This window comes from Sphingobacterium deserti (genome assembly GCF_000757725.1).
Taxonomy (GTDB): Bacteria; Bacteroidota; Bacteroidia; order Sphingobacteriales; family Sphingobacteriaceae; genus Sphingobacterium; species Sphingobacterium deserti.
Map to the genome: position 1 here is coordinate 1 of NZ_JJMU01000032.1, position 57,671 is coordinate 57,671.

At 42.5% G+C, this 57,671-nt stretch carries 38 protein-coding genes and 1 riboswitch (1 of these 39 running past the window's edge); of the genes, 27 read left to right on the forward strand and 11 right to left on the reverse strand.

Annotated features, from left to right (window positions below; all coding sequences use genetic code 11):
* Positions 1 to 666: 666 nt before the first annotated feature.
* Positions 667 to 960, reverse strand: coding sequence for a hypothetical protein (locus tag DI53_RS10445; RefSeq protein WP_037498792.1), 294 nt, complete (start codon positions 958 to 960; stop codon positions 667 to 669).
* A gap of 886 nt (positions 961 to 1,846) precedes the next feature.
* On the opposite strand from DI53_RS10445, the gene DI53_RS10455 reads away from it, so the two are divergent.
* Both DI53_RS10455 and DI53_RS10460 read left to right on the forward strand, forming a co-directional pair.
* Positions 1,847 to 5,035, forward strand: coding sequence for a SusC/RagA family TonB-linked outer membrane protein (locus DI53_RS10455; RefSeq protein WP_037498798.1), 3,189 nt, complete (start codon positions 1,847 to 1,849; stop codon positions 5,033 to 5,035).
* Positions 5,036 to 5,054: 19 nt separating this feature from the next.
* Entirely contained in the window at positions 5,055 to 6,641 is a 1,587-nt protein-coding gene (locus DI53_RS10460; protein WP_037498801.1) for a SusD/RagB family nutrient-binding outer membrane lipoprotein, read from the forward strand.
* A gap of 811 nt (positions 6,642 to 7,452) precedes the next feature.
* Here DI53_RS10460 and DI53_RS10465 read toward each other — a convergent pair.
* Entirely contained in the window at positions 7,453 to 7,881 is a 429-nt protein-coding gene (locus DI53_RS10465) for a hypothetical protein (RefSeq protein ID WP_037498803.1), read from the reverse strand.
* A 599-nt stretch (positions 7,882 to 8,480) separates the two neighbouring features.
* Here DI53_RS10465 and DI53_RS10475 point away from each other — a divergent pair.
* From DI53_RS10475 to DI53_RS10525, 11 genes are all read left to right on the forward strand, one after another.
* Positions 8,481 to 11,288 carry a TonB-dependent receptor gene (locus DI53_RS10475; protein ID WP_037498809.1) on the forward strand — a complete coding sequence of 936 codons (2,808 nt, stop codon included), beginning with the start codon at positions 8,481 to 8,483 and terminating at the stop codon, positions 11,286 to 11,288.
* Between the two features lie 80 nt (positions 11,289 to 11,368).
* Complete coding sequence (locus tag DI53_RS10480; RefSeq protein ID WP_037498812.1) at positions 11,369 to 12,388, forward strand: metallophosphoesterase; 1,020 nt, start codon at positions 11,369 to 11,371, stop codon at positions 12,386 to 12,388.
* An 11-nt stretch (positions 12,389 to 12,399) separates the two neighbouring features.
* Positions 12,400 to 13,482, forward strand: coding sequence for a phytase (locus DI53_RS10485; protein WP_037498815.1), 1,083 nt, complete (start codon positions 12,400 to 12,402; stop codon positions 13,480 to 13,482).
* A 251-nt stretch (positions 13,483 to 13,733) separates the two neighbouring features.
* On the forward strand, positions 13,734 to 14,270 hold the full coding sequence (locus tag DI53_RS10490; RefSeq protein WP_037498818.1) for an RNA polymerase sigma factor: 537 nt from the start codon (positions 13,734 to 13,736) through the stop codon (positions 14,268 to 14,270).
* Positions 14,271 to 14,328: 58 nt separating this feature from the next.
* Positions 14,329 to 15,480 (forward strand): FecR family protein, encoded by a 1,152-nt coding sequence (locus DI53_RS10495; protein WP_037498821.1) that lies wholly within the window; start codon positions 14,329 to 14,331, stop codon positions 15,478 to 15,480.
* A gap of 182 nt (positions 15,481 to 15,662) precedes the next feature.
* Positions 15,663 to 19,292: a SusC/RagA family TonB-linked outer membrane protein gene (locus DI53_RS10500; protein WP_037498825.1), complete on the forward strand. Its 3,630-nt coding sequence runs from the start codon at positions 15,663 to 15,665 to the stop codon at positions 19,290 to 19,292.
* Between the two features lie 12 nt (positions 19,293 to 19,304).
* Positions 19,305 to 20,786, forward strand: coding sequence for a RagB/SusD family nutrient uptake outer membrane protein (locus DI53_RS10505; RefSeq protein ID WP_037498828.1), 1,482 nt, complete (start codon positions 19,305 to 19,307; stop codon positions 20,784 to 20,786).
* Between the two features lie 10 nt (positions 20,787 to 20,796).
* Positions 20,797 to 22,215, forward strand: a complete 1,419-nt coding sequence (locus DI53_RS19600; RefSeq protein ID WP_157836770.1) for a substrate import-associated zinc metallohydrolase lipoprotein — start codon at positions 20,797 to 20,799, stop codon at positions 22,213 to 22,215.
* 6 nt (positions 22,216 to 22,221) lie between these two features.
* Entirely contained in the window at positions 22,222 to 23,568 is a 1,347-nt protein-coding gene (locus tag DI53_RS10515; protein ID WP_037498831.1) for a DUF4302 domain-containing protein, read from the forward strand.
* 145 nt (positions 23,569 to 23,713) lie between these two features.
* Positions 23,714 to 23,944, forward strand: coding sequence for a PLDc N-terminal domain-containing protein (locus DI53_RS10520; protein WP_037498835.1), 231 nt, complete (start codon positions 23,714 to 23,716; stop codon positions 23,942 to 23,944).
* 47 nt (positions 23,945 to 23,991) lie between these two features.
* Positions 23,992 to 24,288, forward strand: coding sequence for a hypothetical protein (locus DI53_RS10525; RefSeq protein ID WP_037498838.1), 297 nt, complete (start codon positions 23,992 to 23,994; stop codon positions 24,286 to 24,288).
* Between the two features lie 46 nt (positions 24,289 to 24,334).
* Here DI53_RS10525 and DI53_RS10530 read toward each other — a convergent pair whose 3' ends face one another.
* Complete coding sequence (locus DI53_RS10530; protein WP_037498841.1) at positions 24,335 to 24,535, reverse strand: hypothetical protein; 201 nt, start codon at positions 24,533 to 24,535, stop codon at positions 24,335 to 24,337.
* A 127-nt stretch (positions 24,536 to 24,662) separates the two neighbouring features.
* Between DI53_RS10530 and DI53_RS10535 the strand changes: the two genes are divergently transcribed.
* Positions 24,663 to 25,826 carry a glycoside hydrolase family 130 protein gene (locus tag DI53_RS10535; protein ID WP_037498844.1) on the forward strand — a complete coding sequence of 388 codons (1,164 nt, stop codon included), beginning with the start codon at positions 24,663 to 24,665 and terminating at the stop codon, positions 25,824 to 25,826.
* Between the two features lie 943 nt (positions 25,827 to 26,769).
* A complete protein-coding gene (locus DI53_RS10540) occupies positions 26,770 to 27,012 on the forward strand; it encodes a hypothetical protein (protein WP_131555237.1) in 243 nt (80 codons plus the stop codon).
* On the opposite strand, the gene DI53_RS10545 is transcribed toward DI53_RS10540, so the two are convergent.
* Positions 27,009 to 28,070 carry an Mrp/NBP35 family ATP-binding protein gene (locus DI53_RS10545; RefSeq protein WP_037498849.1) on the reverse strand — a complete coding sequence of 354 codons (1,062 nt, stop codon included), beginning with the start codon at positions 28,068 to 28,070 and terminating at the stop codon, positions 27,009 to 27,011. The two genes, DI53_RS10540 and DI53_RS10545, sit on opposite strands and share 4 nt — an antisense overlap.
* A 277-nt stretch (positions 28,071 to 28,347) precedes the next feature.
* On the opposite strand from DI53_RS10545, the gene DI53_RS10550 reads away from it, so the two are divergent.
* Both DI53_RS10550 and hpt read left to right on the forward strand, forming a co-directional pair.
* Positions 28,348 to 30,426, forward strand: coding sequence for a transglycosylase domain-containing protein (locus DI53_RS10550; RefSeq protein ID WP_117624878.1), 2,079 nt, complete (start codon positions 28,348 to 28,350; stop codon positions 30,424 to 30,426).
* Between the two features lies 1 nt (position 30,427).
* Complete coding sequence (gene hpt, locus DI53_RS10555) at positions 30,428 to 30,979, forward strand: hypoxanthine phosphoribosyltransferase (RefSeq protein WP_037498852.1); 552 nt, start codon at positions 30,428 to 30,430, stop codon at positions 30,977 to 30,979.
* A gap of 195 nt (positions 30,980 to 31,174) precedes the next feature.
* Here the strand turns inward: hpt and DI53_RS10560 are convergent, their stop codons facing one another.
* Both DI53_RS10560 and DI53_RS10565 read right to left on the reverse strand, forming a co-directional pair.
* On the reverse strand, positions 31,175 to 34,075 hold the full coding sequence (locus tag DI53_RS10560) for a PD-(D/E)XK nuclease family protein (protein WP_052072336.1): 2,901 nt from the start codon (positions 34,073 to 34,075) through the stop codon (positions 31,175 to 31,177).
* A gap of 62 nt (positions 34,076 to 34,137) precedes the next feature.
* On the reverse strand, positions 34,138 to 37,524 hold the full coding sequence (locus DI53_RS10565; RefSeq protein ID WP_037498855.1) for a UvrD-helicase domain-containing protein: 3,387 nt from the start codon (positions 37,522 to 37,524) through the stop codon (positions 34,138 to 34,140).
* Positions 37,525 to 37,738: 214 nt separating this feature from the next.
* Here DI53_RS10565 and DI53_RS19605 point away from each other — a divergent pair, with 214 nt between their 5' ends.
* The 5 genes from DI53_RS19605 (at position 37,739) to DI53_RS10590 (ending at position 46,394) form a co-directional block, all read left to right on the forward strand.
* Positions 37,739 to 40,648, forward strand: coding sequence for a leucine-rich repeat domain-containing protein (locus DI53_RS19605; RefSeq protein WP_052072337.1), 2,910 nt, complete (start codon positions 37,739 to 37,741; stop codon positions 40,646 to 40,648).
* Between the two features lie 135 nt (positions 40,649 to 40,783).
* Positions 40,784 to 41,314, forward strand: coding sequence for a 30S ribosomal protein S16 (locus tag DI53_RS10575; protein ID WP_037498859.1), 531 nt, complete (start codon positions 40,784 to 40,786; stop codon positions 41,312 to 41,314).
* A gap of 87 nt (positions 41,315 to 41,401) precedes the next feature.
* Entirely contained in the window at positions 41,402 to 41,938 is a 537-nt protein-coding gene (rimM, locus tag DI53_RS10580; protein ID WP_037498862.1) for a ribosome maturation factor RimM, read from the forward strand.
* A 227-nt stretch (positions 41,939 to 42,165) separates the two neighbouring features.
* Positions 42,166 to 42,270, forward strand: a riboswitch (SAM riboswitch).
* A gap of 46 nt (positions 42,271 to 42,316) precedes the next feature.
* The gene (locus DI53_RS10585) at positions 42,317 to 43,273 is read left to right on the forward strand and encodes a methylenetetrahydrofolate reductase (RefSeq protein ID WP_037498865.1); all 957 of its coding nucleotides are present in this window, start codon (positions 42,317 to 42,319) and stop codon (positions 43,271 to 43,273) included.
* Positions 43,274 to 43,382: 109 nt separating this feature from the next.
* Positions 43,383 to 46,394, forward strand: a complete 3,012-nt coding sequence (locus DI53_RS10590; protein ID WP_037498868.1) for a glycosyltransferase family 117 protein — start codon at positions 43,383 to 43,385, stop codon at positions 46,392 to 46,394.
* 68 nt (positions 46,395 to 46,462) lie between these two features.
* On the opposite strand, the gene DI53_RS10595 is transcribed toward DI53_RS10590, so the two are convergent.
* Complete coding sequence (locus DI53_RS10595; RefSeq protein ID WP_037498871.1) at positions 46,463 to 48,133, reverse strand: glutamine--tRNA ligase/YqeY domain fusion protein; 1,671 nt, start codon at positions 48,131 to 48,133, stop codon at positions 46,463 to 46,465.
* 19 nt (positions 48,134 to 48,152) lie between these two features.
* Here DI53_RS10595 and DI53_RS20335 point away from each other — a divergent pair, with 19 nt between their 5' ends.
* Both DI53_RS20335 and DI53_RS10600 read left to right on the forward strand, forming a co-directional pair.
* Positions 48,153 to 48,320: a hypothetical protein gene (locus tag DI53_RS20335; RefSeq protein ID WP_157836771.1), complete on the forward strand. Its 168-nt coding sequence runs from the start codon at positions 48,153 to 48,155 to the stop codon at positions 48,318 to 48,320.
* Between the two features lie 46 nt (positions 48,321 to 48,366).
* Complete coding sequence (locus tag DI53_RS10600; RefSeq protein WP_071790482.1) at positions 48,367 to 49,644, forward strand: FAD-dependent oxidoreductase; 1,278 nt, start codon at positions 48,367 to 48,369, stop codon at positions 49,642 to 49,644.
* An 87-nt stretch (positions 49,645 to 49,731) separates the two neighbouring features.
* On the opposite strand, the gene DI53_RS10605 is transcribed toward DI53_RS10600, so the two are convergent.
* The 3 genes from DI53_RS10605 to DI53_RS10615 form a co-directional block, all read right to left on the reverse strand.
* Positions 49,732 to 50,379 (reverse strand): carbonic anhydrase, encoded by a 648-nt coding sequence (locus DI53_RS10605; protein WP_037498874.1) that lies wholly within the window; start codon positions 50,377 to 50,379, stop codon positions 49,732 to 49,734.
* 67 nt (positions 50,380 to 50,446) lie between these two features.
* A complete protein-coding gene (locus DI53_RS10610; RefSeq protein WP_037498876.1) occupies positions 50,447 to 51,982 on the reverse strand; it encodes a SulP family inorganic anion transporter in 1,536 nt (511 codons plus the stop codon).
* A gap of 107 nt (positions 51,983 to 52,089) precedes the next feature.
* Positions 52,090 to 52,374, reverse strand: coding sequence for a hypothetical protein (locus tag DI53_RS10615; protein ID WP_052072339.1), 285 nt, complete (start codon positions 52,372 to 52,374; stop codon positions 52,090 to 52,092).
* Positions 52,375 to 52,596: 222 nt separating this feature from the next.
* Between DI53_RS10615 and DI53_RS10620 the strand changes: the two genes are divergently transcribed.
* From DI53_RS10620 to DI53_RS10630, 3 genes are all read left to right on the forward strand, one after another.
* On the forward strand, positions 52,597 to 54,147 hold the full coding sequence (locus DI53_RS10620) for a helicase HerA-like domain-containing protein (protein WP_037498878.1): 1,551 nt from the start codon (positions 52,597 to 52,599) through the stop codon (positions 54,145 to 54,147).
* 58 nt (positions 54,148 to 54,205) lie between these two features.
* Positions 54,206 to 55,120: a nucleotidyltransferase family protein gene (locus DI53_RS10625; protein ID WP_037498879.1), complete on the forward strand. Its 915-nt coding sequence runs from the start codon at positions 54,206 to 54,208 to the stop codon at positions 55,118 to 55,120.
* Between the two features lie 145 nt (positions 55,121 to 55,265).
* Positions 55,266 to 55,943: a TIGR02117 family protein gene (locus DI53_RS10630; RefSeq protein WP_052072340.1), complete on the forward strand. Its 678-nt coding sequence runs from the start codon at positions 55,266 to 55,268 to the stop codon at positions 55,941 to 55,943.
* Positions 55,944 to 56,011: 68 nt separating this feature from the next.
* Here DI53_RS10630 and dnaK read toward each other — a convergent pair whose 3' ends face one another.
* Positions 56,012 to 57,671: the 3' portion of a molecular chaperone DnaK gene (dnaK, locus tag DI53_RS10635; protein WP_037498883.1), read on the reverse strand. It continues 248 nt past the right edge of the window; only the last 1,660 of its 1,908 coding nucleotides appear in the window; its start codon lies beyond the right edge, outside the window — the gene reads right to left on this strand; the stop codon is at positions 56,012 to 56,014.

Genomic DNA, 57,671 nt, shown 5'->3' on the forward strand with positions numbered 1-57,671 from the left:
TGTCCTTGCGAGCCAGAGGGACGATGGCGCGGCAATTTTTCAGTAGCTAGTAGTGGGTATTGCGTAATGAGATAGTAAGTCTGTCAGAAGAGAGGCCGTCCTTGCGAGCCAGAGGGACGATGGCGCGGCAATCTTTCGGCTAACGAAGTAAGAATAGGTTTTAGTACGTATTATGTAGAAATGGTTCTGAGAACAACCTTTATTATTTTTTACTTTTGACTTTTAAATGCACTATCCCATTATTAAACGAAATGTCGCATTTGAAGGGGTATTGCGTAATGCGTATAGCGTAGTGCGGGAAATTAAAATATCCATTACTTTATTGCTTCCAACCCTAATTAACCGAAATGTCGCCTCGAAAGCTTTGCGATATGTAGAAACTTGCCATTGCACACACCTCCCCTGCAAAGGTTTCAAGCGACGGGGTTTTGGTTACTTTTGCCCTCCAAAAGTAACGCCCTGTCCTGGCAAAGGACGGAAGGGATGTGCGATGGACAATCTGTTTTATAAACAGAAACTGGAACTTGCCGCGGCATGCGGCAGATCGCTTGTCCCTAGTCGGGACTGGGCCATACTTTTTCAGATGAAAAAGTAAGCAAAAAATCTTTGTTTCATCGAGGCGATATTCCCCACAACCCAACCCGCAGCGGAAGGCTGCCTATCAGGCTAGATGACATCCCAAAATCCCTTTAAGAATGGATTTTGGGAAATAATCTCATGCCTGCCCATACCCTCAAAGCCACGGCGGCGCTCCGCTTTTTCCATCGCTTGATGAAACGTAAAAGTGCCGTTGATAGGTTTTTGTAGATCAGGCCTATCGTTCGCTCGATTGGTAGTGCGTAGTGAAAATAGATTGTAGTACTTAGTATTTAGAAAAGTTTTGGTAGATAAGTGATTGCAGGGACCATTATTAAACGAAATGTCGCCTCGAAAGCTTTGCGATATGTAGAAACTTGCCATTGCACAAACCTCCCCTGCAAAGGTTTCAAGCGACGGGGTTTTGGTTACTTTTGCCCTCCAAAAGTAACGCCCTGTCCTGGCAAAGGACGGAAGGATTTGAGGGAGGGACAATCCGTTTGAAAAACAAAACATCTCCTTACAAAAGTATTTGCCTTGTCTTGGCGAATGACGGAGGGGAGGTGCAGTGGGTAAAGCAACTACATATAGAATCTGTATGAAACGTTATGTCGTAGAAGTAAGGCATTTTCGCTAAGTCTGACGAGATGAACTTGTCAACGAAATATGTAAATAACGTTTCTTTTGTAGAAGTTTTCCTTTAAAATTTTATAACTAATTTTTTACAATATAAATATTTCAAATATACAAGACAATACAAATTGATGCTAGAAGAGCCGTATTGCCAATACTACGAACTAATTTATGGTGATAAAAAAATGTCATTACTTCATAAAATTAGAAATAATATTAAATAAACAAATGTTAGAATATTTTATTTTTCTAATTCGTTTTATTTATTAGTCTTTTAATATTACATTCGTGAAATTAAATTTAAATATTTGCCAATATTTATGTTTTAATATCGAATTCCTTTTCGAATGAGAGAAATTTATAACTAACTAAACGTATCTATGCAGCACAAAAAACCTTACTTTTTTATCGTTTTCATTAAGTGACGAACCACATTTGTCAAAATTAGCGACGGATTTTCAAAACTCTAAATCGCATATAAATAGGTAAAACTTGCTAATGCTTTTGACGAAGATTTATATAGCCGGCAATGCAATCTTCCGCTGTGCGTCTGTACTAAGCGTTCCTATAAAATGCTAAGTGGATGGCGAGGTCTTATGTCGGGAACATTCTTTTTGAACTAACTAAACAATACAACATGCAAAACAAATTATTTACTATTCTTCTTGTGCTTACATGCCTAATAGGGATATCGTTTGCACAAAATCGAGAAGTGACCGGAAAGGTGACTTCTGCTAAAGACGGCTCGCCTATCAGTGGTGTTTCCGTTTCAGTCGAGGGTGCGAATAACGCTACGCAAACGGATGCTGATGGATTTTATTCTATCTCTGTCCCGTCCGGTGGTACGCTGTCTTTTTCGTACGTGGGGTATGTCGCTCAGCGGGTTTCTCTCGGTAATCAAAGCGTTCTGAACGTGAAGTTAGTAGGCGAGGAGGGAGCATTGGAGGAAGTCGTTGTTACGGCATTAGGGGTTACACGAGAAAAGAAGTCTCTAGGTTATGCTACGCAAGAAGTTCGTGGAGAAGTTTTAAGTGCGGCGCGGGGCGGCAACGCGTTACAATCTTTATCTGGAAATGTGGCGGGCGCTGTTATTTCTGCGCCATCGTCTAGTCTAGGCGGTTCGACTCGGATCGTATTGCGAGGTATTGGCTCTCTTACAGGTGAAAATAGACCGTTGATAGTCGTGGACGGGATACCAATGGATAATTCGAATTACAATTCTGCTAACGCAGAGCGTGGTGCGGGCGGACGTGACTATGGGGATGCGGGTTTTGATATTAATCCAGACGATATAGAATCGGTTAACGTGCTAAAAGGAGGGCCTGCTTCAGCTCTGTACGGTGCAAGGGCATCGAATGGGGTAGTGCTCATTAAGACTAAATCTGCCAAGAAAGGTAGAGATGAGATCGTTGTTAATACAGGGGTTGCATTCGAAACTTTGGGCATTACTCCCAAACTACAAAATCAATATGGAGGTGGATTTTCCCCAGATTTTGCAACGGCGACAATCGAAGGTAGAGAGTTTAACGTTGTGAATTATGCGGCCGATGAATCATGGGGACCACGGCTAAATGGGCAACAGGTTTTGCATTGGGATGCTTTTGATCCAGACGATGCAGCTAACTATCTACAAACAAGACCATGGGTTTATCCTGAGAACGATTACAGAACATTTTTCAATACAGGCGTCAGCTACAACAATTCGGTCGCACTTGCAAAATCTTATGAAAATACAGCAGCAAGATTGTCCTTGTCGAATGTAATGCAATCAGGGATAGTGCCAAACTCTGAACTTAAACGAACTACTGTGGCTTTAAGCTTGGATAATAAATTTTCCGATAAGCTAACGGCTCGGGGGACGATAAATTATATCCGGACCAATGGTTTCAACAGACCCGAACAAGGATATGGGGACAACTCGATTGGACAGAAAATGTTCCAATTTGGGCAAACACAATTGGATTATTCGAGATTGCAAAATTATAGGACTACTACCGGTCAGCAAAAATCTTGGAATAGAAGAGCATGGAATGACCCAACTCCAAACTACAGTGATAATCATTATTGGATTATAAACGAGAATATAGCTACTGATCAGCGTGACAGGTTTTATGGAAATGTAGAACTTCGATATGATATCATGCCCGGATTGTATGCTACTGGAAATGTATATGGAGATAACTACACGCTAAGGATTAATTCTCAGGTTGCGGTAGGTTCGCAAGCACAATCTGGCTATACCGAATCTATCCGCGAATTTACTGAAATGAATTACGAAAGTCGTCTTCATTATGATAAGCGCTGGGAAATGTTCTCGTTGAATGCGTTTATAGGAGCCAATCGTCGGAATACTAATCTGCATGCATCTAACGCAGCAACTGCCGGAGGATTAATTGTGCCGAATTTATACACGATCAATAACAGTAGTCAAAATCCGACAATAAATACAGATTTATCGAGACGTCGTGTTAATTCAGTATTTGGTAACGTATCCGCGGGCTATAGGGACTTATTGTATGTAGATTTTGGATGGCGTAATGACTGGTCTTCAACGCTACCAGAGAATAATAATGCATATTTCTATCCTTCAGTAACGGGATCGTTTGTTTTTTCGCAGTTAATAAGTATACCTTGGCTTAACTTTGGTAAAGTGCGCGCAGGCTGGTCTCAGGTGGGTAATGATACAGCGCCATATCGCTTAAACGATGTTTACTTGAATAATGTGTTTGCAAACTCTACGTTTATGGGCACGCCTTACTTCCTAAATGGCCTTTCTAAATTAAATCCAAATCTTCGGCCTGAAACGAAGAGATCTTATGAATTTGGATTGGAATTTCAAATGATTGACAGCCGGATTGGTCTTGATCTAACATACTATAACGAGGAAACGAGTGATCTTATTATGAGTGTAACCACGGGTGCTGAAACCGGTTACAGTTCTAAAGTTATGAATGCAGGACTAGCTGTCAATAAAGGTATCGAAGCGATGCTGACACTTGTGCCTATTCGAAAAGAAAATTTCGAATGGGTGTCTAATGTTAATTTTTCACGAAATCGGAACAGGGTAGTAGAACTCGCTGAGGGGCTACGATCTTTAAATATTGGAACAGCACCCTTTAATGCCACTTTGGTTGCGTTGCCTGGACAGCCTTATGGCCAGATCTACGGGTCTGATTTTGTTTACGACAATGATGGCAATAAGGTCGTAGGAGAGAATGGCTTGTATTTGTCTACTCCTGCAACAAATTTGGGATCAATCTTGCCTGATTTTAATGCGGGATGGAGAAACACGTTTACCTATAAAGCATTCACGTTGTCTGCGCTGATCGATATCCAAAAAGGGGGACGGTACTTTTCCATATCCAATATGTTTGGACACTATACTGGGGTGTTAGAAGCAACCGCGGCAAATGGTATTCGTGAAAATGCTGTTATTACAGATGGTGTGACTGGTTCCGTTGTGTTTAATCAAGATGGTTCTTATGAGGTGACTAATACTGCAGAGAATGATAGAGAGATTACCGCCAGAGAATATTTCAGACATTATTATGGTGGGCCGACAGTGCAAAATGTCTTTGACGCTGACTACGTAAAGCTTCGTGAGATTACATTTGGATACAATATTCCTACAACAGCACTTGCGAGGTTTGGTTTGAAAAGCGCTACGATTTCAGGTTTTGGACGAAATCTCGGTGTATGGGGGTTAGCAAATAAAAACTTTGATCCTGAGATGACGACTACCGGAAGTGGGAATGTCCAAGGATTTGAAGGTGGAAATCTTCCTGCGTCGAGAACCTTTGGTTTAAATCTGAGATTACAGTTTTAATAGTTACAATTATTTTATTATGAAAAATATAAAAGCATTATTTTGGTCATCAGTACTGACATTGTCTGCCGCTACGATGACCTCTTGCACTAAGGATCTAACGGAGATAAATATCAATCCCAATGCACCCGAAGTTGTTCCAACATACAGCATATTCAATGGAGCAAATCGATATCTTATTAATTTTACGAGAGACGGCTGGTGGATGGCAAGAATGACCATGCCTTGGATGCAATATTCAGCGCAGAATAACTACTTAGACGAGGATAAATATCGATATAGGGACGTGCAAACGGACAATGGATGGATCTATTTGTACCGATCAGCGAATAATTACAAGGATATTATTGATCTTTGCGAAGATCCAGATTTAAGTGAGCAAATGTCAGTCTACGGAGATTTGGAAAACCAGATTGCAATAGCAAGGATCATGCTGGCGTACACATTTGATAATTTGGTTACGCATTTTGGATCTGTGCCTTATTGGTCTTATGGAGATCAACAAAATCCAAATTTTCAAGCGCTGAACGTAGATCAATACTCGCTTCCGATTTACGCCCCAGAGCAAGAGATTTATGTGGATCTACTGAAGGAATTGAGGGAGGCGGCTACACAAATAAATGTAGATGGCTCTGGTTTTAATCAAGGTGACAATATCTATGCTGGAGACGCAACTAAATGGAAAAGATTCGCAAATTCTCTCCGCCTTCGGATTGCGAACAGAATAAAGCATGTTTACCCGAGTGCTACTGCCGAGATCAACGACGCAATAGCAAGTGGTGTATTTACATCTAATGATGATAATGCTGTGCACAATTTTAATACTATTGACGTTGAAGCCAATCCGTTTTGGAGAACATTCTATGTTGATAATAGAACAGATTTTTGGCCTAACCGGACATTTGTCCAGCTTCTTAAAGGACAGACTGGAAATTTTGGTATCGACCCCAGATTACAAAAAATTGCTGCTCCTACAGGACTTACATTTCCACAGTATAACGCGGGGTATAGTGATTCAGAAAATCTAGCCGACTACATAGGTGTTCCCTATGGCCTTCCAGACGTAGAGACCTATTATGAGAATCCGGTAAATATCAATTTTTTCTCGCGCGATATTCTTAGCCCGAACCGTGGAGAAATATTAATGGAGTATGCTGAAGTCGAGTTCATATTAAGTGAGCTGAATTCTTGGTCGCAAGAGCATTACGAAAACGGTGTGCGCGCCAGTATGCAACGTCTAAATGTCTCCACAAGCAGTGTGGAAAGTTTTGTTGCAAATCTTCCCGCCGCTAGTGAAAGAACTGTCCTGACTCAGAAGTATGTGACGCTTTTCTTTAACCCTGACGAAGCATGGAATGAATACAGAAGGACGGGGTACCCGGACACTGAAATTCTTTTAATGCCCAGGGAAACTGCAACCAGACCACATGACGGTTCGGAATATACGTTTACTCCGCTCCAATCGGGGAATGTAACAGCAACCGATATCCCGGCTCGCCTTCGTTACCCAGTTACACAACAGACTTTGAATCCAATAAACTGGGGAGCGGCGGCAAATGCAATAGGCGGAGATCAGATCGATAGAAAATTATGGTTTGCAAAATAAGAATTGAATTCGCAAATGTTTGTGAATGCTTCCTTATCAGCATTTAGAGACGATTACTTTTAAAGCTTTTTTGTAAGTACGAAAAGGATCAAGGTTGCTTAACTTTGATCTTTTTTCTTATCGTAAAGACATCTCGTGTCACACCTTGAACCAATTTAAACTAAAATGTAATCTCCGAAGCGATTAGTACAGTGTAGTGCGTAGTGAGAAATTAGAAAAGATATTCCAATGTACCGTCCTTAATTAAACGAAATGTCGTCTCTTTTTTAGATGATAGAATGTAGAAAAGTTTTGATTTATGAATAATCACCCTTTTCCTTCGGGCGAACATCCCTTCCCTCAAACCGTTCCGCCGCTCGCCGCGGCAAGGCATCACTTTTGGGGACAAAAGTGATCAAAATCCTTCGTTTCCTTCAGGTGCTTTGTCGCGCAGGCCACAGCCACGCAAAGCAAATGTTTGTCGAAGCTGAAATAAAATCGAAATCGTTATATGTTGATTTCGATATGATTTCTAGGCTTTGTCCATCCCTCCTCCCCAAACATTTTCCTTGCCTGCCAGCACTGGAAGGATACATTTTTAAACTTTTGTAGTGTGTATTTGGTATTTAGTAGTGGGTAATAGGTATTGAAGTTGTGAGATATAACCTGTGATAGATGTTGTGGTACATTTTTTTGACTTTTCACTTTTTAATTTTGACTTTTAAATGCACTATTCCATTATTAAACGAAATGTCGCATTTGAAGGGGTATTGCGTAATGCGTATAGCGTAGTGCGGGAAATTAAAGTATCCATTACTTTATTGCTTCCACCCTAATTAAACGGAATGTCGCCTCGAAAGCTTTGCGATATGTAGAAACTTGCCACTGCACAAACCTCCCCTGCAAAGGTTTCAAGCGACGGGGTTTTGAATACTTTTGCCCTACAAAAGTATTTGCCTTGCCGCGGCATGCGGCGGAAGGGTTTGAGGGAGGGACAATCCGTTTTAAATAAGAAACTTTGCTCCTCAAAAGTATTTGCCCTGCCGCGGCATGCGGCGGAAAGGTTTGAGCGGGGGACAAACTGTTTTATAAACAGCAATCTGAACTTGCCGCGGCATGCGGCAGATCGCTTGTCCCTAGCCGGGACTGGGCCATACTTTTTCAGATGAAAAAGGTATACAAAAAATCTTTGTTTCATCGAGGCGATTTCTCCCCACAGCCCAACGCACAGCAGCAGGCTGCCTGTCAGGCTAGATGACATCCCAAAATCCTTTTAGATTGGATTTCGGGAAATAATCTCATGCCTGCCCATACCCACTAGGCCACGGCAGCGCTCCGCTTTTCCATCGCTTGATGAAACGTAAAAGTGCCGTTGATAGTTTTTTGTAGATCAGGCCTATCGTTCGCTCGATTGGTAGTGCGTAGTGAAAATAGATTGTAGTACTTAGTATTTAGAAAAGTTTTGGTAGATAAGTGATTGCAGGGACCATTATTAAACGAAATGTCGCCTCGAAAGCTTTGCGATATGTAGAAACTTGCCTCTGCACAAGCCCTCCCTGCAAAGGTTTCAAGCGACGGGGTTTTGGTTACTTTTGCCCTCCAAAAGTAACGCCCTGTCCTGGCAAAGGACGGAAGGGATGTGCGATGGACAAAGCGAACACAAATAGAATCCATAAACACCTTTACCTACAAAAGTAATGCATAAAGCATTGAAAAAGATCTCGGTTTGGATTAGAAAAGAAATTGATCTTACCGCTCATTCTAACATTAAATCAATATCAATTAATATTTTGTTAACACCTAGTTTACTTACCGTTCACCTTAACTTGTTAGGTTTGTCGCAATTTCAAACTACAAACCATGAGATTCTTTACCACAGTATTATTTACTTTAATTGTAGCCTTAAGTTACGGACAAAATACCGTCCTGACAGGAAAGGTTATTGACGCCGTTGACCAGTTCTCTTTGCCGGGTGCGACAATCCGCATCGCCGAAAACAACCGATATACCGTATCGGGTCAAAACGGGAGTTTTGAATTCCTTGACCTTCCAGAAGGAACGTACAGCGTTTCAGTTGTTTATCTAGGCTACCAATACTTGGATACCAAAGTGCAGGTGAGGCGTGGACAAACCAACAACGTAAATTTAAGCTTAGTGGCATCTAGCAATACGCTTTCTGAGGTGGTAGTCATGGGTGATATGCTGAAAGGACAAGCTCGTGCATTAAACCAACAAAAGAACAACCAAAATATTTCTAACATTATATCATCGGATCAAGTAGGGCGTTTTCCGGATGCCAATATTGGCGATGCCTTAAAGCGTGTTCCCGGTATCACGATGCAGAACGATCAAGGTGAAGCACGGAATATCATTATCCGTGGTTTAGCCCCTAACCTAAACTCCGTTACCCTAAACGGTGACCGTATTCCATCTGCCGAAGGCGACAACCGGAATGTACAAATGGACCTTATTCCGGCCGACATGATCTCGACCATTGAAGTAAACAAAACGTTAACACCCGATATGGATGCCGATGCGATTGGTGGTTCCGTAAACTTAATTACGCGTGCTTCGCCAAACGGGCAGCGTATATCTGCAACACTAGCAGGAGGCTACGGCCCGATACGCGATAAAGCAAACTATACCGCTGGCTTGGTTTATGGAAACCGTTTTGCCAACAACAAAATAGGCGTTGTGTTCAGTGGTTCCTACAACAATAACCGTTTCGGATCCGACAACGTGGAAGGCGTATGGAATCAGGACGATCAGGGCAATGTATTTATGCAAGAAATGGATATTCGTAAATACGATGTACAACGTATCCGCAGAAGTACGGCGTTAGCCTTTGATTATAAGATCAATGAGAAGCATATGTTATATGCTAACGCGATGTATAACTGGCGTGATGATTTAGAAAACAGATACCGCGTGCGCTACCGCGATATCGAACCAGTGTATGACGCTGGTAACAATATTACAGGATATACTGGAGAGATTCGTCGCGAGACTAAAGGCGGTATCGATAATTCGAAAAACAGGAATGCGCGTTTGGAACGTCAAACCGTACAAAACTACGCCATTGGTGGTGAGCACCTTTTAGGATCAAAGCTCGATTTGGACTGGGCGGCTAACTACGCGACGGCAAGTGAAGATAGACCTAATGAACGCTATATCGACTTCGAACAAACAGACGTGCTGATGGGGCAGCAACTTGCTAACAGCAGAAAGCCACTAGTCACTGCCGATGAAGATCCCTCCAATTTCTCACTTCGTAAAATCACAGAAAACGATAACTTCACCGAGGAAAAGGAATTTGGTGCCAAAGTAAACATTCGCTTTCCATTCTCTGTCATTGATGGTCAAAAGGGTCGGGTACGCACAGGGGCGCGTTTGCGTCTAAAAGATAAATCGAGAAATAATATCTTCTACGAATACACGCCATTAACGGATCTTGGTACGCTAGCAGATATGCCTAATGTCTTCTTTGGAGGGCAAGGTTATCAGGCGGGCGAGCAGTATGTGCCGGGCTATTTTATAGATCGTACGTACTTAGGAAATCTGGATTTGCAAAACCCGTCTATGTATGAAGAAGAAGCTGATCCAACAGAATTTTTAACGCAGAATTATACAGCTAAAGAACAAATTATAGCCGGATATGTGCGTTGGGATCAAGATTTCAGCGAACGGTTATCGATGATTTTAGGTGCGCGCTTAGAACATACGCGAATTAACTACACAGGTAATTACGTATTGGATGAAGACGAGTTGGCAGGCGTCGTGAACACCAAAAATAACTACACGAATATATTGCCGAGTATCTCCTTTAAATATAAGGCAACCGAAGCGACGATTCTTCGGGCTGCATTTACGACCGCCTTGGCACGCCCTAATTATTACGCCCTAGCACCGTATGTCAATGCTATTCCTGGCGACACGGAAGTGCAGGCCGGAAATCCAAACCTAAACGCCACATACGCGTATAATGCAGACCTCATGGTTGAGCACTATTTCCGCTCCGTTGGGATTCTTTCGGGCGGTGTATTCTACAAGAATCTGCAGGATTTTATTTATACATACCGCAACAATCAATACACGACAGCCGATTTTGCGAACGACTTCCCTGCCCAGCAAAACCCTGTCCCTGCCGGCCAAAATTTCCGATTTGTGCAGCAACGTAATGGCGACAATGTTGATGTATATGGATTTGAAGTAGCTTTCCAACGTCAATTGGATTTCCTTCCGGGACGTTTCTTGAAAGGATTTGGTGTCTACTTAAACTATACCAATACCAATTCAAAGGCAAGGGGAATTACTAATTCCGATGGTGAGGAACGTGCCGATGTGAAATTACCTGGCACTGCACCGCATATGTTTAACGGCTCTTTATCATGGGAAAACAATAAATTTACTTCGCGCGTATCCTTGAATTATACCTCATCTTATATCGATGAATTAGGTGGGGATTCCTTTGAAGACAACTATTACGATCAACAATTGTTTCTGGACGCCAATGCCGCTTACAAAATCACGCCCAAGTTTCGTGTCTTCATCGAAGCAAACAATTTGACGAATCAACCGTTGCGCTATTACCAGGGAATATCATCCCGCACGCAACAGATGGAATATTACCAAGCACGGTTTAACTTGGGTGTTAAATTCGATCTGTAGCGTAAATAGAAGAAACACATTATATTCCTGCAGTACGTCTCACCAGCGGCTGTAGGAATTTTTTCATTAACGAAATTGATATGAAATCAATACATTTTTTCATCCTTTTGTTCCTTCTGCTCGGCGGGCGATGCGGTTATGCCCAGTCGTCGATTGCCGAAGAGGAACGTCTATCAGGCTATAAGGGCGGTTTCTCTGATCCTGCTATTACCCATCAAGAAGGGCTTACTTTTTTGGCATTGGGAGACTTCGGTCGCGTGGGCGAATACCATCAGTTAGAAGTTGCGCGGGAATTGGGAAATGCTGCCATCACGTTGGATGCGTCGTTCATCGTATCCGTGGGTGATAACTTTTATCCAAATGGCGTGGCAAGCACATCCGACTATCACTGGCAAGCATCCTATGAGGGCGTGTACAAACATCCTAACCTGTTTACAGACTGGTTCGTTGCACTGGGAAATCATGATTACCGCGGAAATATACAGGCGCAGATCGATTATTCTAACGTAAGCAGACGGTGGCATATGCCGAATACGTATTACAGTAGAAAAATAGAATTAGACAATGGAGGCAAGGTGCTTTTTGTTGTGATGGATACCAACCCTTTTATTGATAGCTACCATAAATCTGCCGAAAAATATCCAGATATGGCCAAGCAGGATACTGCTGCGCAACGCAAATGGCTCGAAAGCGTGTTAGCCGATGACGATCCCTCCATCCGTTGTAAAATTGTTGTAGGCCATCATCCCTTGTACAGCGGTGGAAAGCGCAAGGAGAATGAAGACACAAAAGCCTTTGAAGCAAAATTTGCTTCGCTATTTGATCGGCATGGGGTACTTGCCTATATATGCGGTCATGAGCACGATCTTCAGGTAATTCGCCCCAAAGGTCGATTCACTACGCAGTTTCTGAGCGGTGCCGGATCCGAGGTTCGCCCATCCGGAGAACGCGAAGGGACACTTTTTGCAGCCGCAAAAGCCGGTTTTATGGCCTTTACGCTGACGGATGATGCGCTGATCGTGCAGACAATTGAAGCGACGCCTACATCCAGCAACCTATTGCACCGTATAAAATTAAATATCCATAACAAACAAAAATAAAATTACCTCAAATGATGAACACAAAACTCGCTATTTTTGCGGCATTGGCCTATGCTAGCTCGCTGGCCTCCTGCTCGTCTGGATTAGCGCCCGTAGCTAAAGATGCGGTCGTACCCACGATCGTCACAGAACAAACGGAGTTTGATACCGATGATCCGGCGATTTGGATACACCCTACTGATCCGTCTAAAAGCTTGATCGTAGGCACGGATAAAGAAGTAGGCGGCGGACTGTATGTCTACGACCTAAACGGGAAAATTGTAAATAAAGTAACCGGCCTGGAACGCCCCAACAATGTCGATATCGCCTATGGTTTGGAGGTAAATGGCAAAAAGGTAGATATCGCTATCGCGACGGAGCGTAAAGCGCATAAAATACGGGTATTCTCGCTGCCGGATCTTACGCCAATGGACAATGGTGGAATTCCGATCTTCGAAGGCGAAACTGGCGAGGGCGAACGCGAGGGTATGGGGATATCGATCTATACAAAAAAAGACTCAATCAATTCAACCATTTACGCAATTGTAGGACGAAAAACCGGGCCTTCCGGAAGCTACCTTTGGCAATATAAGATTCATGCAGGGGCCGATGGCGTGGTAAAAGGTGAGGTGGTGCGTAAATTTGGAACGTATAGCGGGAAAAAAGAAATTGAAGCTATTGCGGTCGACAACGAACTTGGCTATGTCTACTATTCTGACGAAACTGTGGGCGTGCGCAAATATCACGCTGATCCGGATAGAAAAGACGATCAGGAAATTGCATTCTTTGCACAAAATGACGTAAAGTCGGATCACGAAGGCATAGCAATTTATAAGACAGGGGATTCTACAGGCTATATTCTACTGTCTAATCAACAGAATAATTCCTTTGTCGTGTATCATCGTGAAGGAGCAAATGGAAACCGAAACTTACACGAGAAGCTTGCTGATATCCCCGTGTCTGCAGTCGAATGTGACGGAGCGGAAGCGACCAGTATTAATCTTGGTGGGAAATTTCCGAAAGGGATGTTGGTGGCTATGAGCAATGGTAAGGTGTTTCATTATTACGATTGGAACCTTATACAAGAACGTATCGATAGGGCTGAGGGAAGATAGCTATCTTCATATAAGTTGATAAAAAACGCAGGAAGCTAAACTTCCTGCGTTTTTTTATAGAAGTGTTAGTATAATCTGCCTCGCTCAATAGCACAACCTCCGCAGGCGATTGCCAGAAAGCCTATCGATATAGAAAAAATAATTTTTCTTAGTAACATTGATATTTTTTTTTACCTTGGGTTTAAATTATGCCATATTCTAAAAAAATGGTAGGAGATACTAACTGACACTTTATTGTTAACTGTTGAAGAATGAATGCTGTAGATTCCGATAAAGTATTATTTGCGAAATACTATCGATCCTTATGCTATTTTGCAATGCAAATGGTGCGGGATGAAAGTCTTGCTGAAGATTTAGCACAGGATGCTTTTGTGACCTATTTTCAGCAACGGGGCAGTTTGTCCGGGGAGGAAAAAGCGATAAAATCATTTCTCTATGCTACTGTAAAATATGCCGTATATAACCTGAATCGCAAAAGCAAAACGGTAGAAAAATTCTGGCAACGATCCGGTTATCAGGAATCTGATGATATAGATTATGAACATCAAGTGATCCGAGCAGAATTTATGGCTGCCATTTATGCTACCCTTTCTACCTTGCCCGAAGGTTGTCAACGAGTTATGACGATGACTTATATAGATGGCTTTACAAACGAGGAAATAGCGGAACAGCTTAAAATAAGCTTAAACACTATAAAAACACAAAAGAAAAGGGGGCTTCACGTGTTACGATCAAAGCTGAGACCCGACTATTTTTCGATAATTTTTGCTTGGTTCCTCATTGCTTAGAAAAAAAATAAAAATTCTTGTCACCCCAAATCCCGATTTAGGTTTCTTAACTTAAATTATGGATACTAACCCTCTTGATATTTCGGCTATAATTGCCAAAAAGTTCAAAATGATTCCCCTTTCTGAAGAGGAAGATCGTGTTTTGAAATTTTGGTTGAATAAGAGTGATAAAAATCGAACACTTTATAGACAGCTGATGCTGGAGGGAGCCAATATCAATGCACACTGGGTGGATAAGATCGACGAAGAGCAAGCTTGGAAGGATATACAGCGGAAGCGACGCCCAAAAACATCGAGGGTCAAGATTTTCGCGGCTGCCGCTTCTATAGCGCTTTTATTATGTTTTGGTACGTATTGGTTCTTTGTACAACCTCAAGGCCAGCGCAGCCGACATATTGTAGAACATGTTAATGGCCAAGACAAGCATGATGTATTGCCTGCAAACCTTGGCGCTAAGATTATCTTGGCCAATGGTAACGAGCTTGATGTGGAAGACACTTTGGACGTAGCATCCAGCCAAAAGTTGTCATCAAAGGCAACGGCTGAGCAGGTTACTCCAGAAAACAAAAGCTTAATATACCATACTTTAGTTGTGCCCTCCGCTCATTTTTTTAAATTGACGCTACCCGATGGTACAGCGGTCTGGGTGAATTCGAAAAGTGAACTTCGTTTTCCGACGACATTCGCTAGTGCTGAACGACGCGTTTATCTTGCAGGTGAGGCGTACTTTGAAGTCAGTAAGGACCCCCAAAAGCCATTTTACGTCGTAACAGATGATGCAGAAGTCAAGGTCCTGGGGACACATTTTAACGTATCAACATATGGTAAAAGCAGTAAAACTACTTTGGCAGAGGGACGGGTGGAGGTCTACAGCAACAGCCAATCTGTGCTTGTTTTTCCGGGGCAGTGCGTGCAGTGGAACAATGGCGAGCTGAAGGCTAAATCCGCAAATTTGCAAAAAGATCTTGCCTGGAAAAACAACGAGTTTTATTTTAAGGAAGATAATATCATCAGCATTGCGCAGCAGCTAAAATTATGGTATGACTTGGATATCTCGCTTTCTAAAGAAGTTTCGCTCAGTGAAACATACACGGGGGAAATTTCAAGAGACGTCCGATTGTCAGAAGTTTTAAATATGCTGGAATTCGTAAGCGATCTCGACTTTCAACTCAACAAGAATAAATTACTAATCAAAAAAAATAAGGTATGACATAACGGTACGAATAAACAAAAAAACAGGAGTGTTGCAGCACCCCTGTAAATCACTAAGTTAAATTAAAGAATACTAACCCTTAACCATTAACTCAACTACTCAAATGTATGAATAACTTCTCATTTGACAAAAGGTGCGCGAAAGCCTATAAGCCGCCCATTGTCTTAATTTACCGAATTATGAAAATTACAATATGCTTATTGTTGGTTTTTATGACGTGTGCCTATGCGGACGGTAACGCGCAAAAGGTATCACTGTCTCTAAAAAATGCCCGGCTAGATGAGGTCTTTACCCAGATCTCCCGACAAACGGATTATAAGTTCTTGTACAGCGATGACGTCATTAAACAGGCCTCGCGTGTAAATATCAATGTGCGAAACGCGAATCTCGCTGACGTATTAAAATCAGTTTTGCCAGAAAGCAACTATTCTTTTCGGATTATTTCGGAAACAATTTCCGTAGTCTACAAAGCAACCAGTAAAGCTGACTTATCCGTCTCGGAATTGCAACAAGGTCGCTTGTCAGGAACAGTTAAGAGTGCTGATGGAACACCGTTGGTTGGGGCTTCTGTGATGGTTAAAGGAAGTTCGCTGGGGGCAACTACAGGACCAAACGGAGAGTTTACAATCGCTGCGGCAAAGGACGCCCTATTGATTGTGCGTTACGTCGGATACCAACAAAAGGAAATCTCAGTAAATGGTCGAACTTCTATCGCTATCGTACTTGATTCGGATGAAAGGACGCTAGAAGCAGTAGATATTGTCGCTACCGGTTACCAAAATCTAGATAGGAAACTATTTACGGGTGCTACCACTCGCGTTAGTGCTAAAGACGCTGAGCGTAGCGGCGTTCCTGATATATCACGGATGCTTGAGGGGCAAGCAGCAGGTGTGTCCGTGCAGAATGTGTCCGGAACGTTTGGTGCAGCGCCTAAGATTCGTGTGCGGGGTGCTACTTCACTTTCTGGCGATAATAAGCCACTCTGGGTTGTGGATGGTATTATCCTAGAAGATGTGGTGAACGTTTCCAATGAAGCGCTTTCTACAGGCGATGCCAATACCCTAATCGGATCATCTGTAGCGGGCTTAAATCCAGACGATATTGAATCGTTCACCATCTTAAAAGATGCTGCGGCAACCGCGATGTATGGTGCTCGCGCAATGAACGGGGTGATTGTGGTGAACACGAAGAAAGGTAGAAATACAGAAGGAAAACCTGTTGTAAACTATACGGGCAACTTTACGACCTACCTGAAGCCAAATTATGATCAGTTTGATATTATGAATTCGGCCGAGCAAATGTCGGTGATGCTAGAGCTAGAAAACAAAGGATACTTTAATCATAGTGTTGTTTCGCGGTCGCCAAACGGGGGTATTTTTTATAAAATGTACAACCAAATGTACGACTATAATGAGCAGACGGATACGTATGCATTGAACAATACGCAGGAGGCACGTCTGAACTTTTTGACGCGCTATGCAAAATCCAATACCGACTGGTTCGACGTATTGTTCAAAAATTCGCTGCTACAAGAGCATTCTATCAATGTAAGTAGTGGAACGGCAAGAAATCAAACGTATTTTTCTTCCAGCTTTATGAACGATAACGGTCAGACTATTGCGGATAAAGTTAGGCGGTATACTGCAAATTTTCGTAACAACTTTAAATTGAATGATAAGTTCAGCGCCGAAGTACTGGTCAACGGATCAATACGCGACCAACGGACACCAGGAGCACTTAACCGCGCTTCGGATCCTGTGTATGGACGGTACTCTCGAGAGTTTGATATTAACCCTTATTCTTATGCCCTGAATACCAGTCGGTTAATAACGCCGTATGACGAAAATGGTGATCTGGAATACTTTACGAGAAACTTTGCCCCATTCAATATCTTAAATGAACTGGATAATAATTATTTACGGCTACAGATGTTGGATCTGAAGGTTCAGGGGGGAATCCGCTATAAAATTTTACCGCAGTTGACTTACTCTGTCGACGGCGCATATAGATATGCTACGACAGAAAGACAGCATTACATCCGTGAAGGATCTAATATGGCGGAGTCTTTCAGGGCGGCAGGCGACGCCACAATAATCAATGGAAACGAATATTTATATAAGGATCCGGATAATCCAAATGCAGAGCCAGTAGTAATTTTGCCAGAGGGCGGGTTCTACAATACAAATCTCAACAGTATCAAGAACTATTATTTCAGGCACAATTTGGAATATGATGAAACTTTCAGCGAAAATCATCGCTTAAATGTCTTCGGCTCTATGGAGATTCGTTATACAGACAGGCAATTTTCTGACTACGAGGGAATCTCCTATCAATATGAAAATGGTGGGCTAGTCAACCCAAATTATAGATTCTTTAAGAAAATGACAGAAGGAGCGGATCCTTATTTTGGGATGGGCTATTCGTATGACAGATTTGTAGCTACAATGGCACGCGCAGCATATGCTTACAAAGAGAAGTATAGTGTAAATGGAACAGTGCGTTGGGATGGATCGAATTTAATGGGTAAGTCTAGAGTAGCACGTTGGTTGCCAACCTGGAATTTATCGGGTAAGTGGAATATCGATCAAGAAGAATTTTATAATAGCGACAATGGTATTTTAACTGCGGCAAGCGTCCGCGGAACATACGGACTTGTAGCAAGTCTAGGGAATGCTAATAATTCCGCCGCCGTATTCTACAATCAAATAACTTATCGCCCTTATGAAGATGAGAAAGAAACCGCTATACGTCTTTCGAGTTTGGAGAACTCTGAATTGACTTGGGAAAAGCTTTATGAGTTAAACATAGGTGCAGATCTTCAATTGTTCAATAAGGTTGACCTAACGGTAGACTGGTATAAGCGTGATATCTTTGATTTGATAGGTTCGGTCCGTACTTCCGGTATTGGCGGTCAGTTTATTAAAACGGCGAACTATGGAAAAATGAAAGCTCAGGGATTGGAATTCACAGTAGCTGGAACACCTATCAATAAATCGGATGGCTTTAAATGGCGGACGCAGTTCAATTTTGGATACAACAAAAATGAGGTCACCGAATTGGAGGTCAATTCTAATATTTGGACTATGGTGAGGGCAGAGGGCGCAGCACGCGAAGGATATTCGCAACGTGGCTTGTTCTCCATTAAATTTGACGGGCTCGACCCGAATTACGGTTATCCAACTTATATTGGAACAGAAGGAGTGAAAGAGACCTATATTTATCTGCAAAGTGACGATGTAGACTACCTGACTTACCATGGGCCAGTTGATCCTACATTTACCGGCGGTTTCTATAATAATTTCTCTTACAAAAGCTTCACTTTGTCTACGTTATTCACGTTCGCAGCAGGAAACTACGTACGGTTACAACCTACTTATGCCGCGTCTTATAGTGATCAGATAGCTCTTTCTAAAGATATGGTAAATCGTTGGCTCATTCCGGGAGACGAAAATTACACGACGATCCCGGCTTTACTCGATGCTTTTACGATCGATAATAGAGTATACCAAGCGAATGGATCTACTGTTTCTGCGGTGTATCCTTATAATGCTTACAATTACTCTGATCAGCGTGTGGCAAAAGGAGACTTCATCCGACTAAAAAATGTGTCTCTGGCCTACCAGTTACCTAGAAAAGTCACGGAAAAACTTCAGCTTTCTTCTGCGCAGATCTCTGTCGTAGGAAACAATATTGCACTGCTTTATTCTGACAAAAAGTTGAACGGGGCTGATCCAGAATTTTTCAACAATGGCGGGGTAGCTATGCCGATACCGAGACAATATACTTTATCATTAAAGGTTGGATTCTAAAAAACTATAGCAATGAAAATTAACACAATAATATACTTTTTTAGTGCACTAATTGCGGGAGCAACGTTTAGTTCTTGCGAGAAGTATCTTGATCAAAATCCAGACATGCGTACGGAGATCAATAGCGTAGACAAAGTTGCACAGCTCGTTACGTCGGCCTATCCCAGCTATAATTATTTGGCAATGGCGGAAACCTATTCCGATAACGTTAACGATAAGGGCCCTACAGTAGGGCATAATAATGACCCATTCGTTAGTCTGTATTCTTGGAATGACCTTAAGGATGACGGAAATAACACGCCTACTCAGTATTGGAACGGTGTATATTCTGGGATAGCAGCGGCCAACCAAGCTTTAGAGGCAATTGAGATGCAGGATCTGGGTACAGATGTATTACCTTACAAAGGCGAAGCATTATTAGCTAGAGCATACGGTCACTTTATGCTGGTAACTTTTTTTGCGAAAGCTTACGTCCCGGGTGGTGCAAATGACTCTCCAGGGATTCCCTATGTTACAAGTCCAGAAACAGTAGCTCTTGCTAAGTATGATCGAGGTACTGTTGCCTCCGTTTACGAACAAATTGAACGCGATTTGGTAGAGGGATTACCGTTGCTTAGGGGTGGGGAATGGAAAGTGCCTAAATATCATTTCACCCATAGTGCAGCAAGTGCATTTGCGGCACGTTTTTACCTATTTAAAGGAGAATTTGATAAAGTAATCCAACACGCAAATAATGTATTTGAAGGCGGAGATTTTACCGGAAACCTTCGACCCGCAAATACTACTTTCCGTAACTATACGCTAGCCGAATTCAACCAAGAATTGACTATGGCGAATAAGAATTACAATCTGCTGTTGTCCGAAACGTATTCTGTATACCAACGGAGCAACTCCTCCGGAACAGCTCGTTATGGCTTTGGTACGGAAAAATATTCCGGCATATACAATGCTACAACGGTTGCGGGAGCACCATTTTACAATAAGGGTGTACGCTGGTCTGACAATAACTATACGGTATACATCTTTAAAGAGTACTTCCATTACTCGAATGTTCAAGCGCAGATTGGATTTCCTTACATTATGCAGCCGTTATTTCTAGCAGATGAAGCTTTGATGAATAGAGCAGAAGCTGCCATCGAAACTGGTGATTTCGCTGCTGCTCTACGGGATTTAAATCTCTTTGCTAGTGTGCGGATTACAAATTACAACGCTCAAACACACGCTGTGACCTTAGAAAAAGCACGTACATTTTTCAACGAAGCAAATGATAAAGAGGCTTTGATCAAAACCGTTCTTCAATTTAAGCAAATTGGATTTATGGGCGAAGGACTGCGATGGTTTGATATATTACGTAAGCGCATTCCTGTTATACACAACCACATTGATGCCGCTGGAGTAGAGACCTTCCAAACGTTAAGTGCAGATGACAATAGAAGGATGTTTCAGATTCCTCAAGAAGCGACGATTGCAGGTATTGAATTAAATCCAAGATAAAACCATGGTTATGAAGAAAATAAACATCATTCGATATATAGGCTTACTTATGGGCCTATCACTACTAGCTTGCTCCAAATCTGATGAAAATCTAGACGTGGACTTGAGTAAGTACAATAGTGATACCTACGTAAAAACCGCAGTGGATGACTGGATAACGACCAATTTGACCACTCCTTTTAACATTCAGGTGGTGTACCGTTTCGAGCGAAACTTGACTGATGTATCGCGCGATATATCCCCATCAAAATTAGAGACGGTTCAACCTACTATGGAACTTGTACTTGATGGTTTTATCAACGTGTATAAAGAGGTTGCAGGAAGTGCTTTCATTAAAACCTACACGCCTAAACAATTCGTGCTGTATGGATCTGGCTCCTACAATTCCAATAATTCCTACAACTTAGGTACCGCTGATGGGGGACGTCGGGTGGTTCTGTATGACACCAATGGCATTGATCTAACGAATCCCGAGAATGCAAGACGTAGACTGCGTACAATACACCACGAGTTTACCCATATTGTTAACCAGATCATTAATATTCCCACTACATTCGAGCCTATTACAGCTGCAGATTACTTCGCAGACTGGACAAACGCTTCGAATACAGCTGCCGTAGCTAAAGGACTTGGATTTATTTCTCCGTATGCGCGAAGCGCTCCGGGCGAAGATTTCGCAGAAATGACATCGCACTTATTGGTTGAGGGGCAGGTTTGGTTCAATAATTATGTTGCCACGGCTTCACCTAGTGCCCAGCCTAAACTTTTAGCCAAAGAGAGAATTGTAAGAGACTACTTTAAAACGTTTTTTGACATTGATTTTAATGAATTGCAAGGAGCCGTGCAACGCGTGCTCAAAGAAAATTACAATGCCAAAGATCCTACAGATATCACGCAGACGCTTCCTATTTGGTTGAATAGGAATCTTGTTAGTACGATTCGCTACCAGCCTAGCGCAGCACATTATGGCACCTTTGGAAACCCGGCAGCGATAAGAGCAATCTTCACTAATATGCAAGCGGCGTTCAGGGAGCAAAACCCTGGCTGGCCAACTGGCACAATAGAATACTTTGAGTTCCGGTTCACAGATGCACAAAACATGGTATTCAGAATAGCTTTTAAAATAGCGTCCAATAGCAATGATGTGTATTTCGCAGACTATTATTTCGGTATGCAGGTATCTAATATTACAGGAGAGGTGCAATTTAGCAAGACAACTTCCGCTGGGCTTCACAACACGTCGAATGGAAACTTATTATTGAATGGCTTTGAAAGGCATCTACTACCGTATCTAACTAACAGGGTATTTGTAGCAGATTGGTTGCCAACAACAATTGGATCGACTTCCAATTTGTACAGAACATTTGGCGGGTTTTACGTGAAGGATGCACCAACAAATTATATCTACGGACCAATAGTTTTAAAATAGCTGATTATGAAAAGAATATATGTATTGCTTATTGCTGCCGTTTCGCTTTTTGGATGCACAAAAAGCGATGTGGATCTCATATTCGATAGCCTTCCGGAAGAACGTATTAACGTCAGACTAACGGAGCTACAGAATAAGCTTTTAGAATCGCCTTCAGGTTGGAAGGCTTCGTTAACAACCACGGCAAGTGGTGGTTATGGTTTTTACTTTAATTTCAAAGAAGACCAAACGGTGGCGATGGTGTCTGATATTAACGCAACTACCGCTCGAGTTATGTCAAACTCTACGTACCGTGTTAAATGGGTAATGAATGCTTCGCTGATCTTTGATACGTATAATTATATCTCTTTACTGCAAGATCCTACCGCCGGAACTGTACCTGGCGGTGCGCAGGGATCAGGCGTAAAAAGTGACGTTGAGTTCGAATATTTGCGTGCTACAGCAGACAGTATTATATTGCGAGGCAAGAAGTACCAAAATGAATTGGTTTTGGTGAAGGCTTCTGTTGATGAATCCGACAAGTACAACAACGGAGAATATCAGACAAGTATCAATAAGATCAACAACTTCTTTGCCGTTAACGCTAATCCCTATATCGAGGTGGCAGGTGTGCGAACATCGGTTGAAATTAATAGAACAGCTAAAACAGCTAGCCTAACTGGTATTATTGATGGCGCTGCGAAATCGGCTAGTAGCAAATTCTACTACGCATTAAGCGGTGTTAATTTCAGGGAAGGTATTAACTTTAGCGGAGTGGATATGGTATCTTTGACTTTTAAAGGTGATCTCCTTTATGGCGTGGACAGGGAAGGTAAAGAATACGAAGTGAAGAATTCTGTGTCGCCCATATTGCCCCTCCATATGTTAATGGGTGTGAAGTATGCCGGTTTAAGAAGCCCTACGCTTACAAACAGTAGTCCATCGGTCACTTATTTTCCTGGAACAGCCGGGAGCGGTCTAACCATCCTGCGGAGGTATTTTGATGGTCTTCCAAATCGTAATGCAAACGGTGTGGCGGTATTCGGTTATGGTTATGTGGACTTGGCGTGGAACACTGCCAACAAACGTGTAACATTGACTGGCGTAGCTGGACAATACCAAGCAACAGGCTTAGCTACTTGGACAACGACTATTGTATATGATTATACTGTAGATGAAAGCACAGGGGAATATAAGTTTACGCTACGGACAGCCGCGTCTGGAGGTTATTCAGCTGCAATTTTGGATCAGCTCCATGCATTCCTAACGACAAGTAGGTTTAAACTAGATTACCACGTGGATGGTGCTAATCTCTATGGAAAAATGATTGGAATAGACTCACCTAATGTTCAGATGTCGTTTCAATTGCGATAAGATCAATAATAAAAGAAAAGGGATGCCAATACGGCGTCCCTTTTTCTCTTATGGCAATTTTTTTTGAGCCTATCAGTCTATAAATCAGTTGCTGTACTTGTTTGTTTGGAGTTTTAATCGTATATTTATATAGATTGATAAAAATATGATGACATCACTATTTATTAATATCGGTAGACAAGAAATTTTTATTCTTGTATTTTTTGTCCCAGTAATACTAGCCTATTTGTATTGCATTTTTCATGCGTTGACTAATAGAAAATTGGAATTGCCCTATCGTCTGGCATGGGCTGCTGCAATGTTAGGGCTACCTTTTATTGGCTGTGCTCTCTACTGGACTGCTGCCAAAAATGCTTCCGAGAATAAACAAGCTTAGGTCTTCTACTTTTGATGATCGAGTGATTTAATTATCGAATTTAGGCTATGAAAAAAGAAGAAGCGGAAAAATTGGTTTTAGTCGGAACCCTTCTCTCGAGTAGTCATATTTTCCTATTGATGCTATCCTATTATATGGATATTAAATGGGAACCTCCTCACTTCTTACAAGTAATAGGTAGTATGATTACAGAAATGTTGACCCTCCCAGCGATTACTTTCCTAATTGTTGCATTTCTTTTTGGTCTCTTTAAACTGATCAGGAAGCGATTTAACGGTCGGATTTTTACAATCACGGCAATTTCATTTGTCGCCGTATTGCTGATTATTCTAACTTGGGAGTAGTAAAAACAACGTGTAAAACGTAAAGCTTATCTGCTTTATGATAATCCTATTTTCTAGCTTTTGCTCTGTTTTTACGTCTATTAATAAAAATCACCGTGACGGCTCCAATAATAGCGCCAACACCTGAGGCTGTATAAAATTCGTTTTTGTTTACAGATCCAAACCGTTCGTTTAAACCCAAATAAATGAGCATAATTGCGACGATAAAAACGATGATGATGGTCACTACATATAAATTCTTCTTCATAATCCAGTTGCAGTTTAGAACGGTTCACTTTAAATATACGAATTTGCTAGCGTCAAATTAAATGTAGATCCATATTTTTTGATTATTAGGTCAGAATTTTTTAGATTTATAACTACACTATAAACCTATGAATAAGCATATCCTGAACATACTATGCCTTTTTTTGGCGTTAGCCAGCATGGCTCAAACGCCCTCAAAGGAAACTATAAATAAGTTACCGGACTGGGCATTTGGCGGTTTTGTCAGACCAGCAAATGTAAATCCAGTTATCTCGCCGTTGGATCACACGTTGTTTAAGGATCCGATGAGCAACAAAGAAATTGCCTGGGAGTCCAACGATACCTTCAATCCGGCGGCGACTATAAAAAATGGAAAAGTCGTTGTACTGTACAGGGCTGAAGATAAGACAGGGGTGAAGATCGGTCACCGGACATCGCGTATAGGCTATGCCGAGAGCGATGACGGAATATTATTTACCCGCAACGAAACGCCGGTTTTTTATCCGGGGGATGATAGCCAAAAAAGTTACGAGTGGCCGGGCGGAACCGAGGATCCCCGCGTGGCTGTTACCGAAGATGGCCTGTATGTGATGTTCTACACGCAATGGAATCGAGAAACGGCACGTCTAGGTGTCGCCACTTCGAAAGATCTCATCACATGGGAAAAGCATGGACCAATTTTTAGGAAGGCAGAAAATGCCGATATCATCGTAAACAAATTTCATAAGTCAGCTTCTATCGTCACCGAAGTAAAAAATGGTAAACAACAAATTGCCAAGATTAATGGTAAATATTGGATGTATTGGGGGGAATATGGCGTGTACGGCGCAACATCCGATAACCTCATAGACTGGGAACCAGTGGTCGATGAAAAGCGCGAATTGAAAGCCTTTATTGCGCCTCGAAAAGGATTTTTTGATAGTGACCTCACGGAATGTGGTCCGCCAGCTGTATTGACAGAGCATGGTATATTATTGCTATATAACGGGAAGAATAACCCGCGTCATGGAGACAAGCGCTTCAATCGTGGGACATACAGCGCAGGGCAGGTTTTGTTCGATGCCAATGATCCTACCAAAGTAATTGGCCGATTGGATGTTCCCTTTCTTAGACCGATGGAGGATTTTGAGAAAAGCGGGCAATATGTGGACGGTACAGTCTTCATTGAGGGGCTGGTATACTTTCAGAATAAATGGTTTTTATACTACGGATGTGCAGATTCCAAAGTTGCTGTCGCGATATACGATCCATCGAACCCGGCGCCGGCGGATCCGCTACCTTATGTTGAGTAGCGCTTATGGCGTAGTGAGATATTATGTTTGATACCAATGCACGTCCGTGCGAGGAGGGGGTACGATGACGCATTTTTGAATATATAGGAGCATTGTTAGTTTACCTGCATCTTTTAGCAGATTGCCTTGCCGCGGTATGCGGCAGATCGCTTGTCCCTAGCCGGGACGGGGCCATACTTTTTCAGATGAAAAAGTAAGCAAAAAATCTTTGTTTCATCGAGGCGATTTTTCCCACAACCCCACGCACAGCAGCAGGCTGCCTGTCAGGCTAGATGACATCCCAAAATCCTTTTAGATTGGATTTCGGGAAATAATCTCATGCCTGCCCATACCCACTAGGCCACGGCAGTCCTCAGCTCGTTCCATCACTTGATGAAACGTAAAAGTGCCGTTAATCGGTCTTTGTAGATCAGGCCTATCGTTCGCTCGATTGGTAGTGCGTAGTGAAAATAGATTGTAGTATATAGAATTGCGTAATGCGTATAGCGTAGTGAGAAGTTAAACTTTTCTTTGCTTTATCGCTTCTTTCCATTATTAAACGAAATGTCGCCTTGAAAGCTTTGCGATATGTAGAAACTTGCCACTGCACAAACCTCCCTGCAAAGGTTTCAAGCGACGGGGGTTTGAATACTTTTGCCCTTCAAAAGTATTTGCCCTGCCGCGGCATGCGGCGGAAGGGTTGTGGGGGGATTGGTATTGAGTATTGTGTAGCGCGTAATGCGAAAGGTATTCTATATTTTATCGCTTCTTTCCATTATTAAAAGAAATGTCGCCTCGAAAGCGATTAGTACAGTGTATTGCGTAGTGCGTAGTGAGAAATTAGAAAAGATACTACAATGCACCATCCATTATTAAACGAAATGTCGCATCAGTTTTGTTGCGTCTGTAGTCATTTGCCTTTGCACTGTCCAAAAAGGATGCAACAAAAATAAGCGACGGGGTTTTGAATACTTTTGCCCTTACAAAAGTATTTGCCTTGCCGCGGCATGCGGCGGAAGGGTTTGAGCGAGGGACAATCCGTTTGAAAAACAAAACATCTCCTTACAAAAGTATTTGCCTTGCCGCGGCATGCGGCGGAAAGGTTGTGCGATGGGCAATCTGTTTTATAACGAAAAACTTAAACTTGCCGGGGCATGCGGCGGAAGGGTTGTGGGGGGATATCGCTTTTGAAGCGGTATCTATTTAAACCTTATTCGCTAAAATACTTAACTCTTGTGCTACGCGGCCAGCAATATCCTTATAAGATTGTGAAACCGCTTCATCTGTATCCAATAAAATTGGGAAACCATTATCTCCCGCGTCGGCGATAGATTTCACTAGGGGTATTTCACCTAGGAAAGGAACGTTGTTGCTTTCAGAAAGGTGTTTCCCTCCATCTTTACCAAAGATGTAGTATTTGCTGTCCGGTAATTCTGCTGGCGTAAAATAAGCCATGTTTTCAACGATACCTAGGATTGGTACATTGATACCCTCCATTTGGTACATGCCAATGCCTTTGATGGCATCCGCAAGGGCAACGTGTTGCGGTGTAGTCACAATTACGGCACCCGAAATCGGATACGATTGCGCCACCGTAATGTGTATGTCGCCTGTGCCCGGTGGCATATCCACAACCAAATAGTCCAAATCACCCCAATCGGTGTCTCCAAAGAGCTGTTTAATAGCAGAAGTTGCCATGGGACCACGCCAAGGAATAGGTTGATTAGGATCAGTAAAGAAACCAATAGAAAGAAGCTTTAAGCCAAATTTTTCGATCGGCACAATTTTATTCTTGCCGTCTGCCGTCTGCACAGATGCTGGTCTTGCACCCTCCACACCAAACATAATAGGAAGAGAAGGCCCGTAGATATCTGCATCCAGCAGTCCGGTTTTTGCACCTGTTTCAGCCAAGGCCAAAGCCAGGTTGCTGGCTACGGTTGATTTACCTACACCGCCTTTGCCCGAAGAAACCAAGATAATATTTTTAATGCCGTCCAACTGCGCAGATTCAGTACCGATAACGCGAGAAGTCATATTGATGTCCACTTCGATCTCTTTGCTCACAAACAACGCTATGGCATTACGACAAGCATGCTCGATATGCCCTTTCAAAGGACAGGCAGGCGTAGTCAAAACCACATCAAACTTTAATTTATTTGGTAAGATTTCAATATTTTGAATCATGTTTAAGGTAACCAAATCTTTTTTTAGATCCGGCTCTTCCACATGGCCTAATGCGTGCAATACTTGTTCCTTCGTAATCATAATAACATTGTCTCGCACAAAGATAGATATTGAGGGGTAAAATCATGTCATATGGATGTTTGTAGTTTATGAATAACAGGCTTTGAAAGTGGCTAAGTTCTGCTTGTTGGGAATAACATATTTTAGCGTTTCATCTCAAAAAAAACATCTAATTTCACCTCCGAGATTGCCGCTAATTTCGCGGTGGGGATGGAGCCTTTATATGTGGTTTTCTTCCGACCAAATTTTGTTTGCATTAAAAAGGCAATTTGTCTATGTTTAGATTGAATTATACTGTATGAAAATACTTCAAAAAATACGAGCGCTATCAAAGAGGCAAAAAAATATGGTGCTGCTTATTTGTGGGTCTTTGCTGCTTCTGTTATTGATTGGGCTTGGAATTGGGCTCTCGGTTCGTGGGGAGATGCTTGATCGTGCGGTGAAAAAAGTACAGCAGACCCTACTTACCCGCTATGAAATCGACTTTAAAGTTAGTGATTATCGGTTTACAGGCTTAACTACTGTGACGTTTAGCGATATTGAAGTGTTGCCCGAAAACAGGGATACCCTTGCACAAATTGAGTCCATGGCAGTCTCTGTGCGCTTATGGCCACTCTTGTTTGGGGATGTGAAAATAGGAAATCTCTCGTTAAAGAATTCAGACGTCACGCTGATAAAACACGATTCGATTAGCAATTATGATTTCTTGTTTAAGAAAAAAGAAAACGAACCTGCGGTAAGCAACGACGATCGCGAGCAAAATTACGCTGCCCTTATAGACGGCTTGATGAAGCAGGTATTCTTTAAAATTCCGCGTGATATGGATTTGGAGAACTTCGAGCTTTCTTACCGCGACGATAGTTTGCAACAACGTGTGCGACTTCCCAAAGCGACTATCGACGATGGCGATTTTGAAGCCAGCCTTTTTCTAAACGACCACGATGCACAGTGGAACCTTGCCGGGCATGTAAATCCGGACAGGCAACAACTTCGTATAGAAGTGTCCTCGGAACAGAAGGATACAGAGCTACCCTTCTTGTACGGCAAGTTCGGTCTACGGGTGAGTTTCGATAAAATTATGTTTGAGCTTGATAAGGTGCGTCGCGAAAGTCAGGATTCTCTTACAATGGCAGGGAAATGGGCCTTCGAAAACCTACATGTGCAGCACCGTCGTCTATCCGAAGACCCTATAATGCTTCCGGAAGCAGTGGGCGAGGGGCAGATAAATATCGGTAAACTAGCGCTGGAAGTTGATCCTTCCAGCACAATACGGGTCAAAGAATTTGAATTCCGGCCGCATATCAAATTTCTCCCTAAGCCTGATAAGATGATCAGCCTTTCCGTACACACGGGGCGGTTTGAAGCGCAAAAGCTATTTGATGCCATTCCGCGCGGTCTTTTTCCTACGTTAGATGGCATTGAGGTCGCGGGGGAGATCGCCTATGATCTGGACTTTTCTGTTAATTTCGATGATCCCGATAATATCAAATTTGCTTCGAAGATGGATGATCAGCAGCTGAAAGTGGTAAAATGGGGCCGTGCTGATGTGCGAGCAATGAACGGTCCTTTTGTGTACAAGGCCTTTGAAGATACGGTCCTGATGCGCGAGATTACCGTCGGACCAGCCAACCCCAAATTCACATCGCTGAATCAGGTGTCCTCAATTTTGAAAAAGACAGTTTTAAATACAGAGGATCCCTATTTTTACAAGCATAATGGCTTCGAAGAAGAGGCCTTCAAATTATCCATCGCCACCAATATTAAAGAGAAGGCCTTTAAAAGAGGAGCGAGCACCATCTCTATGCAACTTGTTAAAAATATCTTTTTAAATCGCAACAAAACCATGATGCGTAAATTTGAAGAAATACTTTTAGTATGGCTGATGGAGTCCTCGAAAGAGGTGAGTAAAGATCGTATGTTTGAGGTTTACCTAAACGTCATCGAATGGGGAAAAAATGTGTACGGTATTCACGAGGCTGCGGCCTATTACTTTGGCAAAACACCAGCGCAATTAAATATTGGGGAGAGCCTATACCTTTCCAGCATCATCCCGCGGCCTAAAAAAGGCTTGGCATCCTTTGATTATACAGGTCATTTAAAACCTTGGGTGCAGCGCCACTTCAACACCTATGGGTACATTATGAATAAGTTGCAACAGCTTAACGACGAGTCTGTTCCGGCCGCTTATGGTTTCTACGAAGTCACATTGCAGCCAAGCTTACGACCTCCGCGTCCAAAAGGAATCGTGGATACCACGTTTATGGAAATAGATCCGGAGCAAGAAGCGATCATGAAAGAAATGGAAGCGGATGAGAGCACACGCAAAAGTCTGCTCGAGAAGTTGTTTGGGAAAGATAAAAAAGAAGAGGAAAAGTAAAATGAAGCATATCCAAATAGATAATCTCGATTTCGAACTATTTATAGACTACGAACAAATTAAGAAGCGTATTCGGCTAATGGGCATTGACATCAGCATGAAATACGCCGATAAGAACCCCGTATTTGTGGGCGTGCTGAACGGCTGTTTTATGTTTATGGCTGATCTTATGAAACAGGTGCATGTGCCCTGCGAGGTATCTTTTGTTAAATTATCTTCTTATCAAGGTGTTCAGCAGGATCAGATACAAGAACTATTCGGGGTAGGGATGGATTTAGCAGGGCGGGAGATCATCATTGTGGAGGATATCATCGACTCGGGCAATTCGTTACAACATACAATCGCTGCCCTCGAAAAATTGGATGTGGCTAGTATCGCTGTTTGTGCCCTGTTGATGAAGCCCGAGTGCTTACAGCATGAGTTTGATAACATCACCTATGTAGGCTTTGAGATTGAAAGAGAGTTTGTAGTTGGTTACGGGCTGGATTATAACGGGCAATGCCGCAACCTGCCCGATATCTATAAAAATGTAGTACATAGCGAGACCGTTTAACCTGCCACACCTGAACGTCATCGCGAGAAGGAGGAACGACGACGAAGCGATCTCCTGTTTGTGAGGATGCAGATTAGTAGCCTTTGGAGGTCTTAGCGTTTTCTCCCGCGCCGTGTGAACGTCATCGCGAGAAGGAGGAACGACGACGAAGCGATCTTCTATTTGTAAAATACAAATCGGCTTTTATCAACCTTTTTAAACACCTTGTGACGATTCCGTCGTTTCCTCATCCACTGCTGCTGCGTTCCGATAAAAAAGGGTATACGGATCCGACGGATAAACAGTCGTATCCGGATTGTGCTTAAACGGTATATGCTTATCAAATATCTCTTCCAAAGTGCGCCGTAAAAACAGGACGAACGCATCTTTAGTTGCTTGAAGCGATTCGCCCGTTAACATTTCTTTTCCATTATTAAAGAGAGTCCCCTCTTCCCGCATTTTTCGGGCAACATATAAATGAGGCTCGAGCTGTCTGCGCTTCGTTACTTGCTCGAAAACATAGGCATAAAACAGTGTTTGTAGTAAGGCTTTGTTCTCCGTATTTGCGGAAAACACCTTGTCTAAATTTTTGAATACCACGCTGTCACCTCCCGTTTTGTAATCCACAATTCGTGTTTTAACAACATCATCCCGTGTCAATACTTCGTCTACGCGGTCAATAATACCGAAAAGCCGAACCTGCTCCTCACCATCGTCTATTGTGATGGGGAAGTCAAGCATATAATCTTCGTCATTTTCCAATTCGATGATCCGGAATGCTTTGTAGTTTTCTATATCGTAGTCGAGGTACATCTTTACGTATTCGCATGCTATTTTGTGCATAATGCGTTGCATGCTGTTTAAATTGTCCAATGAGTCGTATGGCGTGTGGTACTGCATGCTAATTTCATGTAATACCTGCGCCTCCACTATGTTTTTTTTCTCACGAAGAACTGCGCTACTTGTCCAGCTTTCCAGCCCTTTATAGGGTTTAAAAACCGTCTCCATAACGTTGTGTATAACGGTTCCTAGTCGGTTCATCTCGAATTCATACGAGATAGTAGGCGGTTCTTTGATCTCCGCTACATGCTTTAGGAAAAATTGTAGCGGCGATTGCAGGTACGTCGTTAAGGCGGTGGCGGATATCCTACGGCGTTGTTTTATAAAGACATGCCACATCTTATCCCATACAGCTCCATCTTTTTCGATAATCAATTCTGGATTGGGTGCTTGAAAGCGGATAGGTTGCTGCTGCTTATGCAAGATAAAATTAAACTTACTCTCAAATTGTAGCTGTTTTATAAAGCGACTTTCCTCTCCGGTGCTGCTTTCACTTACAAGGCTATTATAGAATACATATAGCCCTTCGCTATATTGGAAGTGGCGGTAGAACAGATAGGCAGAAAGTGCATCCTGATTTTCTAGAACAGGGAGGCCATAAGCCATGCGCAGGCTGTTGGGTAAAAAAGTTGGAGAGTTCGATGTCTTCGGCAGGATGCCTTCATTGGCGCCAACGATGTATACGCGGTCGAAATTAAGACATCGGCTTTCCAGCAAACCCATAATTTGCAACCCGCGTAGGGGGTCGCCTTCAATGGCCGCATTTACAGGCTGTATGGCTTTTCGGATAAGCCCGATTTGAAATAGAACGGATGTGTCACCCATATTTTCCATCCCAAGCTGAAGTTGGTTCAATACTTTTTTTGTTTCGACAAATAGGTTGTTATCAATCTGGTTAATGCGATCTTGTTGATCACTTGCCCCCAGTAAACGGTCTAAGATGTCGATAAGGGCAGCAATAAGGTTTTGCTTGTCGCGGATAGGGTGAAAGAAATCAGGCAGCACGCTACTGCTTACGGATATATCTTGTATGTCCACTTCAAACAATTGTTTTTCCGCAATCCTATTTAAAACCTGCGTCCGCTCATCAGCATCGAGCTTGCTGAGTGGGTGATTAACAAACGTTTCGATATGCTGAAAAGAAATCTTTCGTTTTTTGAAGTGCGTAATCTCCTGCTGCACCTGCATCCACAGATCAAGCAAGCCGAACAGCGGAGACTGCACTAAGGGATAACCCGTCGTAATATTTGCTTTTACATCGGGCAGGCTTTGTAAAAGCGGGACCAGCAAGCTTTCATCCGCCAATAAGATGGCAGCACTTGTTTCTAGCAAGGCTTGCTCCTGTATAATATCATGGAGCAGTTTAGTCTGGCTATTTTTTCCTGAGGCTGCATAAAGATGAACCGTAGAAGTTCTATTACCAATGATATTTGGAGAATCGCCTAATGCATTACGAAGGCCATAGTTCAAAATATTGCGACGGATGAAAAGCCCCGCTTCCTGTTGTTTGTCTTCGAGGTAATAAGCGTCAGCGTCGAAGTAAAACAGCGCTTCATTTTCTTCTTGCCATTTCTTGAAGAGATGTACTTCAGCTTTGCTAAGTGCGTTGAAACCTACAAAAAGCACCTTTTTATAGCGGGATATAAAGTTGGGTTCCGCAACATTTCCTGCTACCAAATTCCGGTACAACGTAGGGTAGTTCAGCTGTTTTTCCATCTTAAGCTTTTCCTTAAATCGACGGTAGAGGATAGGCAGGCGTTTCCATAATCTTAAAAATCGCTGTTGTGTGCCTGTATGGCCAGCAGCACTAAACGATTGCCAAAACTGGCGTATAAATTCTTGCTGTTCTGCTGTGAAATGTTGAAAAGCAATCTCAATTTGTGTGCTATCGAAAAGCTCCATATAAATATGGTCTATATCAACCAATTCATAATCAAGCTGACCGAAATCACTGAGTATAATTTCCGCTATCGGATAAAATTCTTCCAAGGTTTCGGGTTCGGATCCTTCCTGTTGCAAAAGTTCATTATGCAGTTCAAAGAGGTAGAAAAATTGTTTGAGCTGTCCGGCTTCCGTTTCTGTCGTCGCCTGCTTTAGGAATTCCTGTATCGTGTAAAATTGGGGCGACCAAATCGCATGACCGTATACTTCAGCAAGATGTTTTTTTAGATAGGCTATAGGACGTTTATTGTTGAAAACAATGGCAACATCAGATAAATCTCGGCCAAATTGTTTTTGGATATCTTCGGCAACCAAACGTAGGAAAGGAGCAATCATGTCTTGTATTTAAATAGTGGGTGGTGGATGATCAATTAGTTGACTTACAGTATAGCTGGCGGTTAAATAACTTCGACTAATTCATTGAATTTCGCATAATAGAGGTACCCGCGTACATTCTGATAACCCAAATTGATCAATGCGTTCTTATAACTGTCTACCTGCCATTGGTGATCAGCATAGTCGCCTTTTGTAAATTTGAAATCAAGTACGATGGTTTCCGCTGCATTTGTAAAGACTTTATCCGGCCGAATGGTTTCTCCGCTTTCCAGGATAATGCTCGCTTCATTCCATGTTTTGTATGTTCCCGTAAGCCATTGATTTATCTGCGGATGATGCCAGATGCGTTGGATTTCTTCCATCAGAAACGGACGATCTTCCGATGTCAATATTCCCTCTTCGATATAGCGATCAATCATAGGGACGACTTCTTCTTCCTTGGAAATTTCCGATAAGATCTCGTGCGCAAAAATACCATATTGCGTGGCTTTTTCCAGCATTAATATATTGTTGACGTTGCGTTTGGCAGATTTATCGAAAGCTTTTTGCAATTCATGTGAAATCGGATAGGCGGATAGAGCAATACGCTCTTCCTTCGTATTTCCAGAAGGCTGCTCTTCCCGTTTCGGCGATACTACCGCTTCGACTGCCGCGATCGGATGATCAATTACCAATTGTTTATTTTCCAAACGAAAGGGTGCAGTAGTTGCTGATAAAGAATGAAATAGCAAATCGCTAATGTATTCGCTTTTTACGTCATCACCCATAATTTCGCCGGTCTTTTTGTCTACATTTTCTTTAAATGCCGGGGCTAGGATATAGACGTGCTGAATAGCGCGCGTCGTCGCGACATAAAATGTATTCAGGGCATCCATGTAGTTAAACAGCATCTCTTCAAAATATTGTTTGTAAAAAATGGAAGTGCCGACACTGCTGTTATATTTAATTGGAATTTTTCCCAAAGTCTGAAAAGGAGTTTCCTGCGTATCAACCCAAAAATCGCCATTTAATTTGCCGTCCAAATCCCACGAACAAAAAGGAATCATAACAACATCATAGGCCAACCCCTTCGATTTATGGATCGTGGTGACTTCAATGGCGTCGACTTTGCCATTGAATGGGAGGGCGGCGGTATGCCCATCTTCTTCCCAGTATTGCAGGAATTGTGTGATGCCTCGTTCCCCAGCGGTAGAAAAGTTGGATATCATATCTTTAAATGCCAGGATGTAAGGAAGGTGTACACTGCCTTCTATATGGAGCCCAAAAATTTCTATAAGCTGCTCCACGAGGTGTACAAGTGGTGATTGCTGTAAATTTGACCATTGATCGATGAGCGCCAGCGGAAGTATGGAATGAATCGCTTGTAGATCGTTGCTTTTAAATTCAAGCCAATAAGCAGTATCGAAATGCGCCTCATTATTGATCAGTTGAAACAGGTAAGCCATTTTTGCTCGATGTATAACATGTTTATCCGAGCTATAGACAAGCGCTTTTAACGTTTCCAACAGCAAGAGGATAGCATCGTTAGACGCCAAGGAAAGCGCGTCACCGGAGATCACTTCAAAATTGACACCGCTGAGATTTTTATAGGCCATTAATTGCTGGATGACGAGCCGAGCCTGCGCGTTGCTGCGCACAAGGATGCCAATTTGCTTCGCGGTGTAGCGTCCTGTTGAAAGCCAATCTCCAATTTTGTCGCAAAGTAAATCGAGCGCGTCTTCTGTCACTTGATTTCGTCGCCAGCGCCCATCGGTCACCGGAAGGTATTGTATCTCGATAGAGCCTTGTTTGCTTTTGTCGTCAAGACGGTGTGTCGGAATCTGCTGTTCACTATTTGCGTAGGCCTTTGTCAGCATTTCGCTATTGCCCGACGCTATCCACCATTGTTGCGCTTCCGCTTGCAAGTTATCCATCACTTTCTCATTGAGCACGTCTTGCAACAACTTAGGGATACTACTGTATAGATAGTTGTTCAGTGTGATGATGTTTGGATAACTACGAAAGTTAACCTCTAGCGAGCCATTTTCTATAAATGTGGGGCGCTGTTCCGGAGAAAGATGGAAGGCCTGGCCGACCTGGTCTTCCACTTGTTGAAGTAATATACGCCAGTCGCCATTCCGCCAACGGTAGATGCTCTGCTTAACGTCGCCCACGATAAGATGTTCACTTATTTTCTGTTGCGCCTGCCCCAACGCATTGATCAGGAGTGGACTATAGTTTTTCCACTGTATTCTCGATGTATCTTGAAATTCATCGAAAAGGAAGTAGCGGTAGCGGTTTCCTATCTTTTCCCATATAAAGGTGGGGTCTTGTTGCTCATCCAATCCCAGGCGGTTTAATAAGATCTGGGAGTCAGAAATAAGTTGAGCGCCGTTTTCTTTTCGCCATAGGCTCAAGAGATCGCTCATCTCTTTCAACAATCGGAGGTAATAAAGATTGTTTTGAACCGCTTGGTAGGCAATGTAGGTAGGGAAGAAGGTATACAGTTCGGCGATTTGCTGCAGTATGGGCAATAGCGCCTGTCGGATATCTTCACGAACGGATTTATCAGCTAGTGTAAAAGCATCATCATGGGCAGGCAGCTCTAGATATTTGTCAAAAATCTTTTGCAAATCGCTGGACGATTTCTTGTGTATTTTTGAACTTGTTTTGCTGGCCGCAAGCAGTTTGTTGCGCGATTTTCCTTTCAATTCGTCTGCCGTTAGTTGATAGCTGTTGAACGCTTGCGCGAAGGCATCCATGCTACTGCTAAAGGTATCCAGAAAAATGCTGGTTTTTTCTTGAATATCCTTATTTAGCAAGCTAAAGAGCTCGTTAGGATTAGCAACCGTAAGGGACGCATTAAATTCCTGAAAATTTTCGGTAAAGATCAAACCGGCTAGACTTAAAAGCTGCTGGCGGTAGTTCCAGTTTTCATTGTTCGCGATTTTTTTATCCGCATAGTCCATTATCCAGGTTAACAGATCTGGGCGCTCATCCAATAGTTGATTGAGCATCACGGAAAGGTCTTGCTTCACCTTGTTGGTGTTCATCTCGATTTTGTAGGCAGCATCAAGGTTAAGCTCGTAGGTAAAAGCACGGATTACCTTCTGCGAGAAACCGTCAATGGTGCTGATGGTGAAGTGCCCATAGTTGTGCAATATTTTGCGGTAAATGCGATAAGCCTTCTCCTGAATTTCTGCTGCACTCCATTGGGGAGACTGCTTAAGCAGCAACTGGCGGAAATCGTCGATCTTACGATTGGGATCACCGAGGGCTAAGCCTTGGAGTACCGTCAATATGCGCTCTTTCATCTCTGCTGTCGCTTTATTGGTAAAAGTTACGGCTAGAATTTCCCTATAGCTGTTTTCATTCGTCAGCAACAAGGTGATGTAATGTAGCGTTAAGCTGAAAGTCTTTCCGGATCCCGCAGAAGCCTTTAGTATTTTTAGTGGAGCAACAGCATTCATGCTATGAAGGTAAGAAGTAAACCGTATAATGGGAAACGGATAACCGTCAAAGTTATTGAGGATTTTTTAACATTCGACTGAACCAGATGATCTATTCGGCGTTGTAAAGGGAGATGTTTTTAGCTTCCAATGTTCAACCCTATATCGTGTCAAAGTCAAGTATTTTTTTCGTTTACTAAATAAATATCTAAATTTAGTCTGTCACACTGTAATTATGAATTTTCCTGGAAGCCTCTTATTCTATACTTGTATCGTACTATTATCATCAATTCATTTGGTGGTAAAAGCCCAAGGCCTATTTGATTATCAACGCACATTGAATAGTTCTTCCTACCCGATTCAAGGAATTAAAAACCACCACCCCAATGATGTTCTTCAAAAAGCGACCATCACTATTCGAGATATACCGTACATTTTCGAGCTGAAGGATAGCTTGTCAAAGATTGAATGCCTAGTAATACCTTTCAATACACAGAAAGAGCTCGATACATTGTGTTCTTTTTTACCATTGTTCCCCAACCTGACATCGATTTCATTTGACGAATATCAACTTTTTCAAAAAGATTCGACAACTGAAGTAACATCAGTTTTACCTGAGGATTTCTACGCTCTTCATAAGCTGGTAGCCATAGAATTTAAAGGGCCGTCAACAATAAATATCGAGCATGAATTAACGCGCATTTCTGCGTTGCCAAATTTACGATACCTGTTTTTCACAGCATCCGGTCAGCGCCACTTACCTAAAAATATCAACATTTGTAAAGGTTTAAAGGGCATCTCCTTCAGCTTGAATAAAAGTACGCTAGGCATGAAGCTGCCGAAAGGTTTAGAAGAGATCGACATCGCATCTTTACCTAGTGACGATAGCAACCTTGAAGCCGCCTTGCGGCTTATTTCTAACCAGAGGAAAGTAAAGCAACTTCAACTATCGTATTTCAGTGTTGATAAAAACTTTAAGAGCTTAGTGAAGTTTCCAAAGCTCACTCACCTTTATCTGTATTCAAATCAAATTCAAGATCTCGGGGCTTTACTTGCTAATTTTAAATCGAGCAGGCATTTGCGCAGCCTTAAGGTCGAAAGTGGAGAAATAGCATCGATCTCTGGCGCGGTATACGATTTTCGCAATCTTCGATACTTGAAGATTTCGAATACGCGTGGCGGCGTGATAATGCCCGTCGGCATTTCGAAATTAAGGCACCTTGTCAATTTAAAATTATCATCAAACGGTAAGATGGAGATTCCGGCGGATCTGTGTAAGCTTGAAAGCTTAAAACAACTTGATTTATCCTACAATGGACTAGCAAAATTACCGGAGGATATAGGTCTACTTTATAACCTAAACAACTTGCAATTGCAAGGAAATCGGTTAACGAAGCTTCCAACTAGCATAAATAATCTGCATGGCTTAGTAGCGTTGAATATGAAAGCAAATCCGCTTACACAAATCCCTTCACTATGCAATTTGACTAAGCTTGATTCTCTTAATCTTTCGTACTGTAATCTTGCTACTTTACCTAACGATATTGGAGATATGAAAAATCTACGGTATCTGGCCGCTGAAGATAATTTTATAGAAACACTCCCACAAAGTATTACGCAGTTAACAGGGTTGAAAACAATGTTGTTAGGGAGAAATCTGTTGACCGAATTAAGTATGGATATTGGCCAGCTGGAGCAATTGGAAGAGCTTGATTTAAGTGTCAACCATTTAAAGGCTTTGCCAACCACTATTGGTCAGTTAAAGCTGTTACAGACGTTAAATATAAGTTTTAACTCGCTAATCGCCGTCCCTGAAGAAATTGGAGCGCTTTCAAATCTATCTAATTTCTATGCCCAAAATAACGTTCCAACGCATTATTCATTGTACGATTGGTCTAGAGAAATATACCGAGAGGATAATCCAAAGACGCCCCGAAAAGTCGCTGTTAGCAAGCTTACTTCATTTCCGAAGAATCTCAGCGGGTGGCACAATATTAAGTACATAAGCCTGTCTGATAACGATTTTTCATCATTCGATATCATGAAATCTTTTCTGACAATTCCTGGAAAAAATTTCCAGCTTGTTTTAAACAATTCGTGTATAACAAAGTTACCAACTAATGGATGGAGTAATTTTCTAGGCAGTGAGCTGGATTTGAGTAATAATGAAATTGAGGAGCTGCCGAAAGGGACTGCTGAAGCACCATTCTTATCTACATTGGATTTGCGAAACAACCGCTTACCTAAACTCCCAAAAAATCAAAATTCATATGCTCGAAAAAGAAACCAAGTGTTACTGTATTTTCAACAAATAGGGTTAATGGAAGAAGACGATTTGCCGAAAGACGAAGCTATGGCACATGCGCTAATGGAAAAAAGTAGTCAGTACTTTCTATATGACAAAGATTATAAATCTACGCTTGAAATGCATTTGAGAGCGCTTGCTATCGATTCTAATTTGGTGCTTGAGCAGTGCAATGCTCAAAATATAGGTGAAGCAAACTATCACCTGCATAATTACAAAGAAGCCATTGATTATTTAACACGCGCTATCCAGCGAGATACGGTAGGGCGTGTTCGAATTTTGAACTTCGTAGTTCCTGATTTTGAATATCGGGCAAAAAGTTACCTCGCGCTGAAAGATACCAGTAACGCGCTTAAGGATTATTTAGAGTTAGCCAGTCATTTTGACAAAACTTTTTGGACACAGGTTGCTATGCTTTACCGGCAAACTTCGCAGGTAAGTAATGCGGAAGAGGCATGTCAAAAAGCCGTGGATTATTATGAATATCAGATTAATCATCCAGATGTGCAAAAGGCTACAAAAGAAATGTCAATGCTTTGTATCCTTGAGCTTTATATCGTGTGCGATCAGTCCGAAGCGGCGGCGGCCTATGCTAAAAAGATTCAAAGCAGCGTAACGGAAGGTGATCTCTTGCCGATCTTTGATTATCTATGCGCTATTAATACTATAGTTTCGGGGAAACGCGGTAATTTTTCTCCTGATGGGTTTAAAGGACAGATCAATCGACGTTGGGGCTACGATTTAATATTAGACTGGTTACCCGCCGCTAAGCTGGACGAAAGGCAAGCCGCTGTCATTAAAGATATAACGTTGAGGATGGTTAATAATGGAACGAAATAAAAAAGGGGAAATTGGTAAATCCACTATTCATTCCCCTATTTTTTACTTTTTAATTTTTCCTTTTTAATTACTATCTTTGCATCCCCTCTTGCATGAAGCACGGGGGATATGTTGAATACATAACACAAAGAAAACATGGCAACTAAAATCAGATTGCAAAGACACGGTAAAAAAGGAAAGCCTTTTTACCACGTAGTAGTAGCAGATTCACGTGCTCCACGTGATGGTAAATTCATCGAGCGTATCGGTTCTTACAACCCAAATACGAATCCAGCAACAATCATCTTGGATTTCGACAAGGCGTTGGATTGGGTAAACAAAGGTGCACAACCTACGGACACTGCTCGTACTATCCTTTCTACAAAGGGCGTTCTTTACAAAAAACACTTACAAGGTGGTGTTAAAAAAGGTGCATTCGACGATGCGAAAGCTGAAGAGCTATTTGCAAATTGGTCTGAAGGTAACAATGCAAAGATCGAAGGTAAGAAAACAGGCTTAGCTCAGACTAAAGAAGAAGCTAAGAAAGCTGCTCTTACTGCTGAAGCTAAGAAAAATGCAGACAAAGCTGCTGCAATAGCTGCAAAAAATGCGCCTGTTGCGGAAGAAGTTCCAGCTGCTGAAGAAGCAGAAACTGAAGCTCCTGCGTCAGAAGAAACTGAAGGATAATCACTATTCATACAGATTCAAGAAAGCCGAACCCTTAGGATTCGGCTTTTTTACTGCTTATTTTTGACATTTAATTTTATTACCAGAATGGAACTTAACGAAGCTTTTTATATTGGATACATCACCAAAACACGTGGTCTAAAAGGTGAGTTGCAACTTTTCTTTGAATTTGAGGATTACATGGAGCTTGATTTCGATGTGTTATTTCTTGAAATGAACAAAAAGCTAGTTCCCTACTTTGTAGACACTATTAAATTGCAGAAAAATAGTACCGCCTATCTCAACCTAGAAGATGTGGATCATATTGATAAAGCACAGCTGCTGATTCGGAAAAAGGTTTATCTGCCAAATGATAAAATGCCCGAACGTGATCCAGATGATTTTCGATATTCCGACTTGATAGGTTTTCTTGTTGTGGATGAAGAAGAAGGCGAAATTGGAGAGATTACCCATGTTCAGGAGCTTCCACAGCAATTTATTGCGACGGTTGATTTTAATGGGCACGAGTTGTTGTTTCCACTTAATGAAGATCTGATTCTGGCCATTGACGCCGAAGAACAAGTTCTGGAGGTTAATCTGCCTGAAGGCTTAGTAGATCTATACCGAGGCACCGAAGAGTCTTAGTGTATCTTATTGGTCATGCAAATTAAATCGAGGGCGGTAGGAACTGCCCTTTTAACTTTTAACTTCCCACTTCTCCCTTTTAACTTTTGACCACTCACTTTTGACTTTTTGACTTCTCACTTTTGACTTCTCACTTTTAACTTTTAACTTCCCACTTTTGACTTCTCACTTTTGACTTTTCAATTTTTAATTTTTACTTTTTAATTTAGAATCCCGATATTAGCCTTCGCTTATAGAGAAAGGCAGAGGGAATAGACCCGCTGAAGCCTTAGCAACCTGATGCCGTATCAAGGTGCTGCATTCTACTCGTCAACTGGCGGGAAAGATAAGCTGAAAACACAATACCTGTGCGTTTTCTCTAAGCCTAAATAGAAAAACATGAAGATCGTAGATCATATAAAAAACGCGAAAGGAAATCCTTTGTTTTCGTTTGAATTGTTGCCGCCGGCTAAAGGGCAGGGCATAAAAAGCATATTCAGCACAATGGACGAGCTGATGGAGTTCAAGCCACCATTTATTGATGTAACCTATCACCGCGAAGATTATCTATATAAACAGCATGATAACGGTTTACTGGAGCGTGTTGCCTACCGGAAACGTCCCGGAACGGTAGCCATCTGTGCTGCTATTATGAGTAAATACAAGGTAGATGCCGTCCCGCATCTGATCTGTGGTGGATTTACTAAAGAGGAAACGGAAAATGCGCTAATCGATCTTAACTTTTTAGGCATCGATAATGTGTTGGTGCTCCGCGGTGACGCCCGAAAAGGTGATCCTGATTTCATTCCAACACCCGGAGGGCATGCATTTGCGACAGATTTATTGCAGCAGGTCGTCGATATGAATCAGGGCCAATATTTACATGAAGATATCGAAAGTTCAGCGAAGACCAACTTTTGCATCGGCGTGGCGGGCTATCCAGAGAAGCATTTTGAAGCGCCTAACTTTAATACCGATTTCAAATGGCTCAAGAAAAAGGTAGAGATGGGGGCAGAGTTCATCGTGACGCAGATGTTCTTTAATGTAGAAAAATACAAAGAATTTGTCAACAAATGTAGAGAGAACGACATACACGTTCCTATTATACCCGGACTTAAACCCTTGACAACAAAGAAACAGCTCATTACATTACCAAAAATCTTCCACTTGGATATACCCGAAGAGCTAAGTGATGCGGTAGAAAATTGTAAGACCAACGCCGACGTTAGGCAGGTGGGAGAGGAATGGTTGGTTCATCAATGTAAAGAGCTTATTAAATTTGGAGCTCCGGTATTGCATTTCTATACCATGAGTAACCCGGGCCCAACAAAAAAGATTGTTGAGCGGCTCGCTTAAGCCGAGAAATGTATGTCAAAAGGGCGGTATCGTTAAAAAATGTTAACGATACCGCCCTTTTTTTTATAGTTTGTAATTTGAGGTATAAATTAACCGCTATACACGCATTATGAGATACGAAAAGATCAATAACCTAATAGGATGGTTGCTGGCAATATGTACATCAACAGTCTACATCTGTACAGCTGACCGATTTAACAGTTGGTGGGATACCGGCGAGTTTATCGCCTCTGCCTATAAACTTCAGATCGTACACCAGCCAGGAGCACCACTGTTCCTTATGATTCAGAACATATTTTCAAACCTTGCTTTTGGTGATGTTACGCGTATAGCCTTCTTTATGAATGTCGGGTCAGCAGTTTGCAGTGGGCTTACTATTTTATTTTTATTCTGGACCATTACTGCTTTGGCCCGAAAGATTACGGTTAAGAAACAGCTGAACGTTGAGCCAGGACAAACGTTGCTGATTATGATAGCGGGATTGATCGGTGCAGGCGCCTATGCTTTTACGGATTCTTTTTGGTACTCCGCAGTAGAATCGGAGGTTTATGCCATGTCTTCTCTATGTACTGCTGCGGTTTTCTGGCTGATCCTTAAATGGGATCGGAGAGCCGATAATCCAGGTGCAGATCGTTGGCTGCTGCTTGTTATGTACATTATGGGACTGTCTATAGGTGTTCATCTTTTAAATCTATTGACCATTCCGGCACTCGCTCTGGTTATTTATTTTCGAAAAAAATCCCGAGTGACAATTCGGGGTGGCATTCTTGCTATTGGTTTAGGGATGGCCATACTTGCCTTTATCTTATGGGGCGTCATTCAATATTTAGTTAAGTTTGCTGCGCAGTTCGATCTGTTCTTCGTCAATCAATTGGGGCTTGGATTCGGAACAGGCATATTGTGCTTCGCCCTGCTGTTGGTCTCGCTACTTGTTTACGGAATTTATTATTCTGTTCAGCGGCAAAAGCCGTTGTTAAATACGGCTTTATTGGCGGTCTGTCTTTTGCTCTTCGGTTACTCATCCTTTGCCATGATTGTCATTCGTGCGTATGCCGATCCATCTCTCAATAATAATGCACCTGATAATGTGTATTCGTTTTTGGGCTATTTAAGTCGTGAGCAATATGCCAGCGAGCCTTTATTCAAAGGGCCGGTATTTGATTCCGACTTGGTTGACGTGCAATACAACCATACCTATAAAAAAGGAGCGTCGAGCTATGAAAAGATGAGTGGAGCGCCCGTCTACACCTATGATAGGGAGATGTTTTTGCCGCGCGTATATAGTGAAAAACATCAGGACTATTATCGGGCTTATTTAGGGCTTAAGGCTGGTGAGTCGCCAAGTTTTTATGATAATCTACGCTTTCTATTCTCCTATCAGCTTGGCGACATGTATGGGCGTTATTTTATGTGGAATTTTGTAGGGCGAGAAAACGACAAGCAACAGTTTGGAAACAGTGCAAACGGCAATTGGCTATCCGGCATTAAGGCCGTCGATCGTAGCCGGCTGGCCGGCGAAGCCAGTATTTCTGCCAATATGCGTATGGATCCCGCTCGCAATACATATTATTACCTGCCTTTACTGGTCGGTATTATCGGTATGCTGTGGCACATTAGAAAAGATCGCAAGCAAGCAACGATTGTAGGGTTACTGTTTTTCTTCACGGGGATGGCTATTGTGCTTTATTTGAATCAAACGCCTATGCAGCCCCGAGAACGCGATTACGCCTACGCAGGATCCTTCTATGCGTTTTCCATATGGATAGGATTTGGCGCGCTGGCAACAGCCGATTTCCTACGTAAAAAATTATCGCTCCCTGCCGCTGGATTGACTGCCGGATTGCTTTGCGCAGCGGCGGCACCTGTCCTCTTGTTTTGTGAGAACCTGGATGATCATGATCGCTCGGAACGCGACCTCGCTAGGCGTGTTGCCCACAATTACCTAAATTCCTGCGCGCCCAACGCCATACTTTTTACCTACGCAGATAACGATACCTTTCCGCTGTGGTATGCCCAAGAAGTAGAAGGTATGCGAAAAGATGTACGCGTAGTTAATCTCAGCTATTTAGCTTCGCACTGGTATGTAAAGCAACTAGCAAATAAGGTGAATGATGCTGCGCCTGTAGATACGTCCATTGCGCCTGAAAAGTTAGCGCAGGGGATCCGCGATTATCTGCCTTTCGTAGATCAAGGCATCACAGACTATGTTGACTTAGATATGCTCTTGTCCTTTGTATTATCTGACAATCCAAAAAACAAGGTCGCGATGCAGGATGGAAGTTTGATGAATTACCTGCCCGCACGGAAGATTAAGATGGCTGTTGATAAAAAAAGTGTGTTGGACAATGCTGTTGTTCCGGAGGGGTGGGAGGACAATGTGCTGGATGAGCTCACTTGGGATTATCCCGAACAGCATATGACCAGAGCAGAGATAGCGCTTTTCGGCATTATCAAATCCAATAATTGGGTGCGGCCCATCTATTTCACCAACTATACACCAGAAGATAAAATGGCTGGACTGCATAAATACTTGGTGGATGAAGGGCTAGTGAAGAAATTTATGCCCGTTCAGGTGCCATCCGAGGAGACAAACGAAGGCTTGGTCAATCTCGAAAAGCTTTACCAGAATGCCAGCCGCCATCTTGCTTGGGGGAATTATGGTAAGCAACGTTTTGTAGATGTAGATTCGCGAAATTATATGTCTCATTTTGTAGTTCCCCAACTTTATGAAAGGACAGCAAAATTGCTGAAGGAAAAGGGAGAGTTTGCTAAGGCAAAAGAGGTTGCCCTTGTGGCCGCTTCCATCTTACCACAGCGCGTGTACGACGCAGAGGAGACCTACCATTATACAGAAATTGTGGATACGCTATACGAAGTGAAGGAAACAGCATTAGCAAACCATATAGTCGATAGACATGTCCAATTTTTGGATGATGTACTTCCTTCTCAAGTCGCATTGGCACGCGATCAACCCCAGTCTGTCGATGTGCGCAGTTTGCAGTTTGGGATGGCAGCATTAGAACGGTATAGATTGATCGTCGATGACATCGAAAACGGAAAGCGCTATGCGCAAATTGATCAGGTCTACAAAAAGTACCGCGCCAATTTCTTTACGGAATAACTAAAAAGGCTAGATTCAATCTTCGTACAAGATGAATCTAGCCTTTTCGATATGCAAAACGTTGTTTATTATCCCTTTTTAACCTCTTTTGCCCAAGAGTCTTTCAAGGTAACCGTTCTATTAAATACCAGTTTATCTTCGGTTGATTTACTATCTAAGGTAAAATAACCAAGACGGATAAATTGATAGCCTTTTTTCGGGTTTGCGTTAACCAAATCGGGTTCGATGTAAGCTTTCGCAATAATTTCCAGGCTGTTTGGGTTAATGGACTGTTTGAAATCCTCTGCGGCAGCGGGGTTTTCATCATTAAATAAGCGGTCATATAAACGCACCTCTGCTTCTTTTGCATGCGGCACGGACACCCAGTGAATAGTTCCTTTTACTTTCAGACCAGATGTATCCTCGCCTGATTTGGAGTTTGGCACGTACGTACAATGAATTTCCGTCACTTTCCCGCTCTCATCTTTCACGTAATCGTGGCATTCGACGATATATGCATGTTTCAAACGCACAGACAAACCTGGGCCTAACCTAAAAAACTTTTTAGGAGGCTCTTCCATAAAATCATCACGTTCTATCCACAGCTCTTTGCTAAATGGAAGAATACGAGTTCCTTCGCCGCCTTCGACTTCCGGGTTATTCTCGCCAACAAGTTCCTCCACTTGACCATCAGGATAGTTCGTGATAACCATCTTGATAGGGTCGAGGACGGCCATACGGCGCCACGCAGATTGGTTCAAGTCTTCGCGTATACAAAATTCTAAAAGGCTAACGTCGATCATGTTCTCACGCTTTTGCACCCCGATACGATCGCAAAAATTGCGGATCGAAGCCGGCGTGTAACCGCGTCTGCGTAAACCAGAGATAGTTGGCATACGTGGATCGTCCCAGCTTTCTACAAACTTCTCATTCACCAATTGCAATAATTTACGCTTGCTCATCACGGTGTACGTCATGTTCAAGCGTGCAAATTCGTACTGTTTCGAAGGGAATATGTCAAGCTTATCGATACACCAATCATACAGTCGACGATGTGGAATAAATTCAAGCGTACAGATGGAATGCGTGATTTGCTCGATGGCATCCGATTGCCCATGTGCAAAATCATACATCGGGTAAATACACCATTTGTCGCCCGTGCGGTGATGATGCACATGCTTTATTCGGTACAACAACGGATCGCGAAGGTGCATATTTGGGTTTGCCAAATCTATCTTAGCGCGTAGAACTTTCTCGCCATCGTTGTATTTGCCATCCCGCATTTCTTGGAATAGGCGCAAATTCTCCTCGATGGAACGATCGCGATAAGGCGTTGGTATCCCTGGTTCTGTCGGTGTGCCTTTTGCCGCAGCGATTTCTTCCGCCGTGCTATCATCGACATAAGCCAGTCCTTTCTCGATTAAAGCGACTGCATAGCTGTAAAGTGTTTCAAAATAATCTGAAGTATAAAGCTCCTGTGCCCACTGGAAGCCCAACCACTGTATATCTTCCTTAATGCTTTCCACGTACTCCGTGTCTTCAGTCACCGGGTTGGTGTCATCGAAACGAAGGTTGGTCTGCCCATTGTATTTTTGACCTAACCCAAAATTCAGGCAGATGGATTTTGCATGGCCAATATGGAGGTATCCATTTGGCTCAGGAGGGAAGCGCGTTAGAACCCGTCCGTCGTGCTTGCCCGATCCGAGATCATCTTCGATGATCTCCTCGATAAAATTCAGTGGTTTTTCTTCATTTAACATAGCACAAAGTTAAAGATTTATGCCTGATTTGGCATCGTCTCTAAAAATTAATATGGAAGGTGAAGCTGGCGGGGTTGTAAACGGTAGTCAGTCGTTGCGAAATGCCTTATTCGTCTTAGAAACAGATTTGAAAAGGTTAGGTGCCAACCTGCAATCTTTTCTTTTAACATATCTTAATCGCTATTAAAAGGGTAGATTTATGTACATTTAAGCTCCTAAAATCGATGGCGAATATGAAGTTTTCGCTTACAAATTTTATTATCCTATTATTTACATCCATTCAATTTTGCTATGCTCAAAAAGGAAAAAAGCCACAGGTTTTGGTATATGGTACAGATATTTCAGCCTATACGGCTGCTTTGCAATCCGCTAAATCTGGAGTTCCAACAGTATGGGTAGCAGATAACGATACGCTTTTGCCAGCGTTATCTACAAAAAGAGTGCAGATTGAACAAGATAGCAACCTTGACGGGGGAATTTGGCTTGATGTGCTTATGCACATGGCGCAGTCCAACACGGTAAATGATTCGCTTGCGCGGTATATAAAGCGCGATATGAATCCGCGTTTATTTTTGAATGCTATAGACGCCCAGCTGGCAAAAAACGCCAATCTCACGGTGGTTCGTAATCAAAAAGTGCAGGCCATTAAAGCAAATAGTAAAGGATGGCAAGTGACGTTAGCGGGTAAGCAGCGATACGATTTGCGTGCCGTAATAGATGCTTCGGAAACTCAAGAATTGTTCAAATTGTTACCGCAAAACTATCGCCCGAAAGGAAGTGCCTTATCATCTGCTAAGCACCTGAATGCAGGCAAGCATCGAACGTTGATTGCAACAGGTGTTATTGCTGATACCCGCTATGCGTTGACGTTGGCTGATGCACTATCCATGCAGGAGGACGGGTTTTTCAGCTTAAACATTGGTCAAAGTAGTGACCGTGCTGATATACGATTTACAGCGGCGCGGGCTGCAATCGGGCAGGCGATAGGTGCTACTGCCGCTTACCTCGCTTTTTTCAAAACTACACCTGATAAAATCGATGTGCGTAAGCTGCAGTCGGAGTTGATGACTTACGGAATGCGAATAATGCCCTATCAGGATATTGCTGTGCAAGATCCCAATTTCTTTGCTATCCAGCGTTTTGGTTTGGCGGGGATTATTCCGGGCGTATATGAAAATGATATGTATCTGTTTGAGGGTGATGAGCGTGTGCGTTATGGGGAGATTCAACCTACATTGAATCGTTTATTTTCCCGCAGTCAGCTTTGGTTTGCTGATCATCAAAGCGAGTTTTTCAAATGGGAGGATTTCCTGTCGCTTGTGAAGTTTGTGGGGCTCCGTGGTGACGAAGTAGATAAAGGGGTACAAAGAGAGTGGAAAACCAAATTGAAGTTTGACGGTGATTTCGATAAAACGAAATACGTCACGCGTTATCAATTTGCTGTGGTTTTGGATCTATATGCAAGTCCTTACGTTAAATCAGTAAATCAACAGGGGGAATTTGTCAATTAAAATTGGAGAGAGCGACACTTTTCAATGTTGTCCAGCGGGCCGTTTGGCGCGCTGGATAGGCACTGATGCTGTCGCTCTCTTTTTATTTTATTGAAAGGCGAATACTTCGCCCAAAGACTCGTTGCTAGTAATAGAGTTTTCTAAACTAATCAACTCGCCAGTACCGATGTTAATAACAACGCCATGCACAGCAAGGTCCTGACCATTTTTCCACGCATTTTGTACGATAGACGTAGTACAAAGGTTAAAGACTTGTTCCTTGACATTAAGCTCAATCAGTCGATTAACCTTATCTTCTTCGTTTTCAAGAGCGTCAATCTCTTTCGCGTGTAAACGATACACGTCTTTAATATGGCATAGCCAGTTGTCGATAATTCCAAACTGCTTCCTGCTTAAAGACGCTGCCACGCCGCCGCAACCGTAATGACCCGCAACGACGATGTGCTGTACCTTCAAGACATTTACTGCGTAGTCCAATACAGACAGCATGCTCATATCCGAATGTACACACATGTTAGCAATATTACGGTGCACAAAAACTTCACCCGGCTTCCGGCCGGTGACTTCATTTGCCGGAACGCGACTGTCCGCACATCCAATCCATAGAATTTCGGGATTCTGCCCTTTGGCAAGCTGTTCAAACCTACCGGTTGTATCTTTTGCTACAAAGTCTACCCAACCTTTGTTACCATCTAATATTCGTTGAAAACCTGATTCTAATTCTTTATTTCCCATATTTGATTTAATTAAGGTAGTTGATCTATTCAAACCAACCATATTAATAGTTTAATTATCTGCTTTTTTATTTTTTATAAGTGATGGATTGAAGCTCGATGTCAATGCCTTTGCTGGAAGCATTAAGCTCAAAGTCTTTCAAGACTTCGATTACATCTTTGTCAATAAATTTACTGTGTTTGCCATCTATTTTTATTGTTTCTACGTTCCTTGGCAGGCTATACAGCATCTGCTGTATAGGAACTTTGTTTAGGAATGAAACCTCTTCTGCCAATGTCATGATAACAATTTTCCCTCCATTTTGTTCTTTTGTCTCCATCTTGAAGGCGTTTTGCATATTCGCCCGGATGATGTAGAATATAGCCACCAATATTCCAATGCCCACACCCATTAGCAGGTCGGTAAAAACAATAGCGACAACCGTGATCGCAAATGGGACGAATTGATCTAAACCTTTTCGAAACATTTGCTTGAATAGAGCAGGGTTTGCTAATTTATATCCCGTATGCAGTAGAATAGCTGCCAAACAAGATAGGGGGATTAGATTGATAGCCGTAGGAATAGCCAATAAAGCTACCAGTAGCCATAGACCGTGCAACATCGCCGACTGGCGGGTACGGCCTCCCGCTTGTACATTTGCCGATGAGCGTACAATCACAGATGTCATCGGTAGGCCACCTAAAAAACCGCTCGTAACATTTCCCACGCCTTGTGCAATTAGCTCGCGGTTCGTAGGCGTACTTCTCTTCAGGGGATCCAGTTTATCGATAGCTTCAATGCTTAACAAGGTTTCCAGACTTGCTATAATCGCAATCGTTATGGCCACTATCCAAACCTCCTTGTTTAAGATCTGCGAGAAGTCCGGAAAAACAAATAATCCTGAAAATTCCTGAAAAGAGCTAACTATTGGTATTTCTACATAATGCTGCGCCGTGAGCTGCATGGCTCCGCTTTGAAAAAGTAAAGCGCCCCCAATGCCTATCAGCACCACAACCAGCGGCGCCGGTATTTTATTTGCACCTTTAATCTTGGGCCAATAGATCAGCGTCGCAAGCGATAGCAAGCAAATCAAAGTAGCTCCCCAATTGACGCTCGAAAGCACGGTGTCTTTAAATGCAGCCACACCGCCCCCAGCTTCTACCTCAAATGCATGAGGTTCTGTCATGCCAAATGCTAAAGGAATCTGCTTTAAAATAATGGTTATTCCGATAGCAGCAAGCATGCCCAAAATAACAGCCGAGGGGAAATAGTTCCCAATTATTCCTGCTTTAATGATTCCTAATATGAGTTGCATGATGCCGGCGATGACGACGGCGAGTAAGAAGGTTTCATAAGCACCTAATCTTTCGATAGCACTTAATACGATAACAGTTAAACCTGCAGCGGGCCCGCTAACGCTTAGCGGAGATTTGCTGATAGCTGCTACGACTAACCCCCCGATTATTCCGGTTATAATACCGGCAAACAATGGCGCTCCTGAAGCCATCGCTATTCCCAAGCACAGCGGTAGCGCAACTAGGAACACCACTACACTGGATGGGAAATCATATTTTAAGTCTCTTTTCGATATTTTCAAAAAAGCCGACGTACGAGTTCCTAACATAAGATTTAACTTAAAATTTCTATACCTCTATTATTTCACTCTCCATATTTCTTGCGGGGAATAGCCTGTTTTTTGCTATTAACGCAGGCTATGGAATGCCTTAGGGTCTAAAGGTTGGGAGGAGGGGTAGGGACAGACGGGTGGAAGGCCTGTATCAATTTTTCGTTTTTGAGATAATGTTTTTGCCTTCCGGTCTCTTTCACTGAGGAATAGAAAAATAGGTGATCGAAGGCGCTTGCATTAAAAAATTTTGATGCAGTTTCATGAAGGTCCTCGCAAGCACTATTTCCTTTTGAAGTGTTTTCAATTTCAAGCTGCAAAACAACCTGCAATATTGTGCCTTTATCTAACACATCGACAAACATCGGCGTAGCTGTAATTAGCATCTTCATTAGAAAGACGATAAAGCAGAGCTTAGCTATAGATATTTGTGTAATGTTCTTTAACACGATAATTACTTTTGTTTATATCAAAAATACAATTTTTTCTTTTGATAGTGCACGGAATCTGGATCGAATACGATTTTTTTTTATTTACCAATTGATATATCCTTATATTTAGCTGTAATTGTTACATAGTAATATCAAAAAGTTATACGCATTAGCCTTTAAACAATGGACGATACGCAGCAAGAGTTTGTTAGGAAAGTTACGACTTCTTACAGCCCAAAGGGAGCTTACATACAATTGGGCGCCGGCATATTGAACGGGGAAGTTCTGTCTGCGGCAAAAGTGAATCTAGCCCTGAAGGTGATGAATAGGCACGGCCTGATCGCTGGAGCCACGGGTACCGGCAAAACGCGTACACTGCAATTAATAGCAGAGCAGCTCGCTGATGCCGGTGTTCCGGTCTTTATGCTTGACGTAAAAGGCGACCTATCCGGACTCAGTGAACCGGGAATTACAAACCAAGCGCTCATCGAACGCGGAACTCTAGTCGGCCTACCGTTTGAAGCAACAGGCTTCCCTGTAGAATTTTATTCCCTGAGCGGAAAGCAAGGTATTCCGATGCGGATTACCGTGCAAGATTTCGGACCGGTTATGTTGGCGCGGATCCTCGATCTAAACGATACCCAGGCTGGCGTTTTGGCAGCTGTGTTTAAATATGCCGCCGACCAACAATGGCCCATTATCAAGTTGGAGGACTTAAAGAAATTGCTGACCTACTTAACGGAAGGGCCGGGTGCAGCAGAGATCAAGGATGATTACGGTAAAATTAGTTCAGCAACATCTGGTACGATTTTACGGAAAATAGTCGCAGTAGAGCAGCAAGGTGTATCGCATATCTTTGGCGAAAGAGCGTTCGATATCCAAGATCTATTCCAAAAAATCGACGGGAAAGGCGTTATCAGTTTATTAAATATTGCTGATATTCAGGATCAGCCTTTACTATACTCTACCTTTCTACTCAGTCTCTTAGCGCAGCTGTTTAAAAAGCTACCAGAGGTAGGAGACCTCGATAAACCCAAGCTGGTATTTTTCTTTGATGAGGCGCATTTGCTTTTTAATGGGGCCTCGAAAGCTTTCCTGGGCCAAATAGAACAAATTGTACGGCTGATACGCTCCAAGGGTATTGGCGTTTTCTTCTGCACGCAAGCAGCTACGGATATCCCGGAATCTGTTTTAGGACAGTTGGGAAACCGTGTGCAACACGCTTTGCGGGCTTTCACACCTAATGATGCAGAAAACCTGCGCAAGACGGTCAAAACCTATCCGCATTCCAGCTTTTATGAAATCGACAAAATTTTGACTACGCTGGGAACAGGACAGGCACTGGTTACCGTTTTAAATGAAAAAGGAATACCTACTGAAGTCGTCGCTACGCACCTCGTGGCCGCAAGAGCTGTCATGGGGCCTTGTACTCCGCAGCATTATGCTGATATCGTTAGCCAATCGGAGTTTCTAGCGAAATACCACATCCCGATCGATAGCCGCAGTGCCGCAGATATCGTTGAAGAGAAGATGGCTGCCTTTGAAACGGAAAAAATGCGGGAGAAAGTGGCAAAAGAGACATCGCAAACGACGGGAAGCAAATCAAGGAGTCGCCGACAAACACCCTTGGAAGCTGCCCAAACCCAAGCATCGCGCACGCTGGCTAGAGAAGGAGTGAAGTTGCTTGGAAAAATTGCAAATGGCATCCTGGGTGCCATCTTCAAGAAGAAGTAAATAATATGTTTATCTTTGCGAAGGTAACAATGCAATCATTACTAAAATAAGATAAATAATGAGTAAACCAACTTTGTTAATTCTTGCCGCTGGAATGGCAAGTCGATATGGATCTTTGAAGCAGATCGATTCTTTCGGTCCTCATGGCGAAACCATCATCGATTATTCAATTTATGATGCTATTCAAGCGGGCTTTGGTAAAATCGTGTTTATAATCCGCGAAGAATTTCTAGAAAAAATGCGCACTGTATTCGATGAAAAACTGCACGGCAAAATAGAGGTAGATTACGCATTTCAGACCTATGATTTGACTAAGTTCGGCATAGATCAAGTAATTGAACGAAGCAAACCTTGGGGTACTGCCCATGCTGTCATGAGTGCAAGGGAAAAAATAAACGAACCTTTTTGCGTGATTAATGCAGACGATTTTTATGGTACGGATGCCTTTGTTAAAATGGCAAAATTCCTGACGAGCGAGGTTGCTGATGATAACATGTCGCTTATGGGATTCCAAGTGGGCAATACGATGTCAGACCATGGGTATGTTTCACGTGGGGTGTGCGAGGTTGACGAAAACGGGAACATGCAATCTGTCACAGAGCGGACAAATATATATTACGTTAATGACGATCAAGGAAAGAGAAAAATCGTATACGAAGAAGATGGTGTACAGCACGATCTAGATCCAGAAACACGTGTGTCGATGAACTTTTGGGGCTTCACACCCAAGATTTTCGACGTGGCTGAAAGCATGTTTACTGACTTCGTTCCCAAGAATGCTGATAATCCGAAGTCTGAGTTCTTCATACCCTCCGTGCCTGATTACATGGTGAAGCAAGGCATGGCAGATTTTAAAGTGATCCCTACTGCCTCGAAGTGGTTTGGTGTCACCTACAAAGAAGATAAGGAAAACGTTCAACAATCAATTTCTCAATTGGTAGAAGAAGGTGCTTATCCAACGAAATTGTTCTAACATTCTTTCAGAGCCTGTTTAAATCGCGCCATTAACATTTAAGCAGCTGTAGTATATTTAGGTAAGCTGTCTTCCTTTGCATTATTGGAGACAGCTTTTTTATTAATCGATTTGCTTGACCATGAACATACCAATCAAAAAGATAATGAGCATATTAGCGTATTTTTTACTCGGATTTATTCTTTTTGGGTTGCTTTATTTCGTGGCAGACTTCGTGCTATCCCGTATTCCGGCGACGCGAGCACCTATAGCGTATGCTCAAAATGGTGTGCAAGTCTTTCTGTTATCTAATGGCGTTCATACGGATATTGTCTTACCGGTTCAACATAAAGAAATGAATTGGAGTAAAGTCTTTCCGTACGCAAACACGATAGGACGTGACACCACGCAAAACTGGATAGCAATAGGATGGGGTGACAAAGGTTTTTACTTAAATACGCCTGAATGGAAAGACTTGAAGCTGAAAACAGCTTTAGTAGCGGGGCTCGGTATTGGCGAAACCGCGCTACATGTAACCTATTATAAGGAGTTGTATGAAAATGAGCATTGTCGACCGACGAAAATTACCGAAGCGCAATATCAACGCTTGATAGATTATGTTATGGAAAGCATCGAAAAAGATTCCTTAGGCCGGTCTATTCTTATTGATACAGATGCGCAATATAATGACCATGATGCCTTTTACGAAGCAATAGGTGCATACAGTTTGCTTTTTTCTTGCAATACTTGGACGAACGATGCATTGCGGTATGCGAATATGCCCGCCGGAATATGGACGGTTTTTGACAGAGGGATATTACGGCATTATCCGCAGGGAGGATAATCTTTAAAATAGAAAAGCCCGAAGTCGACAATAGACTTCGGGCTTTTTCTTATAGCTTATGTTCAGCTTTATTTGACCTCTTCGAATTCAACATCCTGAACATCATCACCGCCTTGTTTGCCATCTTGAGGTTGGCCGGCATCACCCTGAGGTTGTTGTGCTCCGCCTTGTTGTGAGGCAGCATACATCTCTTCAGATGCCGCGTTCCAAGCGTTTTGTAATTCAGCAGATGCTGTATCGATATCTGCAAAATTGCGAGCAGCATAAGCAGCTTTTAATTTTTCTAAGCCAGCTTCGATAGGCGCCTTCTTATCTGCAGATATTTTATCGCCGTATTCTTTTAATTGTTTTTCCGTAGAGAATACAAGTGCGTCAGCCGCGTTGATTTTATCTGCTTCTTCTTTGACTTTTTTGTCAGCTTCGGCATTTGCTTCAGCTTCTTGTTTCATCTTTTGGATTTCTTCGTCAGATAGACCTGATGAAGCTTCGATACGGATATTTTGCTCTTTACCAGTCGCTTTATCTTTCGCAGAAACTTTGATGATACCGTTGGCATCAATATCAAACGTTACTTCAATCTGAGGCACGCCACGAGGAGCTGCAGGAATTCCATCTAAGTGGAAACGACCAATGGTACGGTTTTGCGAAGCCATAGGGCGTTCACCTTGAAGAATATGAATTTCTACAGAAGGCTGACTATCAGATGCTGTTGAAAATACTTCTGATTTTTTTGTTGGGATCGTTGTATTGGATTCGATTAGTTTCGTCATTACACCACCCATTGTTTCAATCCCTAATGATAATGGCGTAACGTCTAATAGCAATACATCTTTTACTTCACCTGTCAATACACCACCTTGAATAGCAGCTCCTAATGCAACAACCTCATCAGGGTTAACACCTTTCGAAGGCTCTTTTCCGAAGAAGCTTTTTACCGCCTCAACGATCGCAGGGATACGTGTAGAACCACCAACCAATATAATTTCATCAATATCTGAAGTGGAGTAACCTGCGTTTTTCAATGCAGATTTACAAGGATCGATCGTACGTTTGATCAAATCAGCAGCTAGTGACTCAAATTTAGCACGAGACAACGAACGAACCAAGTGCTTAGGTCCTGTTGCGTCAGCCGTGATATAAGGAAGGTTAATTTCTGTTGAAGTTGTGCTTGATAATTCAATTTTCGCTTTCTCAGCAGCTTCCTTCAAACGTTGCAAAGCCATCGCATCTTTCTTCAAATCGAAATTGCCATTCTCGTTTGCAAATTCTTCAGCTAACCAGTTGATGATTACGTTATCAAAGTCATCACCACCTAAGTGTGTATCACCGTCGGTAGATTTTACTTCAAATACGCCATCGCCTAATTCAAGAACAGAAACGTCATGTGTACCACCACCACAGTCGAACACAACGATTTTCATGTCTTTGTGTGCCTTATCAAGACCGTAGGCTAACGCTGCAGCTGTAGGTTCGTTGATAATACGCTTTACATTCAAACCTGCAATTTCTCCCGCCTCTTTCGTAGCCTGACGCTGCGCATCATTAAAATATGCAGGCACAGTGATAACCGCTTCCGTAACTTCTTGACCCAAGAAATCTTCAGCAGTTTTCTTCATTTTTTGAAGGATCATAGCTGATACTTCTTGCGGCGTATATTTACGGTCGTCAATTTCCACACGAGGTGTGTTGTTATCTCCTTTGACAACATTGTAAGGAACTTGTTGTGAT

Coding starts and splice junctions, on each gene's coding strand:
- DI53_RS10445 (WP_037498792.1), bottom strand. CDS start 960: ATGGCAAGTTTCTACATATCGCAAAGCTTTCGAGGCGACATTTCGTTT.
- DI53_RS10455 (WP_037498798.1), top strand. CDS start 1,847: ATGCAAAACAAATTATTTACTATTCTTCTTGTGCTTACATGCCTAATA.
- DI53_RS10460 (WP_037498801.1), top strand. CDS start 5,055: ATGAAAAATATAAAAGCATTATTTTGGTCATCAGTACTGACATTGTCT.
- DI53_RS10465 (WP_037498803.1), bottom strand. CDS start 7,881: ATGTCATCTAGCCTGACAGGCAGCCTGCTGCTGTGCGTTGGGCTGTGG.
- DI53_RS10475 (WP_037498809.1), top strand. CDS start 8,481: ATGAGATTCTTTACCACAGTATTATTTACTTTAATTGTAGCCTTAAGT.
- DI53_RS10480 (WP_037498812.1), top strand. CDS start 11,369: ATGAAATCAATACATTTTTTCATCCTTTTGTTCCTTCTGCTCGGCGGG.
- DI53_RS10485 (WP_037498815.1), top strand. CDS start 12,400: ATGATGAACACAAAACTCGCTATTTTTGCGGCATTGGCCTATGCTAGC.
- DI53_RS10490 (WP_037498818.1), top strand. CDS start 13,734: ATGAATGCTGTAGATTCCGATAAAGTATTATTTGCGAAATACTATCGA.
- DI53_RS10495 (WP_037498821.1), top strand. CDS start 14,329: ATGGATACTAACCCTCTTGATATTTCGGCTATAATTGCCAAAAAGTTC.
- DI53_RS10500 (WP_037498825.1), top strand. CDS start 15,663: ATGAAAATTACAATATGCTTATTGTTGGTTTTTATGACGTGTGCCTAT.
- DI53_RS10505 (WP_037498828.1), top strand. CDS start 19,305: ATGAAAATTAACACAATAATATACTTTTTTAGTGCACTAATTGCGGGA.
- DI53_RS19600 (WP_157836770.1), top strand. CDS start 20,797: ATGAAGAAAATAAACATCATTCGATATATAGGCTTACTTATGGGCCTA.
- DI53_RS10515 (WP_037498831.1), top strand. CDS start 22,222: ATGAAAAGAATATATGTATTGCTTATTGCTGCCGTTTCGCTTTTTGGA.
- DI53_RS10520 (WP_037498835.1), top strand. CDS start 23,714: ATGATGACATCACTATTTATTAATATCGGTAGACAAGAAATTTTTATT.
- DI53_RS10525 (WP_037498838.1), top strand. CDS start 23,992: ATGAAAAAAGAAGAAGCGGAAAAATTGGTTTTAGTCGGAACCCTTCTC.
- DI53_RS10530 (WP_037498841.1), bottom strand. CDS start 24,535: ATGAAGAAGAATTTATATGTAGTGACCATCATCATCGTTTTTATCGTC.
- DI53_RS10535 (WP_037498844.1), top strand. CDS start 24,663: ATGAATAAGCATATCCTGAACATACTATGCCTTTTTTTGGCGTTAGCC.
- DI53_RS10545 (WP_037498849.1), bottom strand. CDS start 28,070: ATGATTACGAAGGAACAAGTATTGCACGCATTAGGCCATGTGGAAGAG.
- DI53_RS10550 (WP_117624878.1), top strand. CDS start 28,348: ATGAAAATACTTCAAAAAATACGAGCGCTATCAAAGAGGCAAAAAAAT.
- hpt (WP_037498852.1), top strand. CDS start 30,428: ATGAAGCATATCCAAATAGATAATCTCGATTTCGAACTATTTATAGAC.
- DI53_RS10560 (WP_052072336.1), bottom strand. CDS start 34,075: ATGATTGCTCCTTTCCTACGTTTGGTTGCCGAAGATATCCAAAAACAA.
- DI53_RS10565 (WP_037498855.1), bottom strand. CDS start 37,524: ATGAATGCTGTTGCTCCACTAAAAATACTAAAGGCTTCTGCGGGATCC.
- DI53_RS19605 (WP_052072337.1), top strand. CDS start 37,739: ATGAATTTTCCTGGAAGCCTCTTATTCTATACTTGTATCGTACTATTA.
- DI53_RS10575 (WP_037498859.1), top strand. CDS start 40,784: ATGGCAACTAAAATCAGATTGCAAAGACACGGTAAAAAAGGAAAGCCT.
- rimM (WP_037498862.1), top strand. CDS start 41,402: ATGGAACTTAACGAAGCTTTTTATATTGGATACATCACCAAAACACGT.
- DI53_RS10585 (WP_037498865.1), top strand. CDS start 42,317: ATGAAGATCGTAGATCATATAAAAAACGCGAAAGGAAATCCTTTGTTT.
- DI53_RS10590 (WP_037498868.1), top strand. CDS start 43,383: ATGAGATACGAAAAGATCAATAACCTAATAGGATGGTTGCTGGCAATA.
- DI53_RS10595 (WP_037498871.1), bottom strand. CDS start 48,133: ATGTTAAATGAAGAAAAACCACTGAATTTTATCGAGGAGATCATCGAA.
- DI53_RS20335 (WP_157836771.1), top strand. CDS start 48,153: ATGCCTGATTTGGCATCGTCTCTAAAAATTAATATGGAAGGTGAAGCT.
- DI53_RS10600 (WP_071790482.1), top strand. CDS start 48,367: ATGAAGTTTTCGCTTACAAATTTTATTATCCTATTATTTACATCCATT.
- DI53_RS10605 (WP_037498874.1), bottom strand. CDS start 50,379: ATGGGAAATAAAGAATTAGAATCAGGTTTTCAACGAATATTAGATGGT.
- DI53_RS10610 (WP_037498876.1), bottom strand. CDS start 51,982: ATGTTAGGAACTCGTACGTCGGCTTTTTTGAAAATATCGAAAAGAGAC.
- DI53_RS10615 (WP_052072339.1), bottom strand. CDS start 52,374: ATGAAGATGCTAATTACAGCTACGCCGATGTTTGTCGATGTGTTAGAT.
- DI53_RS10620 (WP_037498878.1), top strand. CDS start 52,597: ATGGACGATACGCAGCAAGAGTTTGTTAGGAAAGTTACGACTTCTTAC.
- DI53_RS10625 (WP_037498879.1), top strand. CDS start 54,206: ATGAGTAAACCAACTTTGTTAATTCTTGCCGCTGGAATGGCAAGTCGA.
- DI53_RS10630 (WP_052072340.1), top strand. CDS start 55,266: ATGAGCATATTAGCGTATTTTTTACTCGGATTTATTCTTTTTGGGTTG.